The sequence below is a fragment of the Caballeronia sp. INML2 genome, assembly GCF_023631365.1.
GTDB lineage: Bacteria > Pseudomonadota > Gammaproteobacteria > Burkholderiales > Burkholderiaceae > Caballeronia > Caballeronia turbans.
Genome location: NZ_JALQDH010000034.1, coordinates 1 through 50,943, shown reverse-complemented (window position 1 = coordinate 50,943; position 50,943 = coordinate 1). Strand labels below are relative to the sequence as shown.

The following is a 50,943-nucleotide window of genomic DNA, read 5'->3' as shown; positions in this document are numbered from 1 at the left end:
GCCGATGATAGTGCGGATACCCGTGTGAAAGTAGGTAATCGTCAGGCTCCTCATGCGATAAACAAAAACCCCACCCCACAAAGGTGGGGTTTTTGCGTTTGGAAGCGCGCACAGCGAAGGGACGGAAGTCGCGTCTCGCAAGCGCTAAAATTCCCTCCACGTATTCTCAAAACGCACGGCCAGCGCCGTCGATGTCCCATGCTACGTCTAAGCGAAATCAAGCTCCCGCTCGATCACATCGAATCGGCTATTGAATCTGCGGTTCTCGCACGTCTCGCGGAGATTGGCGTAGCGGCAAACGAACTCGTGAGCTTTCACGTATTTCGCCGTGCGCACGATGCCCGCAAGCGCGCCGATATCAAACTCACCTACATCATCGATGTCGAGCTGCAAGACGAAGCATCGGTGCTGAAGCGTCTTGAGGCGCGTCCCCATCCGCAATGCGGCGTGACGCCGGACATGGCCTATCGTTTCGTGGCGAAAGCGCCGGCGGGTTCGACTCGACTGCGTCCGGTTGTGATCGGCATGGGACCTTGCGGGCTTTTTGCAGGCTTGATCCTCGCGCAGATGGGCTTCCGTCCGATCATCCTCGAGCGCGGCAAGGCCGTGCGTGAGCGAACGAAAGACACGTGGGGCCTCTGGCGACGCAACGAACTCAACCCGGAGTCGAACGTACAGTTCGGAGAAGGCGGCGCCGGCACGTTTTCCGATGGCAAGCTGTACAGCCAGATCAAGGATCCGAAGCACTACGGACGCAAAGTGCTCGAGGAATTCGTGAAGGCAGGCGCACCGGAAGACATCCTGTACTTGAGCCGCCCGCACATCGGCACGTTCCGGCTCGTGAGCATGGTCGAGAAGATGCGCGCGCAGATCCACCAACTCGGCGGTGAAGTGCGATTCCAGCAGCGAGTCGAGGACATCGAGATCGACAACGGCAAGGTGCGCGGCCTCACGCTTTCGACCGGCGAAACGCTGCGCTGCGATCATGTCGTGCTCGCCGTCGGTCACAGCGCGCGCGATACGTTCCAAATGTTGCACGACCGCGGCGTGTACATGGAGGCCAAGCCATTTTCGCTGGGCTTTCGCATCGAACATCCGCAAGGGTTGATCGACAGAAGCCGCTTCGGCAAGTTCGCGGGTCACGAAAAGCTGGGTGCGGCGGACTACAAAGTGGTCCACCATTGCAGCAACGGCCGCGCGGTGTACAGCTTCTGCATGTGCCCGGGCGGCACGGTCGTCGCGGCAACGTCGGAGCCGGGGCGCGTTGTGACGAACGGCATGAGTCAATATTCACGCGCCGAACGCAACGCGAATGCCGGCATCGTCGTGGGCATTACACCGGAAGATTATCCGGGCGGCCCGCTTGCCGGCATCGCGTTTCAACGCAAGTGGGAAGAGCGCGCCTTCGAGTTGGGCGGCGGCGACTACTCCGCGCCGGGACAACTCGTCGGCGATTTCATCGCGGGGCGCGCGTCGACTACGCTTGGTTCGGTTGTCCCGTCGTACAAGCCGGGCGTGAAGCCGACCGATTTGAGCACCGCGTTGCCCGACTACGTCATCGAAGCGATCCGCGAAGCCTTGCCCGAACTCGACAAAAAGATCAAAGGATTCGCGATGCATGACGCCGTATTGACCGGCGTCGAAACGCGCACCTCTTCGCCGATTCGCGTGCGCCGCAGGGACGATTATCAGAGCGTCAACGTCGAGGGCCTGTATCCGGCAGGCGAGGGAGCGGGCTACGCCGGCGGTATCTATTCGGCGGCGATCGATGGCATCGAAGTCGCGGAGGCCGTAGCTTTGCAGATGATGGCGCAACACGCGGCCGCAGTCTAAAAAAAGGGCGCATCGGTCAATCCGCTGCGCCCTTCACAACTAAAACCACGGTAAAAACTCAGGTCACCACACCCACCTGCCAGGGCACGAACTCGCTCTGTCCGTATCCATGCAGTTCGCTCTTCGACGCCACGCCTGATGCGCAGTCAAGCATCATCTGGAAGATCTGTTCGCCGAGCTGCTCGATGGTCGCCGATCCATCGATCACGCCGCCGCAGTTGATGTCCATATCCTCTTCCTGACGCTCCCACAACGCGGTGTTCGTCGCGAGCTTGAGCGAAGGCGAGGGCGCGCATCCATAGGCGGAGCCGCGGCCCGTCGTGAAGCAGATCAGATTCGCGCCCGAGGCGACCTGTCCCGTCGCGGACATCGGATCGTAGCCGGGCGAATCCATGAAGACGAAACCCTTCGCGTCGATGCGCTGCGCGTACTCGTACACTTCGACGAGATTGGTCGTCCCGCCCTTCGCGACCGCGCCGAGCGACTTTTCGAGGATCGTCGTGAGACCGCCGACCTTGTTGCCGGCAGACGGATTGTTGTCCATCGCCGCGCCGTTGCGCGCGCAGTACTCTTCCCACCACTTGATGCGCGCGAGCAGTTTCTCGCCGACTTCGCGGCTCACTGCCCGGCGCGTCAGCAGATGCTCCGCGCCGTACACTTCGGGCGTCTCCGAGAGAATCGCCGTTCCGCCGTGCGCGACGAGCTTGTCGACCGCGGCGCCCAAAGCCGGATTCGCCGAGATGCCGGAATAACCATCCGAGCCACCGCACTGCAATCCGACGACCAGATGCGCCGCTGGCACCGGCTCGCGCTGCACGCGATTCGCATCGGCGAGCATTTCCTTGATCATCGCGATACCGCGCTCGATCGTCTTTCGCGTGCCACCGCTGTCCTGAATCGTGAAGCTGCGCAGTTTCGCGCCGTCCTTCAAGCCGCTCGATTCGAGCACGCCCGAAATCTGGTTCGTTTCGCAGCCTAGTCCGACGAACAGCACGGAATGAAAGTTCGGATGCACGGCGTAACCCGAAAGCGTGCGGCGCAGAATGCCGAGCCCTTCGCCCTGCATGTCGATACCGCATCCGAGTCCATGCGTGAGCGCGATCACGCCATCCACGTTCGGATAATCCGCGAGCGCTTCCGGATGCACATCGCGCCGGAAGTGATCGGCGATGGCGCGCGCAACCGTCGCCGAGCAGTTCACGCTCGTCAGCACGCCGACGAAATTGCGCGTCGCCACTCGGCCGTCGTCCCGGCGGATGCCCATGAACGTCGCGGGCTTCTCGACGAACGGCGTAGGGTGCGAATCGACGCCGAACTCGTGCTCACGCGCGAAATCGGCCATCGACAGATTGTGCGTGTGCACGTGCTGTCCGCGCGAAATAGCCTCGCGCGCCACGCCGATGATCTGGTTGTAGCGTTTCACGGGCGCGCCCGCGGCGATGTCGCGGGTCGCGATCTTGTGTCCCGGCGGAATGAGCCCCGCGACGACGAGATCCTCCGACGCGATCCGCGCGCCGGAGACCAGTTGACGTGTCGCGATCACGACGTCGTCGTTCGGGTGCAGCCTGATGACCGCATGGTCGGTGGATGTGGTGGACATGGTTCTATTCTCAGACCGTGGAAGGTGCGCGAGTGTCGCGTCGGGCTTGCTCTTCTTCGGCGCGATTGAGCGGTTCGATCTTGCCGACGATTACAAGATAGCTGAACGCGCCGAGGAAGCAGAAGCCGCCTGCGACACACAGCGGAATCACGAACGAGCCCTTGGTGATCGCGAGCATCACGCCGGTGAAGGTCGTGATGACGATGCCCGCCAGGTTCGACGCGAAGTTTTGAATGCCGCCGATCGAGGCGACGTGATCCGGGGTCGGTGCAACGTCGCTCGGCAGCGACCAGATGCTGGCGGCCGCGAACGCGAGGCTGGCGTAAGCAATGCCGAAGAACGCGAGCATCAGATAAATGTTCGTGACGAATGCGCAAAGCGTGATGACCGACGAAAGCAGCATGCCGCCGACCATGCAGGTCTTGCGCGCGGCGGTGAGGCTCCAGCCGCGTTTGAAGAGCGCGTCCGACACCCAGCCGCCGAACCAGCCGCCCGGAATCGACATCAGCGCCGGAATCGTGCCGAGCGTGCCGAGCGATTTGAGCGAGAACCCGTGCGCCTGCACGAGATAGCTCGGGAACCAGGTGATGAAGAAGTAGATGACGAAGTTCAGGCAGAAGAAGCCGAGCATCATGCCCCACAGCGTGCGGTACTTGAAAAGCGAAGCCCACGACACCTTGGTCCGCGGTGCGACCGGCTGCACCGGCGCGGCATCCGTTTCGCCCGTCAGATCGCCCGTCGACTTGTTACGGTAGATCAGGAACCAGCCGAGAATCCACACGAAGCCGATCACGCCGGTGATGACGAACGACGCTTCCCAGCCAAACGAGCTGATGATGAGGGCGACGACCGGAATGGACAGTGCCGAACCCACGCGCGAGCCGCTATCGAAGATGCTGGTCGCGAATGCGCGCTGCTCCTTCCTGAACCATTGCGACACGAGCTTCGCGCACGACGGATACGCACCCGCCTCGCCGATTCCCAGCATCAGGCGGCAGCCGAACATGCCGGCGACGCTCGTCGCGACGGCGGTGAGTGCCGTGAAGACCGACCACCAGCCCACCGCGAGCGGCAACGCGATACGCGCGCCGACGCGATCGACGAACCAGCCGAACGGCATCTGCATGAGCGCGTAGCTCCAGAAAAAGCCGCTCAGGATGAAGCCCATTTCAGCGGGGCCGATGCCGAGCGCCTTTTCGATCTGCGGCGCGGCGACGGCGAGGTTCGCGCGATCGATGTAATTGATCGCAATTGCCAGAAAAGCCAGAAATATCACTACCCAACGCATTTTGCGCATCGCTTGTCTCCTCAGTGGTGCGGCACTTCATGTGTTCCGGCTCGATCCGCGATGCCGGCGCGGTGAGCCGTGATTCAAAAGGAATTCGGAAACGCGCGGTCTGCTTCTCCGGCGGACCTTTGCGCGGTGACTCAACGTGCGGCCAGCGCGTCGCGCAGGCGCTTCTGCTCGATGTCGAGATTCAATTCGCGCGCAAGCTCGATGACGGGCTGAAAACGCCGCACTTTCTTCTCGTCGTGATTGCGCGCGATGTCCGCGAGCCGATGCACGAGAAACGGGTTCTCGAAGCGGTCGCGCACGCTCGACAGGTAGTCCGCCGCGACATCGCCCTTGCCGAGCGCCTCGAACACCGGCAACACTTCGTCGCGCCACGTCGCTTCGAGCGGCTCGCGATACGCGGAATCACGCATTGCGTCGAGCACGGTCATGTCGTGCGAGCCTGCGCGCGTGCGCCAGATTTCCGCGAGCATCGTATGGCCGAGATTCAGCATCAGGAGCTTGAGTCGTTCGTAATGCGCGAGATCGTCCGTAACGACAATGTCCTCGTGCTCGCACGGCAGCACCATGCCTGCCTGTCGCTCGATCGCCCACAGCGCGTACGGCTCCGCGATCGCGCCGACAGGCACAATCGGCTCCGACACGATCCGGTCCACGAGCGAATTCACCCACACGCAGTCTTTCGTGAGATAGCCAATGAACGCCTCGTCGACGTTCCAGCCGCGCGCGACCCCGATCACCAGATCGCGCAGCGTGTCGCCGTTGCGCGAAACCAGTTCACAGGGCAAAAGCGTGACCGGCGCCGCGCCCGCTTCATATCGGGCGTGGAGCAGCACCGCGAGCTTTGCCGCGAAACCGCGCGGGGTGCGTTCGCCTTCCAGCAGATCGGCGGTGTCGGTATCAAAGAGCGCGTAGCCGGCGTCCGCCGTGTTCGAGACGATCACTTTCACGTCGCGCTTCACGCGCTCGAGCAGCAAAGCCCAGTCCTCGTTCGCGTGCAGGGCTTCTGCGATCGAGTCGCATTCGACGAGCGTATCGACGGTTTCTTCCCCTCGACGGCCGCGAATGCGAACCGGATAACGTCCGGCCGCGCGCAACGCCTCGACGCGCGCGCGGCTGTCGTCGCTGGCGGTGGTCTGAACGACGGTGATCTTTCCGAGGGCCTTCGCCGGATCGCGGCGCGCCGCGTCGCTGACGAAGAAATCCACGTGCGCCTGCAGAAAACGGCTCGTGCCGAATTGAAGAATCGGATTGCTCATCGTCGGCAGCTTGAGAATAGTCGAGTGGGAACGGTTCCAGAGCGCCGTAAAAAAAATGGCCACCTGGCCTTACCGGATTGCATACTAGAGGCTCGAAACGCAATTGGTCAAGCCACTTGTAAGCGGGCTGAGAACGACGAATGCCCACCGCACGGCGCGTCAACCCTTCCGCTGATTACAATCCACGTTTTCCCCGAGATGAAAGCAGGAGCCAGCACGTGAGCGTGAAACCAGCCGAGACGCGACGCCTGTATCTCCAGATCGCCGACAAGTTGCGCGGACTGATCGAGCAGCAGGATTTCGCCCCGAACGGCCGCCTGCCATCAGAGCGTGAACTGGCGCAGACGCTCGGCGTGTCGCGGCCATCCGTGCGCGAGGCGCTCGTCGCGCTGGAACTGGAGGGGCGCGTCGAAATACGCATGGGTTCGGGCGTGTACATCGTCGCGACGCCGGCGGCCACGCCGCCGGCGACCGAAGCGGAACTGGGCGAGAGTCCGATCGAAATCATGACCGCGCGCAGCGTGATCGAGGGCGCGATCGCGGCCAGCGTCGCACCGTTTGCGAAACCGAAGGCATTGAAGGCGCTGCGCACGGTGTACGAGACGATGGCGCGCGAAGTCGAAAACGGCCAGGTGCCGATGAGCGCCGATCGCGCATTTCACATTGCCATCGCGCAAATGACGGGCAACGACGTGCTCGTGCGAACGGTCGGCAGTCTGTACGACGAGCGGCACAGCCCGTTGTCGTCGACGCTACGCGGGCACTTCGAAGGGGAGGAAACGTGGGCGGCCGCGCTCGGCGAGCATCGCGAAATTCTCGAAGCGCTGGAAGCGCGCGATGCAATACAGGCACAGGCCGCGATGCAGCGGCACATGCGTCAGTCCGCGGCGCGCCTGATGACGAAACGCAAAGGCTGACCCCGGCGCGCGTCCGAAGCGCGCACCGAGGCCGAAGACGTGTCCGTGTCAGCCAGGATACGCTTCATCGACCTTCAGACCCGCCAGCTTGAAGATGACGCGCAGCGTTTGCGGCGCGATCTCCCGGCGTGAGGCAAGCGTCGTGAGGACGAAATCCATCACCTTGGCGTACTTCAGCATGGTCAGGCATGTCTCGATGTCGGTGGATCCGTCGCGCATCGACTCGGCGAGGCGCAACATTTCCACGGAAATCTCTCGGGCCATTTCCAGTTCGAGTTGCTGCTTTTCACTCCACGCGGGCATCGCGGTCAGTGTCGCAAGCATCTCCTGAAACTGTTTCTCTGCTTTTTTGTCGGGGATCGCATCCATCGCCGTCCTCTCATGATCATGGCGCCGGCGAGTCGCATTCGCCGCGCTGCGCGTTAGGTGTTACGTAACAAGACCGGTGAAGGGCAAAGACTTCACGTGCCGGGACGCGGCTTGTTACCAGCTTGCTGCTCTTGTTGCTGCATCGGTACGCGGCCGAAGGCCACGCGGTGTCGTCTTTTCCGATGGCCTTATCGTCGGACGACGCACAATCTGTTCCACGCGCAATTGCCGCCGCGCACTGGCTCATCTTCAATGACCGGAACGAGAGCGTCTTTGCGCTTTTGGGTAAACTTCCTCTTTTGAGACGGCAGAACCAGCGGTTAGCGCACATTCGGCGCGAACATGCCCCGTTTTTTATTGATCGAACCTATACGATGACCAGGAAGTCCCCCGCGTCGGCTCCGGGCACGCCCGACCCCTCCACCAAACACGAGATTCGTCCAGGACAGTCAATCGAACTGCTGAAGGAACTGCATATCCTCACGCGCGACGGCAAGATGAATCAAGACAGCCGTCGCAAACTGAAACAGGTCTACCACCTCTATCAGTTCATCGAACCGCTTCTCGCCGAAGTTCATGCGCGCCAAGGGGCCGTATCACTCGTCGACCACGGAGCAGGAAAATCCTATCTCGGGTTCATTCTCTACGATCTCTTCTTCAAGACTCTGCGCGATCGGTCACACATCTTTGGAATCGAGACGCGTGAAGAACTGGTAAAAAGATCCGAAGAATTGGCGGAGCGCCTCGGGTTTACGGGGATGTCATTTCTGAATCTGTCGGTGGCCGAATCAATTGATTCAGATCGTCTGCCTGATTCGATCGATATCGTCACCGCACTGCATGCGTGCAATACCGCCACCGACGACGCCATCACGTTCGCTCTGCAGAAGAAAGCGAAGTACATCGTGGTCGTGCCGTGCTGTCAGGCCGAAGTGGCTTCGGTGCTGCGAAAGAACAAAGGGCACTCGCTCTCGAAGAACGTGCTGACGGAAATGTGGCGGCACCCGCTGCATACGCGCGAATTTGGGAGCCAGATCACCAATGTGCTCCGTTGCCTGCAACTCGAATCGCACGGATATCAGGTGAGCGTGACGGAACTCGTCGGCTGGGAACATTCGATGAAAAACGAGCTCATCGTGGCGCAATTCAAGGATCTGCCGCGCGGGCGGCCCGCGCAAAGGCTCTCGGATGTGCTCGAAACGCTCGGACTGGACGAATTGCGCGAGCGATTCTTCACGCCCGCGCACTGATCAGGAGTTGTCCTTCATCCACGCGTCGAAGCCGTCATGGCCCAGACGGCGCAGCGTTTCGATATTGCGTTCGTAGATATCGGACGCATGGGGGAACGCCTCGACGGCGCGATCGATGCTCGCTTCACGTAGCAAATGAAAGATCGGATACGGCGCGCGATTGGTGTAATTGTCGATGTCGTCAGGCTCGGTGCCTTCGAACCGATACTGCGGATGAAAGCTGGCGATCTGCAAGTCGCCCGCCAATCCCAATTGATCGAGCAGGCGCTCGGCGAAGAAGAGGGCGTCGTTGTAGTCGGCGAAGTCCGCGAACGCGTGCGGCGTGATCAAGAGCGTGGTATCGACGGTTTCCGGAGCGGTGTCGCGTAGCAGACGAAGTTCATCCGTCAGTTCTACGACGAGATCTTCTACGCCACGCGCATCGCTCACCACATAGCGAATCTGCTTTTTGACATGCACGCTCTTGGCGAACGGGCATAGATTGAGTCCGATCACCGCACGGGTGAGCCAGTGTCGAGTCGCCGCGATCACCTCGTCGCGGGTGCTGCCGTGAGTCATGAGCCTTCCTGTTTGCGATGCATGGGACACGCCGCCGCGATCAGCGTGCGCGCGATGCGCGGCGCGGCGAGCAGCGGGCCCGAGCCGGGTCCGTACGTCTGGCTCGTCGCGTAGATGCCATCGACGAGCAACGCGAGCGATTCCGCCAGTTCAACGGGATTATCCGCTCCGGCAGCCGTGCAGATTTCGACGAGACGCGTGATCAGGTAATTTTTGTTGCGCTCGACCGATTGCCGCGCGGGATGCGCCGGATCGCCGAATTCGCACGCGATATTGACGAACGGGCAGCCGCGATAATCCGGCGAGGACGCCCGTTTGACAAGATCCTCCAGCGCCTGAATCATCTGCATGGCCGGTTCGTCGGGATGTTTCGCGACGCTCGCCTCGAAGCGCCGCCGAAAGCCTTCGTCCATGCGCTCCAGATACGCGACGACGAGCTCGTCCTTCGACGCGAAACGCCGATACAGGCTCATTTTATTGACGCCCGCGCGTTCCACGACGGCATCGACGCCGATCGCACGAATGCCGTCGCGATAGAAAAGCTCCTGCGCCGCATCGAGCAATTGCTCCTGCGCGGTCGCGCCATCGGTTCGCGCACTTCGACGGGCGTGGGCTTTCGGCCGGTCAGCGATTGATCGTGTCAAAGTCGGTTCCTCGAGAATTCTGCTGCACGCTTGACATGTTACCGATCGGTAACTAAGCTCGCAACTCTGATGTGACAGAGCGGTAACGTCGCAAGACAAAAATCAACGTAACGGAGCAGCGATGAATTGGGTAGCGAGACGGCTGAACGGCCGGATACATTACGGCTGGGTTGCGGTGGGCGTCGTGTTTTTCGTGCTGCTCGCGGCGGCCGGCACGCGCGCGACGCCGAGTGTGATGATGTTGCCGCTCGAAAAGCAGTTCGGCTGGTCGCGCGGCACGATTTCGCTCGCGATTTCGATCAACCTCGCGCTGTACGGTCTCGCCGGCCCGTTCGCCGCGGCGGCGATGCAGCGCTTCGGCGTGCGCCCGACGGTGCTCGCCGCGATCGCGACGCTCGCGGCGGGCGTCGGCATCTCGTCGATGATGACCGAGCCGTGGCAAATGGTGCTCGTCTGGGGCGTCATGGTCGGCAGCGCGACGGGCGTCGCGGCGCTCACGCTGTCGGCGACGATCGTGAACCGCTGGTTCACCACGCATCGCGGTCTCGCGATGGGCATTCTCACCGCAAGCTCCGCGACCGGTCAGCTCGTATTCCTGCCGTTCCTCGCTTCGATTTCCGAGCGCTTCGGCTGGCGGCCCGTCGTGTTCGTCGTCGCGGCGGCGGCGGCGATCGTGTTGCCGCTCGTCGCGTGGCTGCTGCCCGAGCGTCCGGCGGATCTTTCGCTGCGGCCCGTCGGTGAAACGGCTAATGTGCCGCCCGGCGCGATCTCGCCGCCCAAAAATCCCATCAAGGTCGCCTTCGGCACGCTCGCATCGGCAAGCAAGACCCGCGATTTCTGGCTGCTTTTCTTCAGCTTCTTCGTCTGCGGCGCGAGCACGAACGGTTACGTCGGCACGCACCTGATCGCGATGTGCTCCGACTACGGCATGACGCAAGTCCAGGGCGCGACCCTGCTCGCCGCGATGGGCATTTTCGATCTGTTCGGCACGACGCTCTCCGGCTGGTTGTCCGACCGTTTCAACGCGCGCGTGCTGCTGTTCTGGTACTACGGCCTGCGCGGACTTTCGCTGATTTATCTGCCGTATGCGTTCGGCATCGATTTCTTCGGCCTGCCGCTCTTTGCCGTGTTCTACGGTCTCGACTGGATCGCCACCGTGCCGCCGACCGTGCGCCTCGCCACCGACGTCTACGGCAAGGAATCCGCGCCGATCGTGTTCGGCTGGGTCGTCGCGGGCCATCAGCTCGGCGCGGCGTTCGCGGCGCTCGGCGGCGGCATGCTGCGTTCGAGCCTCGGCAGCTACACCGTCGCGACGATGATTTCCGGCGGCCTGTGCCTCGTCGCGGCCGTGACCGTGCTGCGCATCAATCGCGCGGGCCGGTCGATGGGCGTCGCCGCGACCTGACGATCTGCGCGCGCGCGTGAGCTTGTTTATCCTTGTCGCCTTGAACGGCGCGCGTCTTCGCCGATGCGCGCCATGTGTTTTTCATCACGCCAACGAGGACCGAACATGACCACGAAGCCCGCTCCGACCGATGTCGACATCCACGAACTGATCGCCGGCCGTTGGAGCCCGCGCGCGTTTTCCAATGCGCCCATCCAGCGCGCGCAGTTGCATCGTCTGCTGGAAGCGGCGCGCTGGGCGCCGTCGTCGAATAATTTGCAGCCTTGGCGCTTCATCGTGTTCGACCGTCATCGCGACGAAGCGGCGTTCAGGCGCGCGTTCGACACGCTCATGCCCGGCAACCAGAAGTGGAATGTGAACGTGCCGGTGCTCGTCTGCGTGACGGCTTCGACGCTCACGCCGAAGGGCGACACCAACCGCACCGCGACGTACGACACCGGCGCGGCCGCGATGGCGCTCGTGCTGCAGGCGCACGCGCTGGGACTGGCGACGCATCAGATGGGCGGTTTCGATCGGGACGCGTTCCGTCAGGCGTTTTCGATCCCCGCGGACGTGGAGCTCATCGCGATGATGGCGATCGGTCATCACGGCGACGCGAGCCAGCTCGACGAAGCGCTGCGCGAGCGTGAAGCGGCGCCGCGCGCGCGCAAGACGCTGGCGGAAATGGCCTTCGAAGGCGCGTGGGACAACGCGTTCAGGTAATCCCGCTCAAGGCTCGTCCGCTGCTGAAAGCGGTCGAGCGACATCCTCGAGCGATCTGCGCTCCGCCGCGACGCCCCAGATGCCCGCGACGACAGCCGCCGCGACCATCAAGAGCGATCCGATCAGATAGCCGACGAACACGGCGCCGCGCTCGTGGGTATCGATCAGCTGACCGAAAAGCGTCGGCCCGATGATGCCGCCGAGCGCCGTCCCGAACGCGTAGAACACCGCGATGGCGAGCGCGCGAATCTCCAGCGGGAACGTTTCGCTCACCGTCAGATACGCCGAGCTCGCCGCCGCGGACGCGAAGAAGAAAATCACCATCCACGCGATGGTCTGCGTCGTCACGGTCAGCATGCCGTGCATGAACATCCAGCCGCTTACGGTCAGCAGCACGCCCGAAATCGCATACGTGAACGCGATCATCTTGCGGCGGCCGAGCACATCGAAGAGCCTGCCGAGCAGGACGGGACCGAGGAAATTTCCGGCCGCGAACGGCAACACGTACCAGCCGATGTGATCGCCGGGCACGTGGTAGAAGTCGGTCAGCACGAGGGCGTACGTGAAAAAAATCGCGTTGTAGAAAAATGCCTGCGCCGTCATCAACGTGAGGCCGACCAGCGAGCGGCTGCGGTGCGCGTTGAAAAGCGTATGCACGACTTCGCGCAACCGCGTACCTTCGCGCGCGTGCAGGCGCAACGGCTTGACGGGCGTGTCGGGAATCTCGACGCCGTGCTGCCGAAAATGGGCTTCGATTTCCTCGACGACCTGTTTCGCTTCCTCCTCGCGATTGTGCGTGATGAGCCAGCGCGGGCTTTCCGGCACCCACATCCGCATGAAAAGGATCGTGAGACCGAGCGCCGCGCCGATCAGAAAGCACGCACGCCATCCCCAGTCGGACGGAAGCAGGGCGGGATCGAGCAGTACGATCGAGCCCGCCGCGCCGATGCCCGCGCCGACCCAGAACGTGCCGTTGATCGCGAGGTCGGTCCAGCCGCGCAGGCGGGCGGGCGTGAATTCCTGAATCGTCGAATTGATCGCGGTGTATTCGCCGCCGATGCCCGCGCCGGTCAGAAAGCGAAACAGCACGAACGTCGCGAGATTCCACGAGAACGCCGTCGCGGCGGTGGCGGCCACGTAAAGAAAGAGCGTGATGAAGAACAGCTTGCGCCGGCCGAGCCGGTCCGTGAGCCAGCCGAAGCCGAGCGCGCCGAGCACCGCGCCTGCGATATACGCGCTGCCCGCAATGCCGACATCCGCGTTCGAGAACTGCAGGGCGGGGCTCGACTTGAGCGCGCTCGCGACCGCGCCCGCCAGCGTCACTTCGAGTCCGTCGAGCAGCCAGGTGATGCCGAGCGCCAGCACGATCAGCGTATGGAAGCGGCCCCACGGCAGACGATCGAGGCGTCCGGGCAGATCGGTTTCGATGATCTCGGGACGATCGCTGGCTGTATCGATCAAACGGTTCTCCTGGGGCGCGGCGGTTTCGTTCATGTGTCGGCGGGATGCGTTCGCTGCGACTGCGCACGCAAGAGAGTGAACAAATTGCCGCGATGCACGCAAGTTACATTCCGCTTTTTGTCGAATAAACTCAATGGTTTAAAAATATCGGAAATGCGGTTGATGCCGTTTTCGGAACGTGTTAAAAACGCCGTCCATGTTTGAATGCGACGTCCTCACCCGACGCCGCCGATGCCCATGACTTATTGCGCGATCGATTTCGGCACGTCGAACTCCGCCGTCGCTTTGCCGGACGGCCTGTCGATCCGGCTGGCGCCCGTGGAAGGCGAGGCGACCACGCTGCCCACCGCGGTTTTCTTCAACACCGACGAGAATAACCAGTCCTACGGCCGCGCGGCGCTCGAAGCGTACATCGACGGCTTCGACGGCCGGCTGATGCGCTCGATGAAGAGCATTCTCGGCTCGCCGCTCGCGGACAACAGCACCGATCTCGGCGACGGTTCCGCCATCAAGTACACCGACGTCATCACACTCTTTCTGCAGCATCTGAAGCAGAAAGCGCAAGCGCTCGCCGCCGAGCCGCTGACACGCGCGGTGCTCGGCCGTCCGGTTTTTTTCGTCGACGACGATCCGCGGGCGGACCATCTCGCGCAAAAACAGCTCGAAGCCTGCGCGCATGCGGTCGGTCTGCGGGAGATCCACTTCCAGTACGAGCCGATCGCCGCGGCGTTCGACTATGAAGCGGGCCTGACGAAAGAAGGACTCGTGCTGGTCGCGGATATCGGCGGCGGTACGTCGGACTTTTCGCTCGTGCGTGTCGGCCCGGAGCGCGCGCGCCATCTGGAGCGCAAGGACGATGTGCTCGCGCATCATGGCGTGCACGTTGCCGGAACGGATTTCGACCGCCGCGTGGAGCTCGCAACCGTGCTGCGCGAGCTCGGTTATCAGTCGCTCGATCCCAAGGGGCGCGAATTGCCGAGCCCCGTGTACTTCGATCTCGCGACGTGGCATCTGATCAATACGGTCTATACGCCGAAACGTGTGAGCGAGTTGCAACTGATGCGCCATCTCTTTACCGACGTGCGCCATCACGACCGGTTGATGCGCGTCGTGTATCGCCGCCTCGGACACGCCCTGACGTCGCACGCCGAAGCGGCGAAGATCGATGTCGCGGCGGGCGGCACGACCGAAATCGACATGGAAGAGGTGGAAGAGGCGCTGCGCGTCGCGTTCGACGAGACGCAACTGATTGCGGCCGGCGCGGACGAAACGCGGCGGATCGTCGAGGCGGCGCAGGAAACGCTCAAACGGGCCGGCGTGGCGGCCGCCGACGTGGGCGCCGTCTATTTCACCGGCGGCACGACCGGGCTGCGGTTTTTGTCCGAAGCGCTGTCGGCCGCGTTTCCCGCCGCCCAGCCGGTGTTCGGCGATCGCCTCGCCAGTGTCGCGAAGGGGCTGGGCATCTACGCGCAGCGCATCTTCGTCTGAGCCGCGCGCGAGCCGGAGAGCCGGAAAAAAGAAAACCCCGCCGAGGCGGGGTCTTCATACGAATCCTAGCGGTACTTAAACCGGCTTGATGTTCGCTGCTTGCTTGCCCTTCGGGCCAGTCTTCACTTCGTAGGAAACCTTCTGGTTTTCCTGAAGCGTCTTGAAGCCTTCGATGCGGATTTCCGAAAAATGTGCGAACAGATCTTCGCCGCCGCCATCCGGAGTGATGAAGCCAAAGCCCTTTGCGTCATTGAACCACTTGACGGTACCGGTTTCCATGTTACGTATTCCAAAAAATTGATGAATAAGGCCGAAGCCCAAGGGTGCGGAAAATCAAGGAAGGGGCAATGGGACCAACCGGAGTACCGTGATGGCGAACTCGAAAGAACCAATTCACTCGCCACTTGAAATCCTGCAAGAAGGTTTATACGGCGAAACGATTTCGCGGTCAATTAATATCCGACAACTCTGAAGGGATTTTTCTGAGACAAGTGAGCAAAAGTTACAGGACTTGCAATTTCGGGCCGGATCGTCCTTCGAAAACACCACTTTAGGGCAAATTCTTTCCAGTATGCACTGCATTCGAAAGGTGCAACCGTTAAACTACGCGCCTTCTTAAAAGGTTGCACCGACATCGCCAGATAGGCGAAGCTCCCTGGCGTCTTCGGCGGACGGGGTGGTGCTGCCGTGGGAATGCGCGCGCGGCGCGAGACACTGGAGAGAGAGTTGAAGAGTTCGATACAAAGAAATATCGGCCCGATGGCACTTCTGTTGACCGGCCTTGGGTCCATCATCGGTTCAGGCTGGCTGTTCGGTGCCTGGAAAGCTGCCAAGATCGCCGGGCCGGCAGCGATCGTCGCATGGGTGATCGGCGCGGTCGTCATTCTGGCGATTGCACTGACTTACGCTGAACTTGGCGCGATGTTCCCCGAATCGGGCGGCATGGTGCGTTACGCGCGCTATTCGCACGGCGCGCTTGTCGGCTTCATCAGCGCGTGGGCGAACTGGATCGCGATCGTCTCGGTGATCCCGATCGAAGCCGAAGCGTCGATCCAATACATGAGCACCTGGCCGTATGACTGGGCGCACGCGCTCTTCGTCAACGAGTCGCTCACGCCGATGGGCCTCGGGCTGTCGGCGCTGCTCGTGATCGTCTACTTCATGCTGAACTATTGGGGCGTGAAGGTGTTCGCGCGTGCGAATTCCGCGATCACGATCTTCAAGTTCCTGATTCCCGCCGCGACCATCGCGGGCCTCGTCTTGACCGGGTTCCATTCCGAGAACTTCGGTACCACGTCGAGCTTTGCGCCGTACGGCTGGCCTGCGGTGCTGACGGCCGTGGCGACGAGCGGCATCGTTTTCAGCTTCAACGGGTTCCAGAGCCCGGTAAATCTCGCCGGCGAAGCGCGGCACCCCGCGCGCAGCGTTCCGTTCGCCGTGATCGGTTCGATTCTGCTCGCGCTCGTGATCTACGTGCTGCTGCAGATTGCGTACATCGGCGCGGTCAATCCTGCCGATGTGGCGAAGGGCTGGTCGCATTTCAATTTCGCGTCGCCGTTTGCGGAGCTGGCGCTCGCGCTGAATCTGAACTGGCTCGCGTTCCTGCTTTATGTCGATGCATTCGTGAGCCCGAGCGGCACCGGCACGACCTATATGGCGACGACCACGCGCATGATCTACGCGATGCAGCGCAATAACACGATGCCGAAGATTTTCGGCATCGTGCATCCGTTCTACGGCGTGCCGCGCCCGGCGATGTGGTTCAACCTGCTCGTCGCGTTCATCTTCCTGTTCTTCTTCCGCGGCTGGAGCTCGCTCGCAGCGGTGATCTCGGTCGCGACGGTCATCTCGTACCTCACCGGCCCGGTCAGCCTGATGGCGCTGCGCCGCGCGGCTACCGACCTGGATCGCCCGCTCAAGCTGCCGATGATGGGCCTGATCGCGCCGTTCGCGTTCGTGTGCGCGTCGCTTGTGCTGTTCTGGGCGAAGTGGCCGCTCACCGGCGAGATTATTCTGCTGATGGTCGTGGCGCTTCCCGTCTACTTCTACTTCCAGGGCAAGACAGGCTTTGCGGGCTGGGGCCGCGATCTGAAGGCGGCGTGGTGGCTCGTGGCCTATTTGCCGTCGATGGCGGTAATGTCGCTGATCGGCAGCAAGGATTTCGGCGGCAGCGGGCTTCTGCCGTACGGCTGGGACATGGCGGCGGTCGCCGTGCTCGCGCTGATCTTCTACTACTGGGGCGTGCATACGGGCTATCGCACGAAGTACCTCGACGAACGCGAGAGCCGCGACGACATTCTTCACGAAGTCGGCGCCTGATTATTTCCGCTTCATGACAAGAACGAAAACCCGCCCGAGCGATCAGGCGGGTTTTTTCATTTCGACGCAGGTTTCGACGTCAATCGTCGGTGAAGACGTAGTTGGTCATCGCGAGCGCGCGCTGGAACGTGCCGAGCGACTGGATGCCCAGCCGATAGTCGTCCGCCGCCGCGCCGAGCGCGCTGAACACGGGCAGAAGATGTTCGTCGGTCGGATGCATCAGCGCGGCGTGCGGCGCGCGGGCGCGATAGTCGAGCAGGGCGTCGATATCGCGCTCGGTCATGCGGCGCTCGAACCAGTCGGTGAACTCGGCCACGCGCGGATCGGCGTCTTCCGGACGCGCGCTGAAATCGGCCATGCGCAGATTGTGCGTGATCTGCCCGGAACCGACGATCATCACGCCGTCATCGCGCAACTCGCGCAATGCGCGGCCGATACGGAAATGATGCGCGGCGTCGAGATGCGGCTGTATCGATAGTTGCGCGACCGGGACGTCCGCATCCGGAAACATCAGCAGCAGGGGCACCCATGCGCCGTGATCGAGCCCACGATCCGCTGTCGCCGCGGGAATGCCTTGCTCGCCCAGCACCGCCGCGGCGCGTTTCGCCACACCGGGCGCGCCTGGCGCCGGATAGCGCAATTCGTAAAGGGCGCGCGGGAAGCCATAAAAATCGTGGATCGTCTCCGGCCGTTGGGCAGTGCTCGCCGCCGGCTGCGCCGTGCCCCAGTGGGCGGACAACATCAGAATGGCGCGCGGGCGTGGCAGCGTCTGTCCGAGCAAGGCAAACTCGGCGGACGGCATCGACGGATCGATCGGCAACGTGGGCGCGCCGTGGGAAATGAAAACGGTGGGCAGTCGGCTCATGGCAGCAAGTTCCTGTGGGGTCTGCCATCAAATGTAGGGCCACGAACTGTGTTGATAAACGGCTCGAACGGCAATGCATTGTGTCGTCGCCGTTGTTAATCCGGCGCTTCGCCGCGCAGACCTTGCCAGGCGGGCGCAACCGGCTCGCCGATACTGAATAAATCGATGACGCGCGCGACCGTGTGATCAACCATTTCTTCGATCGTCGCGGGTTTTTGATAAAACGCGGGCAAGGGCGGAAAGATCACGCCGCCCATCTCGGTGACGGCCGTCATGTTGCGCAGATGCGCGAGATTGAATGGCGTCTCGCGCACGAGCAGCACGAGGCGGCGGCGCTCTTTCAGCACGACGTCGGCGGCGCGGGTGATGAGATTGTCGGAAAGACCATGCGCGATGCTCGCGAGCGTGCGCATCGAGCACGGGGCCACGACCATGCCGTCGGTCGCGAATGAACCCGACGCGATAGTCGCGCCGACATCCCGCACGCTATGGACGACGTCCGCGAGCGCGTGGACCGTGGCCTTGTCGAGATCGAGTTCGTGCTGGATGTTGAGCCAGCCGGCGCTCGAAACGAGCAAGTGCGTTTCGACGCCGGAAAGCCGGCGCAACGTCTCGAGCAGACGGACGCCGTAGATGGCGCCCGTTGCGCCGGTAATCGCGACGATGAGCCGTCGTTTTGCGGCAGCGGGGGCGCTCACTTGCGAAAAAAACTCAGGCTGCGGCGAAGAGCTGTTGCAGTTCGCCCGATTGATACATCTCCATCATGATGTCCGAGCCGCCGATGAACTCGCCCTTCACGTAGAGCTGCGGAATGGTCGGCCAGTTCGAGAATTCCTTGATGCCCTGGCGGATCTCGTCGTCTTCGAGGACGTTCACGGTCTTGATCTGATCGACGCCGCATGCCTTCAGCACCTGGATCGCGCGGCCCGAGAAACCGCACATCGGGAATTGCGCCGTGCCTTTCATGAAAAGGACGACGGGGTTTTGATCGACGATCTGCTTGATGCGTTCTTGCGTGTCCATGGCGTTCCTGCGCTTGAAGTCGGTGGAATGATGGTTGAAATGATAGCGGATTTCGGTTTGGCGGGCTGACGGGAGCCAGATGCTCAGGCCGTGAAAAGACCACCGGAGCAGCGCTCGATGCCAGCGAGATCGCGCATCGAGCGGACATCGGTGAAGCCGCGTGCCTTGAGCAGCTCGCGCACGGATTGCGCCTGATCGTAGCCGTGCTCGATCCACAAGGCGCCGTTCGTCGTCAGCAGAAACGGCGCCGTCCCGATGATCGTGCGGATCGCGGACAAGCCGTCGGCGTCGTCGGTGAGCGCGGCGCGCGGCTCGAAACGCAAGTCGCCTTGCGCGAGATGCGGATCGTCGCTCGCGATATAGGGCGGATTGCTCACGATCGCCTCGAACATGAGCGATGGATCGATGTTCGCGGTCCAGTCGCTTTCGATGAATGTAACGGGCCCGCCTTCGCGCGTCGCTTCGAGCAGCGCGCGTGCGTTGTCTCGTGCGACATCGAGCGCGGCGCTCGATCGGTCGACCGCCCACACGCGCGCATCGGGCCGCACATGAGCGATCGAAATTGCGATAGCGCCGGTGCCGGTGCCGAGATCGAGCACGCGCGGGTTTGTCTTATCGGCGATGGACTCGAGCGCGAGCTCCACGAGCAATTCGGTTTCCGGCCGCGGGATCAGCACGTCCGGCGTCACGCCGAATTCGAGGCCGAAAAACTCGCGGCGGCCGGTCAATTGCGCAATCGGCTCGCCGTTCAGACGTCTCGCCGCGAGCGCGTCGAAGCGCGCAACCGCATCCGCATCGAGCGGTTCACGATCACGCGTGATGAGTTCGGTGCGCCGCCAGCCGAGCACATGCATCAGCAGAATGCGCGCTTCGAGTTGCGGCAGTCCGGCAGCGCGGAGCAACTCGGCTGCCGTGCTCAATCGGTTTCCCCGAGTGCCGCGAGTTGCTCGGCCTGATGCTCGGAAACGAGCGAGGCGATCATTTCATCGAGATCGCCGTCCATGATGTATTCGAGCTTGTACAACGTCAGGTTGATGCGGTGATCCGTCATGCGCCCCTGCGGGAAGTTGTACGTGCGGATGCGCTCCGAGCGGTCGCCCGAGCCGATCAGACTCTTGCGCGTCGCCGCTTCCTTCGCGTGCTGCTCGTGGTACTGCTTGTCCTTGATGCGCGCGGCGAGCACCTTCAGCGCGCGATCCTTGTTCTTGTGCTGCGAGCGGTCGTCCTGACATTCGACGACGATGCCCGTCGGCAGGTGCGTGACGCGCACGGCGGAATCCGTCTTGTTGATGTGCTGCCCGCCCGCACCCGACGCGCGGAACGTATCGATACGCAAGTCGGCTGGATTGATGACGACTTCACTGATTTCATCGGCTTCCGGCATCACCGCGACCGTGCACGCTGACGTGTGGATGCGCCCTTGCGTTTCCGTCGCCGGCACGCGCTGCACGCGATGCCCGCCCGATTCGAACTTGAGCCGCGAATACGCGCCTTGTCCGGCGATGCGCACGATCACTTCCTTGTAACCGCCGAGATCCGACACGCTCTCCGACATCGTCTCGACGGTCCATCGGTTACGTTCCGCGTAGCGAAGATACATGCGCAGCAAATCGCCCGCGAACAGCGCGGATTCGTCGCCGCCCGTGCCCGCGCGGATTTCGATGAAGATGTTGCGGTCGTCGTTCGGATCTTTCGGCAAGAGCATCATCTGCAAGTCGCTTTCGATCTTCGTCATGCGCTCGCGCGCCTCGCCGATTTCCTCTTCGGCGAAATCCCGCATCGACGGATCGGAGAGCAGTTCCTGCGCGGTGGCTTCGTCGGTCAACGCCTGACGCCAGAGCGCGTATTGATCGACGATCGGACTGATTTCCGCGTGCTCGCGCGTGAGCTTCCGATACTGGTCCATATCGGCTGTCACGTCTTCACGGCTCAACAATTCGTTGAGATCGACCTGCCGTTTTGCAAGCTGGTCGAGCTTGCTCTGCATGCTCGTTTTCATCGGGCGGAATCGGCGCGGTCAGCGCCAGGAAATACTGCGATCAGGGAGCGCCGCGCGGGCCGCGCGGAGCATTTGAGAATAGCAAAGAGAAAGCCGCTAACGTTCCGACGAATCGGACGACGATCCGTGGCGGTAGAAGCCGCTCATCAGGTCGATGAGCTGGTCGCGCTCCTCACGGCTCGCGCGGTTGAGCGCGTGTGTCGGGCCGTGAATCAGCTTGTTCGTGAGGGATTGCGACAGCGCTTCGAGCACGGCGGCGGGGTCGTCGCCGCGCGCGAGCATCTTGCGCGCGCGCTCGACTTCGGCGCGGCGCAGCGTGTCCGCCTGCGTGTGCATGTGACGGATGACCGGCACGATGCTGCGCGCATCGAGCCACTGCATGAAATTCGCGACGCGCGTCTCGATGATCGCCTCGGCTTGCGCGACCGCGGCCTGGCGAGACGCGTTGCCTTCGCGGACGATCGCGCCGAGATCGTCGACGGTGTACAGGAAGACGTCGTGAAGATTGCCGACTTCGGGCTCGATGTCGCGCGGCACCGCGAGATCGACCATGAAAATCGGCCGATGGCGACGCGCCCGCACCGCACGCTCGACTGCACCGAGACCGATGATCGGCAGCGTCGATGCCGTGCACGACACGATGATGTCGAACTCGTGCATGCGCGCGGGTAGCTCGGAGAGCGGAATCGCGTGGCCATTGAAGCGCTCGGCGAGCTTCTCGCCGCGCTCCGCCGTCCGGTTTGCGACGACCAACTCACGTGGGTTCTGCGCGGCGAAGTGAGTCGCGCAGAGTTCGATCATTTCGCCCGCGCCGATGAACAGCACACGCTGGCTCGAAATGTTCTCGAAGATGCGCTGCGCGAGACGCACGGCGGCGGCGGCCATCGACACCGACTGCGCGCCGATTTCCGTCGTCGTGCGTACTTCCTTCGCCACCGCGAATGTGCGCTGGAACAACTGATTGAGATACGTGCCGAGCGCGCCGGCTTCGGACGCCGTGCGCACGGCGTCCTTCATTTGTCCGACGATTTGCGTCTCGCCGAGCACCATCGAATCGAGCCCCGATGCGACGCGGAACGCATGACGCACGGCTTCCGACTGCGGCAGCGCATAGACGTGCGGCGCGAGTTCGGGAACGGGGATGCTGTGATACTTCGAGAGCCACTGGATCGCGGCTTCGCGGGCGGCGGCGTCGTCAGTGGCGCAGTAGAGTTCGGTGCGGTTGCAGGTCGAGAGGATGGCCGCTTCGGGCGATGCCTTCGCGAGCGGTCCCAGCCAGATGTCCTTCAGCGCGCCCAGCGCGGGCTTGAGCTGTTCGAGCGGAAACGCCACGCGTTCGCGCAGGGCGACAGGCGCAGTGTGATGATTGATTCCGATCGTGAGGAGCTGCATTTTTTGAGCTGATGCTTTGGGCCTAAGCCGGTCGCCTTTCAGATAGCCCAATATTATAGCCTTTTGCGTATTTCTTCATTTATAGGTGGCATTTGGGGCGCGAGCAGTGGCCGATGCCGCTTACGCCACACAGCGTGGCGATGAGCTTCCGCCCACGGTTCATGCGCGTGACAGAAAGCCGCGGCGTACAGTTCAGCGGAAAAACTTGGCAAGCTCGGCCGCGCGCGCTTCCAGTTCTTCGATTGAGATCTCGCCGGTGCGGGACGCCATCTGACGGTTTCTGGCGCTGTCCTCCTCTTCACATATCTGGAGGCGCGAGGCAGAGTCGTGATGGAGGTGAAACAGCGCGGCCTTAGGATCCGAGAGCGCATGCCACCGCACGCCGAGTCGCGCTGCGCGCAGAAACAAGTCGTCATCTTCGCCTCCCCAGCCGATGAAGCCGGGGTCCAGCCCGCCGATGCGGATGAATTCCGCGCGTTTGAAGAGATTGATCGCGCCCGGCGTATTGGCGTACAGCAGATTTATTTCGTCTGGTAAATCACTCTCCAAAAATGGAGCGAATTCGGCGAAATCGCCCGATTCGATGAACGATTGGCGGCGATTACCCGAAACATTCAATACGCGTGTAAAAGGACAAAGCGCATCGCTGTTGTTACAGTCGATCAGCGCGTCAAGCGCCGCCTTCATGAAAGACGGATTCGCGATCATATCGGCATCGTGCAGGCAAATAATCGGGCTCTTAGCCATGAGGGCGCCGAGATTGACCAGTCGCGCCTTCGGAAAAGGGCCCGTGTCATGCACGAACAAATGCCTGATTCCTTCGCCACTTGGCCCGTACCTACTCGGACTATCAGATCTGGTTGATCGAGGCAGATGCCACGCCTAGGGTTCGATTGGTGCGAATTCGGCGACCCGAGAGACGGCGCTCAGATTGTCACGCCTCTCGTGGTTGGCGCCGCGATAGGTGATGATCATTTCGAGACCGCGCAGGGAAATCACATTGTTTTCCGTCATGAAAAATCGATGCCTCTGGAAATCGCTCCGCTGCGTTAGCGATCGAGCGATATTAATGCGAGTTTTGACTGTTATATCGAGCACATTCGCGAAGCCTAAGTTCACTTCCAGCGCTCTTATCCGGATTATTCCGATAAATGCGGGTGCCATCTGATGCAAAATCGTAACATGCTGTCGAATGGGAAAAACTCGGAAAATTCACATAAGCGTCTCAACTGGAAATGCGGTTGTTGAATGTTCCTTGACTCCGGAAGACTCGTCCATGCCGTGTGCGGGGCCGGATCGGAGTCTTGCGCTGGCCATACCCGGCCCCTAAACTCAACGGCTGCATCCGCCGAGAATTGTCCAGACCATGCCCGTAATCCAGAACGCTTCACTTTTCGCTAAATCGATTCCCGCGGAGCAGCGCCGCTGATGGGTTGGATCGGACTGATTTTTCTCGGCGCGGTAATCGGCGCGGCGGGCTGGTGGCTGCATCCGCTGCGGCGTGCGGGACGCGGCGCGCGCGGTCCGGCGGGACGCATCTGGACGGCGATCGCCGCTGGCATACTGGCGACGGTCGTCGCGCGCATGCTCGGCAATATCGTCGACGTCTATCACGATGGCGATACGCTCGAATGGCTCGCGTGTGCAGTCTTCGCGTTCCTCGTCGTGACGACGACCGTCGGACTGGCGGCGCGCCGCTGATCTACTTTTTCTGCGTGCGGCGGGTGATCCTCGCCGCGCGCCGTGCTCTTCGCGCCCCACGCGGGCTTTCAAGCAGGTGACTTCATGAACGATCGCATTGCAGATTCAGCCATTCCGGAGCCCGCGATGTTCGCGAGACGCATCGAGTCGTTGCGCGGCCAGATGGCGCTCGAAAAGCTCGCCGCCGTGCTCATCCCGTCCGCCGATCCGCACCTCTCCGAATATCTGCCGGAACGCTGGCAAGGACGCCAGTGGCTCTCGGGCTTCACCGGATCGGTCGGCACGCTCGTGGTGACGGCGGATTTCGCGGGTGTCTGGGTCGACAGCCGCTACTGGACACAGGCCGAAGCGCAACTCGCCGGTACCGGCATCGCGCTCATGAAGATGATGGGCGGCCAGCAAACCGCGCCGCACGTCGAATGGCTCGCGGAACACGTGCCCTCGGGCGCGACCGTCGCCGTCGATGGCACGGTGCTCGGCGTCGCAGCGGCGCGCGCATTGTCCGAAGCGCTGACCGCGCGCGGCATCGTGCTGCGCACCGATCTGGACCTGCTGAATTCGGTGTGGCCGGCGCGCCCCGGCTTGCCTGAAGCGGCCGTCTACGAGCACGCCGCGCCACATGCGAGCGTCACCCGCGCGGAAAAGCTCGCGCAGGTGCGCGGCGCGATGCAGGCGAAAGGCGCGCAATGGCACTTCGTTTCCACGCTCGACGACCTCGCGTGGATCTTCAATCTGCGCGGCGGCGATGTGAGCTACAACCCGGTTTTCGTCGCGCATGCGCTGATCGGTCTCGATGACGCGACGATCTTCGTCGCCGATGGCAAGGTTCCCGCCACGCTCGTCGAATCCCTCGCACGCGACAACGTGCACGTCGCACCGTATCGGGCCGCGCCGGAATCGCTCGCGGCGTTGCCGGCGGACGCGACGCTCCTGATCGACCCGCGCCGCATCACGCACGGGCTGCTGGAGAAGGTGCGCGCGTCGGTGAAGATCGTCGAGGCAGTCAATCCGTCGACGTTCGCCAAATCGCGCAAGACAGCGGCCGAAGCGGACCACATTCGCGCGACGATGGAACAGGACGGCGCCGCGCTCGCCGAATTCTTCGCGTGGTTCGAAGAGGCGCTCGGCCGCGAACGCATCACGGAACTGACGATCGACGAGAAGCTGACCGCCGCGCGCGCGCGTCGTCCGGGCTTCGTCACGCTGAGCTTCGCCACGATCGCGGGCTTCAACGCCAATGGCGCGATGCCGCATTACCGCGCCACCGAGACCTCCCATGCCGTGATCGAAGGCAACGGCTTGCTCTTGATCGATTCGGGCGGGCAGTATTTGAGCGGAACGACGGACATCACGCGTGTCGTGCCGATCGGCGAAATCGAGGCCGCGCACAAGCGCGATTTCACCGTCGTGCTGAAGGGCACGATGGCGCTTTCCCGCGCGCGCTTTCCACGGGGCATCCGTTCGCCGATGCTCGATTCGATCGCCCGCGCGCCGATCTGGGAAGCGGGCGCGGACTACGGTCACGGCACGGGGCATGGCGTCGGCTACTTCCTGAACGTGCACGAAGGTCCGCAGGTGATCTCGCACTACGCGCCGGCCGAATCCTGGACGGCGATGGAAGAGGGCATGATCACGTCGATCGAGCCGGGCATCTATCGGCCGGGCAAGTGGGGCATCCGCATCGAAAATCTCGTGTTGAACCGCGCGGCGGGCAAGACCGAGTTCGGCGATTTCCTCGAATTCGAAACACTGACGCTGTGCCCGATCGATACGCGCTGCATCGACTTGTCGCTGTTGCGTGAGGACGAGCGCGCATGGCTCAACGCGTATCACGAGACGGTTCGCACACGCGTGTCGCCGCATGTGTCGGGCAAAGCGCTGGCGTGGCTCGAAGAGCGGACGAAGGCGATCTGACGAGGAGCGCGGCGAGATGACCATCAAGGCCGTGGTGTTCGATTTCGGCGGCGTGTTGATCGACTGGAATCGCGAGTATCTCTACAAACATCTGATTCCCGACGAAACCGAGCGCCGCTGGTTTCTCGACAACGTCTGCAAGATGGAGTGGGTCGTGCAGCAGGACGGTGGACAGACGATCGAAGAAGGCACGGCCGAGTTGATCGCGCAATATCCCGAGCACGAAGCGCTGATTCGCGCGTTCTATGCGCGCTGGCCGGAAATGGTGGCGGGCGCGATGCAAGAGGGCGTCGCGCTCGTCGACCGGCTCGAGGCCGCGGGCGTGCCGCTCTTTGGCCTCACGAACTGGTCGGCGGAAACTTTTCCGTACGCGTGGGAGCGCTTCGACGTGCTGCGGAAGTTTCGGGAGATCGTCGTGTCGGGGCGCGTCGGTCTCGTGAAGCCCGATCCGCAGATCTTCGATTTGATGCGCGCGGAGATCGACAAGCACTTGCCGGGCGTTCGGCCAGACGAGCTCGTGTTCATCGACGACAATCTGACGAACGCGCAAGCCGCGACCGCGCTCGGCTGGCACGGCGTCCACTACACCGGCGCACTGGACACGGAAACGAAGCTGCGCGCGCTGAATCTGCCGATCTGAACGCGCACATGCAACGCGCTACTGCCCCAGCAGATTCTTCAGCGCGTTGCCGATTCCCCGCACCGTATCGCCCGCGCCGCGCGCGACGCCTTCGGCGCTCACGCCGAGGGCTTTCGCGAAACCGGCCGCGAGCTTCTTCGACAGACTTTCGCTGAGCGAAAACTTCGGATCGCGCAAATCGCCGTCGAGCACGAAATCGAGCTTGATCTGCTCCTTGCGGTCCTTCAGCGCGGCGATCGCGGCTTTGGTCGGGATCGAGAGAAAGGTGTCGAGCGGATTGCCGGCGTCGCTGATCTGCAGGTGATTCAGCGTGAGCGTGCCGGGCGCGTGAATGCGGTAGGCCTTCACGGTGGCATCGATCGACAAGTCGATGGTGCCGCCCGTTACGGCCGCCTTTGCGCCGGCCTTCTTGAGCAGATACGGATCGAGCGTCGCGACATCGACGTTGCGCAGTGTCGCGCGCGTCTGCGAATCCTTGTTCGCGATGACCATCCAGCCGCCCCATGTCACATTGCCCGTGTGCGACGGCCCTTTGATCGAGCCGGTCATCGAAAGCTCGGTGCGGTCGGTGAGGGCGGGCAGATGAATGTGATCGACGGTGGCGCGCGCATCGCCGATCAGCACGCGGTACGGCGGGTTCTGCACGGAGCCGTCGAAGAACTCCATCGAACCGCGCTCGAACGACACGCGATCGATGAGCTTTTCCTCTCGCGCGTGTTCCTCGCGTTCCTTGCTGTCGGGCGTGGCGTTGGCTTCCTGCGCAGTTTCCCTGAGCCCCGGCAGGATGCGCACGCGGCCCTCGGCGGAGCGGACGATGGACAGATAGTAGTTGTCGACGCTCACGCTGCGCAGATGAACCGGCTTCGTGATGAGCGAACGCATGTCGACATCGAGCACGATGCGTTCGGCGCGCATGGCGTCGCTCGCGGGCCAGTCTTTCGGGCCGCGCAGGCGCACGCGCGAGAGCGTCACCTGACCGAAGGCGACGTCGATTTCTTCCACCGAACCGCTTGGGCCGAGCGTCTCGATGATGCGCTCTTTGATCTGATGCACGGCGAAAAGCCAGCCGCCGATCGCCACGACGAAAAGCGCCACCACGATTCCGATTGCCCAAAGCGCTCCCCGCCTCGCGCTCGATCCCGCCATCTGCGTGTGTCTCCCGTGTCGGCTTATCGGAAAGTGCCGCTCGAAAATGAAAGTGGCGACTGCGTCCTACACAGTCGCCACTTTCGTACCTGATGTCCGTGCGCGCGCCCGCATTGGTGCGTGCCGCGAATCATCAGATGTTTGCCATGCTCAGCGCGTGATCGGCTTGTAGCGCAGACGCTTCGGCTTCGCTGCTTCTTCGCCGAGGCGCTTGCGCTTGTCGGCTTCGTATTCCTGGTAATTGCCGTCGAAGAATTCGACATGCGAATCGCCTTCGAACGCGAGGATGTGCGTTGCGATACGGTCGAGGAACCAGCGATCGTGCGAGATCACCATGACCGAGCCGGCGAATTCCAGCAGCGCGTCTTCGAGCGCGCGGAGCGTTTCGACGTCGAGGTCATTGGACGGTTCGTCGAGCAGCAGCACGTTTCCGCCGGCGATCAGCGTCTTCGCCAGATGCAGACGACCGCGCTCGCCGCCCGACAGATTGCCGACGAGCTTCTGCTGATCGCTGCCCTTGAAGTTGAACCGGCCGATATACGCGCGCGACGGCGTTTCGTACTTGCCGACCGTGAGCACGTCGGCGCCGCCGGAGATTTCCTCGAACACGGTCTTGTCGGCGGCGAGCGCGTCGCGGCTTTGATCCACGTAAGCGAGCTTGACGGTCGGCCCCTTGACGATCTCGCCCGAATCCGGCTGCTCCTTGCCGGTCAGCATGCGGAAGAGCGTCGACTTGCCGGCGCCGTTCGGCCCGATGATGCCGACGATTGCGCCGGCCGGAATCTTCATGTCGAGATTGTCGATGAGCAGGCGATCGCCGTATGCCTTGCTGACGTTCTTGAACTCGATGACCTCATTGCCCAGACGATCGCCGACCGGAATGAAGATTTCCTGGGTCTCATTGCGCTTCTGGTATTCCTGGCTGTTGAGCTCCTCGAAACGCGCGATGCGCGCCTTCGATTTCGCCTGACGGCCCTTGGGGTTCTGGCGCACCCATTCGAGTTCCTTCTTGATCGCCTTTTGACGCGCGGATTCGCTCGATTCTTCCTGCTTCAGGCGGTCTTCCTTCTGGTCGAGCCAGCTCGAATAGTTGCCCTTCCACGGAATGCCGTGGCCGCGGTCGAGTTCGAGAATCCATTCGGCGGCGTTGTCGAGGAAGTAGCGATCGTGCGTCACCGCGACGACGGTGCCCGGATAGCGCGTGAGGAACTGCTCCAGCCATTCGACGGATTCGGCGTCGAGGTGGTTGGTCGGCTCGTCGAGCAGCAGCATGTCGGGCTTTTGCAGCAGCAGCTTGCAGAGCGCGACGCGGCGCTTTTCCCCGCCCGACAGATGTTCGATTTTCGCGTCCCATGCGGGCAGGCGCAGCGCGTCGGCGGCGACTTCGAGCTGTTGCTCGGGGCTGCCGCCATCGCTCGTCGAGAGAATCGCTTCGTACTTCGCCTGTTCGGCGGCGAGCTTGTCGAAGTCGGCGTCGGGCTCGGCGTAGGCGGCGTAAATTTCGTCGAGCTTCTTTTGTGCCTGGAAGACGTCGCCGAGACCTTCCTCGACGGCCTGACGCACGGTCTGCTGCGGATCCAGTTGCGGCTCCTGCGGCAGATAGCCGATGTTCAGGTTCGGCATCGGCGTGGCTTCGCCTTCGATGTCCTTATCGACGCCCGCCATGATCCTGATGAGCGTCGACTTGCCGGAACCGTTCAGGCCGAGGAGGCCGATCTTCGCGCCGGGAAAGAACGAGAGGGAGATGTCTTTCAGGATCTGACGCTTCGGCGGGACGATTTTGCCGACGCGGTTCATGGTGAAGACGTATTGGGCCATGTTGTCCGTGATTGATTGAGGGTATGAACGCGGCGCGTTCGAGTCGGCGCGCGAGGATGTCCGGTCGCGCGGTTTCGCGCGTTCCCGCCGTCGCGCCTGGCGCGCGCGGGATCAAATGGCATTGTACTTCGCGGTGCCATCGGTCACTGCCAGCTCGCCACGCCGCCGTGTCTCGAATACGTGCCGCTGTGATGCTGGCTGAAGCTGTAGGTGCCGTCGCGGCATCGGGCGGTCGCGCCTGTGGGGACCGTGCCCGAGCGCGTGTGCGCGGGCGAGTGGACGAGGTTGCCGTCGTGATTGACGTAGTGGCCGTGGTTGTCGAGGTCGGATTCGTCTGGTTGCGGCTGGTATTGATATTGATAGCCGCGATAGCCGAAGGCGCCGGGTGTCCACACGACGCTCGTCACGATCAGCGCGGTCACCGCGAACGCACGCAACGCGCTCATCGACGCGTGTCTCTTCATCTTCTTTTGCGCTCTCGTTGTTGTTATTTATCGCGCATCGGTGCGCTGCCTTGCCGCGCAAGAAAAAAGCGGAGCCCCTTTATCGGGTACTCCGCTTCGCGAGGCAAGCAGCTTTGACTGTTCTTGACGTTTTACACGTTGAACAGGAAGTTCATGACATCCCCATCATGAACGACATACTCCTTCCCCTCCGCCCGCATCTTCCCCGCTTCCTTCGCGCCTTGTTCGCCCTTATAAGCGATGTAGTCATCGAACGAAATTGTCTGCGCACGGATGAAGCCGCGCTCGAAATCCGTGTGAATGGCGCCGGCGGCCTGCGGCGCCGTATCGCCGATATGAATCGTCCACGCGCGCACTTCCTTCACGCCCGCCGTGAAGTAGGTGTGCAGGCCGAGTAGCTTGAAACCCGCGCGAATCACGCGGTTCAAACCCGGCTCGTCCATGCCCATATCGGCGAGGAAGTCTTTCTTGTCGGCATCGTCGAGATCCGCGATTTCCGCTTCGATCGCCGCACACACCGCGACCACCGGCGCGTTCTCCGCTTCCGCGTGCTTGCGCACCGCGTCGAGGTACGGATTGTTCTCGAAGCCGTCGTCCTTCACGTTTGCGACGTACATCGTCGGCTTCGACGTGATGAGACACAGCGGCTTGATGGTCAGCTGTTCTTCGTCGGTCAGCGAGAGACCGCGCACCGGCTTCGCCTGATCCAGTTGCGCGCGCACCTTCTCGAGCACGGCGACGAGTTTCGCCGCTTCCTTGTCGTTGCCCGACTTCGCCGCCTTCGAGTAACGCGTGAACGCCTTTTCGACCGTCGCCAGATCGGCGAGCGCGAGTTCGGTGTTGATGACTTCGATATCCGCGATCGGGTCGATCTTCCCCGCGACGTGGATCACGTTCTCGTCTTCGAAGCAGCGCACGACATGCGTGATTGCATCCGTCTCGCGGATGTTCGCCAGAAACTGGTTGCCGAGGCCTTCACCCTTCGACGCACCCGCAACGAGACCCGCGATATCGACGAACTCGACCACCGCCGGCAGGATGCGCTCTGGCTTCACGATCTCGGCGAGCGCGTTCAGACGCGGATCCGGCACTTCGACCACGCCGACGTTCGGCTCGATCGTGCAGAACGGATAGTTCTCGGCGGCAATGCCCGCCTTGGTCAAAGCATTGAAAAGTGTGGACTTGCCGACGTTGGGCAAGCCGACGATGCCGCATTGGAGGCTCATGGGATCCTTCGAACTGGTGAGACGGCGCGGGCCGCGCAGGTTTCGTCAAAAATGGTGCGCAAAGAGCGGGCGAGGACCGCCCGCCACGCTGCGGCCGCGTCAGGCGGCCGGGCAAACCGCTATTGTACCGCCGTGCCGACGCCCGCAAGCGGCACCCTCGGCCGGCAAACCCGTTCGAACCCCACGGCTATAATGCCCGGATGACTCCGCATCCCCTCAGATTCCACGCAGTCGTCGTCGGCGGCGGGCTCGTCGGCAAGACGGCCGCGCTCGCGCTCGCCCAATCCGGTCTGCGCACCGCGCTCATCGCGTCGCGCCCCGCCGGTCTGCCGCCGGGCGCAGCGTTCGATTCGCGCATCTACGCGCTGTCCTCGAGCTCGCAGGCGCTGCTCGAGCGGCTGCGCGTCTGGCAGGCGCTCGATCGCTCGCGTCTCGGTCCGGTGTTCGACATGCGTGTTTTCGGCGACGCCCACGCGGAACTGCACTTCTCGGCGTTCCAGGCGTCGGTGCCGCAACTCGCGTGGATCGTGGAATCGTGGCTGATCGAACAGTCGCTCGATGCCGCGTTGCGCTTTCAGCCGAGCCTCTCGTGGTTCGAATCGCGCGCGCAGGGCATGACGGTCGAGGCCGACGCCGCGCATGTCGCGCTCGCGAGCGGCGAAATGCTCGAAACGGATCTGATCGTCGGCGCCGACGGCGCGCATTCCTGGGTGCGCGCTCAAATGGGCGCGAAGATGAATCGTCGCGATTATCGGCAGACGGGTGTCGTCGCCAATTTCCGGGCCGAGCGGCCGCACGGCGAAACCGCATATCAATGGTTCCGCGATACGGAAATCATCGCGCTGCTGCCGTTGCCCGGCGATCACGTTTCGCTCGTGTGGTCGGCACGCACGGAGCACGCCGACGAACTGCTCGCGCTCGATCCCGCTCAACTCGCGGCCCAGGTCGAACAGGCGACGCAAAACATGCTCGGCACGCTCGATTGCGTGACGCCCGCGCAGGGCTTTCCGCTCGGGCTGCAGACCGTGGACAAGCTGATCGCGCCGCGCGTCGCGCTCGTTGGCGATGCCGCGCATCTGATTCACCCGCTCGCGGGGCAGGGCATGAACCTCGGCCTGCGTGACGTGGCCGCGCTGGCTGACGTCATCGCCAACAAAGAGTCGTTCCGCGATCTCGGCGATCCGATTCTGCTGCGCCGCTATGAACGCGCGCGCCGCGAAGACATCCAGAAGCTCATGTTCGCGACCGACGGCCTGCAGCGGCTCTTTTCCGTGCCGGGCACGCTTGCGCGCGCGGTCCGTAACACGGGCATGGCGTTCGTCGGCGCGCAGCCGCTCATCAAGCGCTGGCTTGTGTCGGCGGCGCTCGGCTGAGACAGTCCATTGATATTCCACAGGCGCGACGCACGCGCTACGCTCAAGCGACTCACAGGAAACCGCATGAAAACCACCTTTCGCATCGCTCTCGCGACGGCCGCTGCGCTCGCCGTGACGCTCAGCATCGGCTGTTCGGCGCAGGCCGATGAAGTCACCGACAAGATCAAGTCGGCGCTCGAATCGCGCATGGGCGACGCCACCATCAAGAGCATCCAGAAGACGCCCGTGCCGGGACTATACGAAGTGAATCTCGGCTCGCAGATCATCTATAGCGATGCGACCGGCAACTACGTGCTGATCGGCGATCTCGTCGACACGCGCAGCAGCAAGAACCTCACCGAGGCGCGGCTCTCGGAAACGAACAAGATCGACTTCGCGAAGCTGCCGTTCGAAGACGCGGTGAAGGTCGTGAAGGGGAACGGCAAGCGCAAGATCGCGGTGTTTTCCGATCCGAACTGCCCATACTGCAAGCAACTCGAATCGACGCTGAAATCGATCGACAATGTCACCGTCTACACCTTCCTTTACCCGGTGCTCTCGCCGGATTCGACGGCCAAGTCGAAGTCGATCTGGTGCGCGCAGGATCGCGCGAACGCGTGGGAAAGCTGGATGCTCGACCGCAAGACGCCGCCCATGGCAGCGTCGTGCGACACGACTGCCATCGACAAGAACTTGAAGCTCGGCCGCTCGATGAACGTCACCGGCACGCCGACCGTGTTTCTCGCCGATGGCCGCCGTCTGCCGGGCGCCGTGCCCGCCGACCGGCTCGAAAAGGAACTGTCCGCCGTGCGCTGAGCGCGGCTCGAACGAGGAAAGGAGGCGCGTCATGCGCCTCATATGTTTTTACGGCCTTGCTTTTGCGAAAGCGCAGCGTAAAGAAGCAAGGCGCCGGGCGTGGCCAGGCGCGCCCAGAACAAGAACAAGGACATCGAGATGACTACGCTCATGCAAACGGTGCAGCCCGTGCGCTACCGCATCGTTCCGAAAAATCCCGCCGCGCATCTCTTCGAAGTGACGCTCACCGTTGCAGAGCCGGATCCGGCTGGCCAGCGGTTCATGTTGCCGGTGTGGATTCCTGGCAGCTACATGATCCGCGAGTTCGCGCGCAATATCGTGACGCTGCAGGCGTTCAACGCGGCGGGCCGCCGGGTCGCGATCGAAAAGATCGACAAGCACGCATGGCAAGCCGCACCGGTCGACGGACCGATCACGCTGCGCTACGAGGTCTACGCGTGGGACATGTCGGTGCGCGCCGCGCATCTGGACGACACCATCGGCTTCTTCAACGGGACGAGCACGTTCCTCGCGGTGGAAGGGCAGTCGGCCGCGCCGTGCATCGTCGATATCGAACCGCCGCAGGGCGGCGCGTATCGCAACTGGCGCGTCGCGACGGCGCTCGCCGAGGCGCGCGGCACGAAGCGCTACGGCTTTGGCAGCTATGAAGCGGCGAATTACGACGAACTCGTCGATCAGCCCGTCACGCTCGGCGAATTCGCGCTCGGCAGCTTCACCGCGCACGGCGTGAAGCATGACATCGTGATTTCGGGGCGCGTCGTCAATCTCGACATGAACCGGCTCGCCGCGGATCTGAAGCGCGTCTGCGAAGCGCAAATCGCGCTTTTCGAGCCGCGCACGAAGAAGGCGCCGGTGGAACGCTACGTGTTCATGACCGTCGCCGTCAGCGATGGTTATGGCGGGCTCGAGCATCGCGCATCGACGGCGCTGATCTGCAATCGCACCGATCTGCCCGTGCTGGGCCGCCCGGAAACGACCGAAGGCTATCGCACCTATCTCGGTCTGTGCAGCCACGAGTACTTCCATACGTGGAACGTGAAGCGCATCAAGCCGGCGGCGTTCGCGCCGTACGATCTGTCGCAGGAGAATTACACGACGCTGCTGTGGCTCTTCGAAGGCTTCACGTCCTACTACGACGATCTGTTGCTCGTGCGCAGCGGCCTCATCTCGGCGGGCGATTACTTCAACCTGCTCGGCAAGACGATCGGCAGCGTGCTGCGCGGCACGGGGCGCCTCAAGCAGTCCGTCGCGCAAAGCTCGGTCGATGCTTGGGTGAAGTACTATCGCGCCGACGAAAACGCGCCGAACGCGATCGTCAGCTACTACCAGAAAGGCTCGCTCGTCGCGCTGGCGTTCGATCTGTCGATCCGCGCGCAAACCGACAACCGCAAATCGCTCGACGACGTGATGCGCCTCCTCTGGCAACGCTACGGGCGCGAGTTCTACCACGGCAAGGCGCGCGGACTTATGGAGGAAGACGTCGAGGCGCTCTTCGCCGAAGCGACCGGCGCGGACCTGCGCTCGCTCTTCCGCGACGGCGTGCGCGGCACGCGCGATCTGCCGCTCGACGCGCTGCTCGAGCCGTTCGGCATCGCGATGGCGCCCGATTTGCCGGGCAACGGCGCATCGGTCAAGCCTTCGCTCGGCGCGCGTGTGCGCGGCGGCGCGGATTGCACGCTTGCCGTCGTGCATGAAGGCAGCGCGGCGCAGAAGGCGGGATTGTCGGCGGGTGATGTGCTCGTCGCAATCGACGGACTGCGCATCACCGGCTCCAATCTCGACGCGCTGCTGTCGCGCTATCTGCCGGGCACGAAGGTGGAAGTGCACGCGTTCCGCCGCGACGAGCTGCGCCGCACCGAGCTCAGGCTCGACGGGCCGGAAGTCGCGCGCTACGTGCTGACCGCCATCGACGGACGCGGCCCGTCGAAACAATGGCGCGAGCGCTGGCTGAAAGGCTGATCCGGAGGCGGATTGTTCTACCGGTGCAACGATCCGTCACGACCGCACGGCTTTTTCTCGACCGTCGAAAAACGAAGAATGCTTCCTAAGCCGGGCGCCGACGGTGCCCGAAACCCGATCAAGGAACAGGAACCCATCATGACGACGATTCTGCAAATCAACTCCGCCGCCCGTTCGCAAGGTGCTCAATCGACGCTGCTCGCCGACGAACTGACCGCGAAACTGCAACAAAGCAACCCTGGCGCAAAGCTGGTCGTGCGCAATCTGCTGGGCGACAACCTTCCGCACCTCGACGACGCCACGCTCGGCGCGTTCTTCACGCCCGCCGATCAGCGCAGCGCGGAACAAGCCGCGATCAACGCGAAGAGCGAAGCGCTGATCGCCGAGTTGCAGGCGGCGGATGTCGTCGTGATCGCAGCACCCCTGTACAACTTCGGCATCTCGTCGCAACTGAAGACGTACTTCGACTGGATCGCGCGTGCCGGCATCACCTTCCGCTATACCGCGAACGGTCCGGAAGGCCTCGTGAAGGGCAAGAAGGTGTACGTGGTGTCGGCGCGCGGCGGCAAGTACGCAGGCACGCCGAACGATTCGCAGACGCCGTTCCTTACGACGTTCCTCGGCTTCCTCGGCATGACCGACGTGAGCTTCATTTACGCCGAAGGCCTGAACATGGGGCCGGAAGTGGCTGGCGCGGCGCTGGCGTCGGCGCGTGAGGCCATTGCGGCTGTCTAAGCGTCTCTCTTCAAGAAGAAAACCCCGCTTATGCGGGCCGCTTATGCGGGGTTTTTTTGCGTTCAAGCGAGCAATTCCGGCTCGGCGGGCAAGCGCCAGTCGATTGCCTCACGCCCGTACTCGGTCAGGTATTCGTTCGCGCGCGCGAAATGTCCGCAGCCGAAAAATCCGCGATACGCCGACAACGGTGAAGGATGCGCCGCCTCCAGCACGCAATGCGATTTCCCCGTGCCTTCGATCAAACCGCGCTTTGCCTGCGCGTGCGCACCCCACAGCATGAACACGAGCCCGTCGTGACGCTGCGCCATTTCGTGGATCAGCGTATCGGTGCATTGCTCCCAGCCGCGTTTCGCGTGGCTGCCGGCTTTGTCGCGCTCGACCGTCAGCGACGTGTTGAGCAGCAGCACGCCTTGCTTCGCCCACGAATCGAGACAACCGTGCGCGGGCGCGGGAAACCCGAGACTTGCGTGAATCTCCTTGAAGATGTTGCGCAACGAAGGCGGCGGACGCACCGGCGCGGGCACCGAGAACGCCAGGCCGTGCGCTTGCGGCGCACCCTTGTCCTCGCCGTGATACGGGTCTTGCCCGAGAATCACGACTTTCACGTCGCCGGGATTCGTGAGACGCAGCGCGCGGAAAACATCGGCGGGATAAACTGTCTTGCCGGCGGCGCGCTCGTCATCGACGAATGCGCACAACGCGGCGTAGTGCTTGCTTTCGATGAAAGGCTTCAGATGCGTGCGCCAGTCGGCGGGCAGCGCTTCGAACTGGCTTTCGAGCGTCGCGAAAGTCGACGCAGGCGCGGATTCGTTATCCGCGAAAAGGGACGGCTGTTGGCTCATGCTCGGGCGTTGCGGTTTTTTTCGGGCTGTCCGCGCAGCAGATATCCGCGCTGGGCTTTGCTGAGATCCTCGGGAACGAGTTCGGGAAACGCGCCGCGCAATTCGGCGGCGAGCATCGAAAGCGCGGTTTCTTCGCCGGACTTCAGTTCCAGTTCCAGTTCGCTGATGTCCGCGCGACGCGTCTCGCCGTCGACGTCGGCGGTGATCTGGCCGACATCCAGCGCGACTTCGATCTGCGAACCTTCCCGTTCGATATCCCACACGATGCGCCTGAAGTCGGTCTTGAAGAGCGCGATCAGACCGGGCGCGGCGCGTTCCAGCGCTTCGCGTGCGGTGTCGTCGTCGCAAGCGGCGATCAGGGCGTCGATTTCGAGCGCTTCGCCTTCGACGGGCAATTCCCACTCGTGACGGTTGCTCAAACCCGCGACCGATTTGCCGAGCGTCTTGAACGTCTGCAGCCATTGCTCCGGCGTGCGGCGCAGGCGCAGCGCGGACTTCGCCTTCGCGAGCGCGCAGTCCGGCGTATCGAAATAGACGTTGGCAAGCTCGATCGGCTTGCCCGCGCCCGTGCGCTCGTCGAAGAAGCGCGCGACGTCGTCATGTTGCGACGGCGCGAGCGCGAGCTTGAGTTCCCGTTCGATGCCCATGCGGTTCCTGTCGGTGAAATCAGAAGAACATGCGTGCGAGTTCCGCGCCCGGATCGTCGGCGCGCATGAACGCTTCGCCGACGAGGAACGTATGCACGCGCATCGCTCGCAGCCGGTCGACATCGAGGCGCGACAGAATGCCGGATTCCGTCACGACGATGCGGTCATCCGGCACCGATTCCAGCATGCCGATGGTCGTGTCGATCGTCGTCTCGAACGTGCGCAGATTGCGATTATTAATGCCGATGAGCGGTGTCTTCAGCGTGAGCGCATCGCGCAGTTCGTCGGCGTCGTGCACTTCGACCAGCACCGCGAGCCCGAGCGAGTGCGCGTAGGCTTCGAGATCCTGCATTTGCGAGAGTTCGAGCGCGGCCGCGATCAGCAGGATGCAGTCCGCGCCCATCGCGCGCGCTTCGATGATCTGATACGGATCGATGATGAAGTCCTTGCGCAGCACCGGCAGGCTGCACGCGGCGCGCGCTTCTTCCAGATAGGCGACGCTGCCCTTGAAGAACTGCACGTCGGTGAGGACGGAAAGGCACGCGGCGCCGCCTTTTTCGTACGAGCGCGCGATATCGGCAGGCACGAAGTGCTCGCGCAGCACGCCCTTCGACGGACTCGCTTTCTTCACTTCGGCAATGACCGCGGCCTGATTCGCCGCATGTTTCGCCCGCAATGCGCCGACGAAATCGCGAAGGTCGCGCGCGCTGGCTTCGAGTTTCAGCTCTTCGAGCGGCGCGCTTTGTTCGGCGGCGCGAATTTCCTCGCGCTTGACCGCGATGATGCGATCCAGAATGTCACTCATGTTGGCTTCCGTTATTTCTTCGCAAACTGCTGCGTGAATTTCACGAGCGCTTCAATCTTTTCGCGTGCGGCGCCGCTCGCAATCGCTTCGCGCGCGGCGGCCATGCCCGCGTCGATCGAATCGACGACGTCCGCGGCATAAAGCGCCGTGCCGGCATTCAAGGTGACGATTTCGCGCGCCACGCCCGCCTTGTTGTTCAGCGCGCCGAGCAGCATGGCCTTCGATTCCTGCGCGTCCTGCACCTTCAACGAGCGGTTCGACACCATCTGCAGGCCGAAATCCTCAGGATGAATCTCGTACTCGGTCACTTCACCGTTCTTCAGTTCGCCGACTTTCGTCGCGGCGCCGAGCGACACTTCGTCCATGCCGTCCTTGCCGTACACCACCAGCACGTGTTTCGCGCCGAGACGCTGCATCACGCGAACCTGAATGCCGACGAGGTCTTCGTGAAATACGCCCTGAAGCTGGTTCGGCGCGGCGGCCGGGTTCGTCAGCGGCCCGAGAATATTGAAAATGGTCCGCACGCCCAGTTCGCGGCGCACGGGCGCGATGTTCTTCATCGCCGGATGATGGTTCGGCGCGAACATGAAGCCCATGCCGGTTTCGGCAATCGACGCGGCCACTTGTTCCGGTGTCAGATCGATGTTCACGCCGAGCGCTTCGAGTACGTCCGCGCTGCCCGACTTGCTAGACACGCCGCGGTTGCCGTGCTTTGCGACCTTCGCGCCCGCCGCGGCCGCAACGAACATCGACGCGGTGGAGATGTTGAACGTGTGCGAGCCGTCGCCGCCCGTGCCGACGATATCGACGAAATGCGAGTTGTCCTCGACTTCGACATGATTCGCGAACTCGCGCATCACGGTCGCGGCCGCCGCGATCTCGCCGATGGTTTCCTTCTTCACGCGCAAGCCGGTGATGATCGCGGCCGCCATGACGGGCGACATCTCGCCGCGCATGATCTGGCGCATCAGGTGCAGCATTTCGTCGTGAAAAATCTCGCGATGCTCGATCGTGCGTTGCAGCGCTTCCTGTGCGGTGATTGTCATGTTCTTAAGCCCGCTTGCCGGTCGATGAGTTCTTCACGAAGTTTTCCAGAAGCGCGTGGCCGTGCTCGGACAGAATCGATTCCGGATGGAACTGCACGCCTTCCACTTCGAGTTCCTTGTGACGCACGCCCATGATCTCGCCGTCCGGCGTCCATGCGGACACCTCGAGACAGTCGGGCAAAGACTCGCGCTCAATTGCCAGCGAGTGATAGCGCGTCACGTTGAAGTGTTTAGGCAGATCGGCGAACACGCCTTTACAGTCCGTCTCGATCTGACTGACCTTGCCGTGCATGATCGTCTGCGCGCGCACGACGCGCCCGCCGAATGCCTCGCCGATCGCCTGATGGCCGAGGCACACGCCGAGAATCGGCAGCTTGCCGGAGAATTCGCGCAATACGTCGAGCGTGATGCCCGCGTGTTGCGGATTGCTCGGTCCCGGCGAGAGGCAGATGCGCTCGGGGTTGAGCTTCGCGATAGCGTCGAGCGTGATTTCGTCGTTGCGATAGGTGCGCACGTCCTCGCCGAGTTCGCCGAAGTACTGGACCAGGTTGTAGGTGAAGGAATCGTAGTTGTCGATCATCAGCAGCATGGTCTTGTCTCCTCAGAAGTCGCTGTCGAGGCCGTCTTGCACTTGCTCGGCGGCGCGCAGCACGGCGCGCGCCTTGTTCTCCGTTTCCTGCCATTCGGATTCGGGCACCGAATCGGCGACGACGCCCGCTGCCGCCTGAACGTAGAGATTGCCTTTGTGGATCAGGCCGGTGCGAATCGCGATCGCGAGATCCATTTCGCCGCTGAACGACAGATAACCGACTGCGCCGCCGTAAAGACCGCGCTTGACCGGCTCCAGTTCGTCGATGAGTTCCATCGCGCGGACCTTCGGCGCGCCGGACAGCGTGCCGGCGGGGAAGGTCGCGCGCAGCACGTCGTAGTTATTCATGCCGTCTTTGAGCTTGCCTTCGACCGAGCTCACGATGTGCTGCACGTGCGAGTACTTCTCGATGATCATCTTGTCCGTCACGGAAACCGAGCCGGTCTGCGCAATGCGGCCGACGTCGTTGCGCGCGAGGTCGATCAGCATCACATGCTCGGCGATTTCCTTCGGATCGTTCAGCAGTTCGGTGGCGAGCTCGGCGTCGCGCTCGGGCGTGTTGCCGCGCGGACGGGTGCCGGCGAGCGGACGAATCGTCACGAGGCGATCGTCCGCGCGCTTTTCCTGACGCACGAGAATTTCCGGCGACGCGCCGACCACGTGCATTTCGCCGCCGAAGTTGTAGTAGTACATGTACGGCGACGGATTCAGCGAACGCAGCGCGCGATACAGCGAAAGCGGATTGTCGCGGAACGGCTTGATGAGGCGCTGGCCGACCTGCACCTGCATCAGCTCGCCAGCCGCGATGTATTCCTTCGCCTTGCGCACGGCGTTCAGATAGTCATCCTTCTTGAACTCGCGGTACGTTTCAGTGCGCACGCTCGCGGACGTCACCGGCGGTTGAACCGTCGTACGCAGCCGCGCGCGCAGTTCGCGCAGACGATGCTTCGCTTTGGCATACGCTTCCGGCCTGGTCGGATCGGCGTAGACGATCAGATAGAGCTTGCCCGCGAGGTTGTCGATGACCGCGACTTCTTCGGTCAGCAGCAGTTGAATGTCGGGCAGGTCGAGATCGTCGGGCGGTGCGGTGTGCGCGAGCTTTTTCTCGATGTAGCGCACCGCGTCATAACCGAAATAGCCGGCGAGACCACCGCAGAAGCGCGGCAAGCCGGGGCGCGTCGCGACTTTGAAGCGCTTTTGAAATTGCTCGATAAACGCGAGCGGATCGCCGTCATCCGTTTCGACGACGTTGCCGTCCGTGACGACTTGCGTCTTGCCGTTGCGCACGCTCACGGTCGTGCGGGCAGGCAGGCCGATGAACGAGTAGCGCCCGAACCGCTCGCCGCCCACGACGGATTCCAGCAGGAACGAGTTCGCGCCGTTGCGCTCGGTCTGCGCGAGCTTGAGGTAAAGCGAGAGCGGCGTTTCGAGATCGGCGAGGGCTTCGGCGATGAGCGGAATGCGGTTGTAGCCTTCGTTCGCCAGCGATTGGAATTCGAGTTCGGTCATGTTGCGATCCTTGAGCGACGCGCGCTTTCAGGGGTGGCGCGGCATCGGGGAGTGCAGGGCGCTGCGGTCGGTCGAGTCCCGTGATGATCGCATACGGCGGCCCCGCCGCTTCGAATTGCCGAAGCGGGTAAGGCGACTCGCGCAGCACGACACGACGCGTGCCTGAGCGAGGCTCGATATACAGCGAATCAACGGAAACGGCGCGGAATGCGCAGCGAAACAAAAAACGGATGCCGAAGCAGATGAAGCAAAACGCGACATGGCTTCAGCGAACCTCGGGCGAGGTTAGCGCGACCAGCGACGCCAGGGCCAGGCTCCCCGGTCGATGCTGCTCAGACTCCGTTTTCTGTTGAGAAACATGAATGGATGGACTTATTCAGTGAGTGTTGCATCCGGCGGTGCCAGAGTGGCGGCTATCGCCAGCGCTGCGGTGCGCAGCGAGGAAACTATACCATCGGATTTCACCGATTGCACAGGTTTCCCATGGTTGTAGCCATACGGAACGGTCAGTGTCGCGAGGCCGGCGGCACGACCCGCGAGCGCATCATTTTCCGAATCGCCGACCGCCACGGTTTCGCGCGGCAAGACGTCCAGGCGTTCGCATGCGGTGAGCATCGGCAGCGGATCGGGCTTCTTCGCGGGCAGAGAATCGCCGCCGAGAATCACCTTGAAGAAATCCGCGATGCCGAAGTGCGCGAGCAACTCCACGGCGAACCGATGCGGCTTGTTGGTGACGCACGCGAGCAGGACGCCGCTTTCGCGCATCGCTTCGAGGCCTTCCTTCACTTCCGGGAAGAGCGCCGAGTGCTTGCCGTTGACCTTCGCGTATTCGCTCTGATAGATCGCGAGCGCGTCATCGAATTGCGCGGCCGCTTGCAACGGCGACAGGCGCACCGCGAGCACGCTGCGAATCAGATTCTCCGAACCCTTGCCGACGTAGTCCGTAACTTCATCGCGTGTGACCGGCTGTGCGATGCCGATGCGCGCGAGCATCGCGTTCAATGCGGCGACGAAATCATCCGCGGTGTCGACCATCGTGCCGTCGAGGTCGATGATGGCGGCCCGGATCGGGCGGTTCACAAAAGGCGACTGCGCCGCTGCGAGCTCACTCATTCCTTCGCTCCCGATTCGACCGTGGCCAGTTCCGCGCGCATCGCGTCGATGACCTCCTTGTAGTCCGGTTTGCCGAAGATGGCGGAGCCGGCGACGAACGAATCCGCGCCGGCTTCGGCGATTTCCGCGACGTTGTCGATCTTCACGCCGCCGTCGACTTCCAGATGAATCTCGCGCCCCGTGCGATCGCGATACGCATCGATGCGCGCGCGCGCCTCGCGCAACTTGTTGAGCGCCTCGGGAATGAACGATTGCCCGCCGAATCCCGGATTGACCGACATGATCAGCACGAGATCGACCTTGTCCATCACGTGGTCGAGGTAATTGAGCGGCGTCGCGGGATTGAACACGAGACCCGCCTTGCAGCCGTGATCGCGGATCAGCGACAGCGTGCGGTCGATGTGATCCGAACCTTCCGGGTGGAAACTGATCATATTGGCGCCGGCTTTCGCGAAATCCGGCACGATGCGGTCGACCGGGCGCACCATGAGATGCACGTCGATGGGCACGTCCACGTGCGGGCGGATGGCTTCGCACACTAGCGGGCCGATCGTGAGATTCGGCACGTAGTGGTTGTCCATGACGTCGAAGTGGATCCAGTCGGCGCCGGCGGCGACGACGTTGCGGACTTCCTCGCCCAGGCGGGAAAAGTCGGCGGAGAGGATACTGGGAGCGATGTGGAATTGCGCCATGGACGTATGCGGGTAGCGGCTTAAAGCAGTGATTTTAACCCGCGTTTTCCTTCGAGTCCTTCGTCCGAATGGCCAATGGATCGCGTGCGAACATGTCGTCGGGCGCCAATCGTGTTGCGGGCGCCGCTCGCATCAAGCAGAATGCCAGACCAATGATGGCGCGGTCGCGCGCTTTTCGTCCGCGGTTTTCGTCCGTGCTTTTGTCCGCGCTTTTGTCCGGTGAGGCAGCGACCAGTCGAACTGATATTGGAACAACGATGAGCCAGTACGAATTCAGCGTTTCCGTGGAGACGCGGTATTTGCCCGAACAGTCCGACCCGGATAGCCGTCAGTACGCATTCGCCTACACGCTGACGATTCGCAATACCGGTCAGGTCGCGGCACAATTGATCTCGCGACACTGGATCATTACCGACAGCAACGATCACGTGCAGGAAGTGAAGGGGCTCGGCGTCGTCGGGCATCAGCCGCTTCTGCCTCCGGGCGAGCAGTTCGAATACACGAGTTGGGCCGTGATCGCAACGCCGGTCGGCACGATGCGCGGAGAGTATTTCTGCGTGGCTGAAGACGGCGAGCGTTTCGAGGCGCCTGTAGCGGAATTCGCATTGCATATGCCGCGCACGCTCCATTGAGCTGTAACCGGCGGCGCGTGACGCGTATCAGCGGCGTTTCGCCGGATCGTTCGAGCGGTTCTGGTTCTTCTTCTTGCCCGATGCCGTCCACACGACGATGAAGATCAGCAAGGCGAGCGCCACGAGCGACTCGAGCGCAAAAATAAGCATTGGATATTCGTCGAACAGATCAGACATGGCGGTTCCCATCAAGAACGAGCATTGTATGCGTTTCGTGCGGCCGACCGCACGAGCAGCGGCCTGGGCCGCATCGATTGCAACCGCTGTCCTGCTCGCCTCGTGCGGAGGCGGCAACTACGTGAAGCCGGGCGCGAGCACGGCGACTGGCACGCCGATCGTTCCCGGACAGCGCTCCGCGTCGCGGCTAACCGCAGTGAGCTGGCAGCAGGTGCCGGGCTGGCAGGACGATTCGCTGATCGGCGCGACAGCCGCGCTGCGTCAGAACTGCAGCCGGCTCGCGCGACAGGCCAACTGGCAGAAGGCGTGCACGGCGGCGTTGCGGCTCGACGACCTGGATATGTCGGCGGCGCGCAGCTTCTTCGAAACCTATTTCACGCCCTTCCAGCTTGCCAACACCGACGGCACGCTCGACGGTCTCGTGACCGGCTACTACGAGCCGCTGCTGCGCGGCTCGCGCACGCGTCACGGGCCATATCAGTACGCGCTGTATCGCTGGCCATACCGCTATAAGCCCGGCTCCGCGTTGCCTGCGCGCGCGCAGCTCGAACGTTCGGGCGTATTGAACGGCAACGAGCTCGTGTGGGTCGACGATCCGATCGAGGTGTTCTTCCTGCAAGTGCAGGGGTCCGGACGCGTAAAGATGGAAGATGGCAGCGTCATGCGCGTCGGCTTCGGCGGCACGAACAATCAGCCGTACCGGTCGATCGGCAAGGAACTGCTCGATCGCGGCGAGCTCGCGCCCGCGCAAGCAACGATGCAAGGCATCAAGGCGTGGGCGAAGGCGAACCCGGCGCGTGTCGACGCGCTGCTGGACGTGAATCCGCGCTTCGTCTTCTTCCGCGAAATGCCCGCGAACGAAACGATGCCCGCAAGTCTCGGTGACGGGCCCGTCGGTGCGCTCGGCGTGCCGCTCACGCCTGAACGTTCGATCGCGGTCGATCCCTCGGCGATCCCGCTCGGCACGCCCGTCTTTCTTCAGACGACGCGTCCGCTCAGCAACCAGCCGATGAACCGCCTCGTGTTCGCGCAGGACACCGGCACGGCGATCAAGGGCGGCGTGCGCGCGGATTACTTCTGGGGTCTCGGCGACGATGCCGGCGATCTCGCCGGACGCATGAAGCAGGGCGGCAGGATGTGGCTGCTGTTGCCGAACTCCTGATTCTCGTGTGCTTTGCTGGCGACAAAAAAGCTCGCGGCTTTTACGGCTCGCGAGCTTTTTTACGTCATGACGTCATGTTGCGCCGATCGATCACGCGTCGAGCCTTCCCAACCGAACGTTCGATGCCGTTCACCGCGAGCACGTTCACCTCGGCGCTCACGCCGATCAGCGCCTTGATGTCGTAGGCGAGCGCGGCCTTCGCGCTGTCGAGCGCCGCGATGTCTGGCGCCGATTCCGGACAAGGCTCCACGTTCAGCGTGAGAACGTCGAGAGGACCTTCCTTGGTAAGCACGATCTGATAGTGGGGCGCGAGCACCGGCCGCTTGAGCAGCAACTCTTCGATCTGCGTCGGGAAGACGTTCACGCCGCGCACGATCATCATGTCGTCGGAGCGACCCGTGATTTTCTCCATGCGACGCATCGTGCGAGCGGTGCCGGGCAGCAGGCGCGTCAGATCGCGCGTGCGATAGCGAATGATCGGCAGCGCTTCCTTCGTGAGCGATGTGAACACGAGCTCGCCAAATTCGCCGTCGGGTAGCACTTCGCCGGTTTCCGGATCGATGATCTCGGGATAAAAATGATCTTCCCAGATCGTCGGGCCGTCCTTGGTCTCCGCGCATTCGGACGCCACGCCAGGCCCCATCACTTCGGAGAGCCCGTAAATGTCGACGGCGTCGATGCCCATGCGCGTCTCGATCGCGCGACGCATGTCGTTCGTCCAGGGCTCGGCGCCGAAAATGCCGATGCGCAAGGAGCACGACGCCGGATCGATGCCCTGGCGCTCGAGTTCATCGGCGATCGAGAGCATGTAACTCGGCGTGACCATGATGATGTCGGGGCGGAAGTCCTGAATCAGTTGCACCTGCTTTTCGGTCTGACCGCCGCCGAAGGGAATGACCGTGAGGCCCGCGCGCTCCGCACCGTAATGTGCGCCGAGTCCGCCGGTGAAAAGTCCGTAACCGTAGCTCACATGGACCTTGTCACCACGCCGCGCGCCGGCGGCGCGGATCGAGCGCGCGACGAGGTTCGCCCAGTTGTCCAGATCTTGCGCGGTGTAGCCGACGACTGTCGGCTTGCCCGTCGTGCCGGACGACGCGTGAATGCGCGAGACGCGTTCCTGGGGCACGGCGAACATGCCGAACGGGTAGTTATCGCGCAGATCCTTTTTGGTCGTGAAGGGAAAGCGCGCGAGATCCGAAAGCGAGTTGACGTCATCCGGATGCACGCCGGCTTCGTCGAACTTGCGCCGATAGACGGGGGAATTCTCGTACGCGTGTTTGAGCGTCCATTTGAGGCGTTCGAGTTGCAGCGCGGCGAGTTCGTCGCGGCTTGCCTTTTCGATCGGCTCGAGCGGCAGCGGTGTGGTCATTGCTGTCTCCTTGATGCTGACTGTGCGGCGCGGCTTTTTCGTGCCACGTCCGTCATATGACGAGTCCCGTCATGCGGGGATCACGGTACCTCTGATTTGCGCTGACTTGCCGCGAAACATTGCGACCGCTTCGCCTTCCCGATTCGTGACGCGGATGTCGTAGATGCCCGTGCGGCCGCTCAAGGTCTGCTCGATCGCCTCGGCAGTCAGACGATCGCCGCCCTGCACAGGACGTAGAAACTCGATCGAGCAACCCGCGGCGACCGTGCTGATGTTGTATGAATTGCAGGCGAAGGCGAACGCGGAGTCCGCCAGGGTGAACATCAGCCCGCCGTGGCAAATCGCATGACCGTTGAGAAAATCGGCGCGCACTTCCATTTGCAGCCGCGCATAGCCCGGCCGCACTTCAATCAGCTCGATGCCGAGCGCGCGGGTGCACGCGTCCGCTTCGTACATGGCTTTGGCTGTGGCTTCCGCGAGTTGTTGTGGCGTCACAAGTGTCTCCAGATTCCAGATTGATTCGGTGCTCACAGGCCTTCGAAGCGCGGCGCGCGCTTCTCCTTGAACGCCGCGACACCCTCGATGTAATCGGGCGAGGCGCCCAGCTCGCGCTGCAGATCGCGTTCGAGGTCGAGCTGCTGATCGAAAGTCTTGTTCGCGCCCGCTCGGATCGCCTGTTTGATCGCGATGACCGCACGCGCCGGCTGCTGCGCAAGTTGCGCGGCCAGTTGCGCTGCCGCCTGCGGCAACTCGGCGTCGTCGACGACGCGCCACACGATGCCCCAAGCCTCCGCTTTTTCCGCGCTGAGCTTTTCGCCCGTCAGCGCGAGGCCGAGCGCGCGCGCTTCACCGACGCGGCGCGGCAAGAGCCAGGTTCCGCCCGAATCCGGCACGAGGCCGATCTTCACGAATGCCTGGATGAAACTCGCCGATCGCGCCGCGACGACGAGGTCGCACGCCATCGCGAGATTCGCGCCCGCGCCAGCGGCGGTGCCGTTCACAGCGGCGATGACAGGCAGCGGCATGGCCTGCAGTCGTCGGACGAGCGGATTAAAGTGCTCGTCGATCAGGTCCCCGAGATCCGAGATCGAACCGGGCGTGAAATCCAGATCTGCGAGATCCTGGCCCGCGCAAAAACCGCGGCCGGCGCCAGTAATGACCAACGCGCGCGCGTTGCCCGCCTCTATTTCAGTAAGCACCCGATTCAGTTCACGATGCATCTCGCGCGTGAAGCTGTTGAGCTTGTCGGGTCGATTGAGCGTCAACGTCGCGACGCGCGTTTCGCGATCGACGTGGACCAACACGGACTTCTCTGTCATTGCTTCTCCTCCGTCGCCGAGTCTGGCCGCAGCGGCTGTGCCGGCCTGTTTTCCTTGCAATCCGATACTAGCCGCGCAGCCGGCTGCTTTCCATTAGGCCGAATGGCATAAGCCGTTTGCACGGCGGTTCGGCCTTCGCGTTGTGCAGTTTGGCTTATGCCGTTTGGCCGACTTCCGCTTGCGCAGCCTTCGGAGCAACATGAACTCGGCTCTGCACCACGCGGAAGCGATTGGCGACGAACGCGGCGTCAGACAGCGCGGCATTGGCTGCCGGATTGGCGCCCGTTCCGTGGAAGTCCGAGAACGCAGCCGTTTGATTGACGAAAACGCCGCCGGTGAGGTTGATCGAGAGCGCGACGCCGCCTTCAATGGCTGCTTCATGCGCGGCTTCGATGACCTTGTCGTCGGTGCTGTAGACCGACAACGTCAACGCGCCGTGTGTGCGTGCGATCGAGCCGGCGAGTTCGAGCGATTGCGCGGTCGAGTCAGTCGCGATCACGAACGAGATCGGGCCGAACCATTCCTTGGTGAAGTTGGCCTCGTCGGTGCGTGCGTCGAGCTTGAGCATCAGCGGGGTGTGCACGCGTGCTTCAGGAAATGCCGGGTGCACGAGCGATTGACTGTCGAGGAGAACGTCGCCAAGTTTGCGCGCTTCGGCGACGCGTTCCACGACGCCTTCGTTCTGAATGGCGCCCGTGAGTTCGACAGCGCGTGCCGCATCGGACGTTAGTTTTTCGAGGGCGCTCGCGAGCGCTTTCGCGACGTCATCGAAGCTCAACTGGCCGTCGGCTGTGCGTATGCCATCGCGCGGCACGTAGATATTCTGCGGCGCCGTGCACATTTGACCCGAATAGAGGGCGAGCGAAAAGGCGATGTTGCGTGCGGCGGCCTTCATGTCGTCCACGGAGTCGATGACGATCTGATTCACGCCGGCCTTTTCGGTGTACACCTGGGCCTGATGCGCATTGCGCTCGAGCCACGTGCCGTTTTGCGTGCTGCCCGTGAAGTCGATCAGCTTGATTTCGGGACGCACGGCCAGTTCTTGAACCAGCCCGCCGTCGTTGGGTTCGGTGGCGAGCAGGGTGACGACGTTTGGATCGAATCCCGCCTCGCGAAGGACTTCACGGGCGATGCGCACCGTGATTGCGAGCGGCAGGATCGCGCCTGGGTGCGGCTTGACGATGACGGTGTTGCCCGTTGCGAGATCGGCGAACATGCCGGGATAGCCGTTCCAGGTCGGGAAGGTGCAGCAGCCGAGCACGAGGCCCGTGCCGCGCGGGACGACGGAGAAGCGCTTGTGCATCGCAAGCGGCGGGTTCTTGCCTTGCGGTTTTTCCCAATGCGCTTCGGCGGGAATGCGGCGCAGTTGGTCCCACGCGTAGACGACGGCTTCGAGCGCGCGGTCTTGCGCGTGCGGGCCACCGGCCTGGAAAGCCATCATGAATGCCTGGCCGGTCGTATGCATCACGCTGTACGCAATCTCGAAACTGGCGCGGTTCAGACGCGAAAGAATTTCGAGGCTCACGCCGACCCATGCTTGTGGCCCGGCAGAGCGCCAGTCGGCCTGAGCGTCGGCTGCGGCTCGGATGAGCGCGTCCGGACTGGACTTCGGATAGCGGATGTCGAGCGCGATGCCGAACGGCGAGCGCTCCTTCCCGACCGTCTCGTCCGTCGACGGCTGATCGAGTTCGAAGGTCTTGCCGAAGTGGGCTTTGAACGCGGCTTCTCCATCGGCGTTGGCCGTTTCCCCGTACACTTTGGGGCTCGGCATTTCGGCAAACGGGCTCCAGTAGCCGCGCGTTTCGATGGCTGTGAGCGCTTTGGCGAGCGTCGCTTCGTGCTTCGTGAATAGCGGATGTGTCATGGTCGAGAGAAGAGAACGAAGGGAAGGTGCCGGGCCGAATAATTAACCGACCGGTTGGTTGGTAATGGTAGCATTATCGGAATGCTGTGACGACGTCTTTTCATTAGGGCTTACCTGAGGATCCCAAGGAGGAGCGAATGGCTTACGAGAATCTGCTGGTGGAAACGCGCGGTCGGGTCGGGCTGATTACGCTGAACCGCCCGAAAGCGCTCAATGCGCTCAACGATGCGTTGATGGACGAACTGGGCACGGTGCTCAAGGCCTTCGACGCCGACGAGAACATCGGCGCGATCGTCTTGACCGGAAGCGAGAAGGCGTTCGCGGCCGGCGCTGACATTGGCATGATGGCCAGCTATTCCTATATGGATGTCTATAAGGGCGACTACATCACGCGCAATTGGGAAACAATCCGCACGATTCGCAAACCCATCATCGCAGCGGTCGCGGGCTTCGCGCTCGGCGGCGGCTGCGAACTTGCGATGATGTGCGACATCGTCATCGCAGCCGATACCGCCCGGTTCGGTCAACCGGAGATCAAGCTTGGCGTGATCCCAGGTGCTGGAGGCACCCAGCGCTTGCCGCGCGCCGTCTCCAAGGCCAAGGCGATGGATCTCTGCCTGACCGCGCGCATGATGGATGCTGACGAGGCCGAGCGCGCTGGGCTTGTGTCGCGGGTCGTCGGGGCGGATCGCCTGCTCGATGAGGCTGTCGAAGCGGCGACGATCATCGCCGGCTTCTCGCTTCCCGCCGTAATGATGGCCAAGGAGGCGGTCAACCGCGCTTACGAGACGACGCTTGCCGAGGGCGTGCATTTCGAGAGGCGCTTGTTCCATTCGCTGTTCGCAACGGAAGATCAGAAGGAGGGCATGGCGGCGTTCGTCGAGAAGCGGAAGCCGGTCTTCAAGCATCGGTGATTATTAGGTGAGAAAGCGCTTGCGCTTCTCGGTCTCACTCACTAGAATTCCGTTCCTTCGCGATTCGATGAACGCGAAGGAAGCGAGAGTAGAGGCGGTATCGGTGGTGTG

49 protein-coding genes are annotated in these 50,943 nt (G+C 62.8%); 17 read left to right on the top strand and 32 right to left on the bottom strand.

Features of this window, described 5'->3' with window-relative positions:
* Nucleotides 1-198: 198 nt before the first annotated feature.
* Nucleotides 199-1,833: an NAD(P)/FAD-dependent oxidoreductase gene (locus NCT32_RS12265; RefSeq protein WP_250477140.1), complete on the top strand. Its 1,635-nt coding sequence runs from the start codon at nt 199-201 to the stop codon at nt 1,831-1,833.
* A 58-nt stretch (nt 1,834-1,891) separates the two neighbouring features.
* Here the strand turns inward: NCT32_RS12265 and NCT32_RS12260 are convergent, their stop codons facing one another.
* The 3 genes from NCT32_RS12260 to NCT32_RS12250 form a co-directional block, all read right to left on the bottom strand.
* Complete coding sequence (locus NCT32_RS12260) at nt 1,892-3,433, bottom strand: UxaA family hydrolase (RefSeq protein ID WP_250477139.1); 1,542 nt, start codon at nt 3,431-3,433, stop codon at nt 1,892-1,894.
* Between the two features lie 10 nt (nt 3,434-3,443).
* Nucleotides 3,444-4,730, bottom strand: coding sequence for an MFS transporter (locus tag NCT32_RS12255; RefSeq protein WP_061121665.1), 1,287 nt, complete (start codon nt 4,728-4,730; stop codon nt 3,444-3,446).
* 131 nt (nt 4,731-4,861) lie between these two features.
* The gene (locus NCT32_RS12250; RefSeq protein WP_061121690.1) at nt 4,862-5,986 is read right to left on the bottom strand and encodes a D-mannonate oxidoreductase; all 1,125 of its coding nucleotides are present in this window, start codon (nt 5,984-5,986) and stop codon (nt 4,862-4,864) included.
* Between the two features lie 218 nt (nt 5,987-6,204).
* Between NCT32_RS12250 and NCT32_RS12245 the strand changes: the two genes are divergently transcribed.
* Nucleotides 6,205-6,903: a FadR/GntR family transcriptional regulator gene (locus NCT32_RS12245; RefSeq protein WP_061121666.1), complete on the top strand. Its 699-nt coding sequence runs from the start codon at nt 6,205-6,207 to the stop codon at nt 6,901-6,903.
* A 48-nt stretch (nt 6,904-6,951) separates the two neighbouring features.
* Here NCT32_RS12245 and NCT32_RS12240 read toward each other — a convergent pair whose 3' ends face one another.
* Entirely contained in the window at nt 6,952-7,272 is a 321-nt protein-coding gene (locus tag NCT32_RS12240; RefSeq protein WP_040049997.1) for a hypothetical protein, read from the bottom strand.
* Between the two features lie 374 nt (nt 7,273-7,646).
* Between NCT32_RS12240 and NCT32_RS12235 the strand changes: the two genes are divergently transcribed.
* A complete protein-coding gene (locus NCT32_RS12235) occupies nt 7,647-8,522 on the top strand; it encodes an SAM-dependent methyltransferase (RefSeq protein ID WP_250490371.1) in 876 nt (291 codons plus the stop codon).
* Here NCT32_RS12235 and NCT32_RS12230 read toward each other — a convergent pair whose 3' ends face one another.
* Nucleotides 8,523-9,080 (bottom strand): DUF1415 domain-containing protein, encoded by a 558-nt coding sequence (locus NCT32_RS12230; RefSeq protein ID WP_250490367.1) that lies wholly within the window; start codon nt 9,078-9,080, stop codon nt 8,523-8,525.
* Entirely contained in the window at nt 9,077-9,724 is a 648-nt protein-coding gene (locus tag NCT32_RS12225) for a TetR/AcrR family transcriptional regulator (protein ID WP_061121669.1), read from the bottom strand. Before NCT32_RS12225 ends, NCT32_RS12230 begins: the two co-directional genes overlap by 4 nt.
* A gap of 121 nt (nt 9,725-9,845) precedes the next feature.
* Here NCT32_RS12225 and NCT32_RS12220 point away from each other — a divergent pair, with 121 nt between their 5' ends.
* Nucleotides 9,846-11,129 (top strand): MFS transporter, encoded by a 1,284-nt coding sequence (locus tag NCT32_RS12220; RefSeq protein WP_061121670.1) that lies wholly within the window; start codon nt 9,846-9,848, stop codon nt 11,127-11,129.
* 105 nt (nt 11,130-11,234) lie between these two features.
* Nucleotides 11,235-11,831, top strand: coding sequence for a nitroreductase family protein (locus NCT32_RS12215; protein WP_250477136.1), 597 nt, complete (start codon nt 11,235-11,237; stop codon nt 11,829-11,831).
* A gap of 6 nt (nt 11,832-11,837) precedes the next feature.
* Here the strand turns inward: NCT32_RS12215 and NCT32_RS12210 are convergent, their stop codons facing one another.
* Nucleotides 11,838-13,325 carry an MFS transporter gene (locus NCT32_RS12210; RefSeq protein WP_061121672.1) on the bottom strand — a complete coding sequence of 496 codons (1,488 nt, stop codon included), beginning with the start codon at nt 13,323-13,325 and terminating at the stop codon, nt 11,838-11,840.
* Nucleotides 13,326-13,529: 204 nt separating this feature from the next.
* On the opposite strand from NCT32_RS12210, the gene NCT32_RS12205 reads away from it, so the two are divergent.
* Nucleotides 13,530-14,780, top strand: coding sequence for an Hsp70 family protein (locus tag NCT32_RS12205; protein WP_250490370.1), 1,251 nt, complete (start codon nt 13,530-13,532; stop codon nt 14,778-14,780).
* 75 nt (nt 14,781-14,855) lie between these two features.
* Here NCT32_RS12205 and NCT32_RS12200 read toward each other — a convergent pair whose 3' ends face one another.
* Complete coding sequence (locus tag NCT32_RS12200) at nt 14,856-15,059, bottom strand: cold-shock protein (protein WP_007000074.1); 204 nt, start codon at nt 15,057-15,059, stop codon at nt 14,856-14,858.
* Nucleotides 15,060-15,506: 447 nt separating this feature from the next.
* Between NCT32_RS12200 and NCT32_RS12195 the strand changes: the two genes are divergently transcribed.
* The gene (locus NCT32_RS12195; RefSeq protein WP_250490366.1) at nt 15,507-17,099 is read left to right on the top strand and encodes an APC family permease; all 1,593 of its coding nucleotides are present in this window, start codon (nt 15,507-15,509) and stop codon (nt 17,097-17,099) included.
* Between the two features lie 79 nt (nt 17,100-17,178).
* On the opposite strand, the gene NCT32_RS12190 is transcribed toward NCT32_RS12195, so the two are convergent.
* The 8 genes from NCT32_RS12190 to NCT32_RS37250 all read right to left on the bottom strand — a co-directional run bounded on the left by NCT32_RS12190 (nt 17,179) and on the right by NCT32_RS37250 (nt 23,392).
* Nucleotides 17,179-17,964 carry a class III extradiol ring-cleavage dioxygenase gene (locus NCT32_RS12190; RefSeq protein ID WP_250490365.1) on the bottom strand — a complete coding sequence of 262 codons (786 nt, stop codon included), beginning with the start codon at nt 17,962-17,964 and terminating at the stop codon, nt 17,179-17,181.
* Between the two features lie 95 nt (nt 17,965-18,059).
* Nucleotides 18,060-18,662 carry a UbiX family flavin prenyltransferase gene (locus NCT32_RS12185; RefSeq protein ID WP_250490364.1) on the bottom strand — a complete coding sequence of 201 codons (603 nt, stop codon included), beginning with the start codon at nt 18,660-18,662 and terminating at the stop codon, nt 18,060-18,062.
* Between the two features lie 13 nt (nt 18,663-18,675).
* Nucleotides 18,676-18,987, bottom strand: a complete 312-nt coding sequence (grxD, locus tag NCT32_RS12180) for a Grx4 family monothiol glutaredoxin (protein ID WP_061121677.1) — start codon at nt 18,985-18,987, stop codon at nt 18,676-18,678.
* Nucleotides 18,988-19,070: 83 nt separating this feature from the next.
* Entirely contained in the window at nt 19,071-19,907 is an 837-nt protein-coding gene (prmC, locus tag NCT32_RS12175; RefSeq protein ID WP_250490363.1) for a peptide chain release factor N(5)-glutamine methyltransferase, read from the bottom strand.
* Nucleotides 19,904-20,986, bottom strand: coding sequence for a peptide chain release factor 1 (prfA, locus tag NCT32_RS12170; RefSeq protein ID WP_061121679.1), 1,083 nt, complete (start codon nt 20,984-20,986; stop codon nt 19,904-19,906). The genes prmC and prfA overlap by 4 nt, the downstream gene beginning before the upstream one ends.
* 96 nt (nt 20,987-21,082) lie before the next feature.
* Nucleotides 21,083-22,378: a glutamyl-tRNA reductase gene (hemA, locus tag NCT32_RS12165; protein WP_061121680.1), complete on the bottom strand. Its 1,296-nt coding sequence runs from the start codon at nt 22,376-22,378 to the stop codon at nt 21,083-21,085.
* A gap of 192 nt (nt 22,379-22,570) precedes the next feature.
* Entirely contained in the window at nt 22,571-23,179 is a 609-nt protein-coding gene (locus NCT32_RS12160) for a glycosyltransferase family 2 protein (RefSeq protein WP_250490369.1), read from the bottom strand.
* An 81-nt stretch (nt 23,180-23,260) separates the two neighbouring features.
* Complete coding sequence (locus tag NCT32_RS37250) at nt 23,261-23,392, bottom strand: hypothetical protein (RefSeq protein ID WP_284508525.1); 132 nt, start codon at nt 23,390-23,392, stop codon at nt 23,261-23,263.
* Between the two features lie 414 nt (nt 23,393-23,806).
* Here NCT32_RS37250 and NCT32_RS12155 point away from each other — a divergent pair, with 414 nt between their 5' ends.
* From NCT32_RS12155 to NCT32_RS12145, 3 genes are all read left to right on the top strand, one after another.
* Nucleotides 23,807-24,079, top strand: coding sequence for a hypothetical protein (locus tag NCT32_RS12155; RefSeq protein ID WP_061121682.1), 273 nt, complete (start codon nt 23,807-23,809; stop codon nt 24,077-24,079).
* A gap of 126 nt (nt 24,080-24,205) precedes the next feature.
* Complete coding sequence (locus tag NCT32_RS12150; RefSeq protein ID WP_250477142.1) at nt 24,206-25,993, top strand: aminopeptidase P family protein; 1,788 nt, start codon at nt 24,206-24,208, stop codon at nt 25,991-25,993.
* A gap of 16 nt (nt 25,994-26,009) precedes the next feature.
* Nucleotides 26,010-26,633: an HAD family hydrolase gene (locus NCT32_RS12145; protein ID WP_250490362.1), complete on the top strand. Its 624-nt coding sequence runs from the start codon at nt 26,010-26,012 to the stop codon at nt 26,631-26,633.
* Nucleotides 26,634-26,651: 18 nt separating this feature from the next.
* Here the strand turns inward: NCT32_RS12145 and NCT32_RS12140 are convergent, their stop codons facing one another.
* From NCT32_RS12140 to ychF, 4 genes are all read right to left on the bottom strand, one after another.
* On the bottom strand, nt 26,652-27,779 hold the full coding sequence (locus NCT32_RS12140; RefSeq protein ID WP_061121685.1) for a DUF748 domain-containing protein: 1,128 nt from the start codon (nt 27,777-27,779) through the stop codon (nt 26,652-26,654).
* A gap of 150 nt (nt 27,780-27,929) precedes the next feature.
* Nucleotides 27,930-29,597, bottom strand: coding sequence for an energy-dependent translational throttle protein EttA (ettA, locus tag NCT32_RS12135; RefSeq protein WP_250490361.1), 1,668 nt, complete (start codon nt 29,595-29,597; stop codon nt 27,930-27,932).
* A 143-nt stretch (nt 29,598-29,740) separates the two neighbouring features.
* Complete coding sequence (locus NCT32_RS12130; RefSeq protein WP_250490360.1) at nt 29,741-30,061, bottom strand: DUF3761 domain-containing protein; 321 nt, start codon at nt 30,059-30,061, stop codon at nt 29,741-29,743.
* 131 nt (nt 30,062-30,192) lie between these two features.
* Complete coding sequence (gene ychF, locus NCT32_RS12125; RefSeq protein WP_061121687.1) at nt 30,193-31,287, bottom strand: redox-regulated ATPase YchF; 1,095 nt, start codon at nt 31,285-31,287, stop codon at nt 30,193-30,195.
* Nucleotides 31,288-31,487: 200 nt separating this feature from the next.
* Between ychF and NCT32_RS12120 the strand changes: the two genes are divergently transcribed.
* The 4 genes from NCT32_RS12120 (at nt 31,488) to NCT32_RS12105 (ending at nt 36,152) form a co-directional block, all read left to right on the top strand.
* Nucleotides 31,488-32,660 (top strand): UbiH/UbiF family hydroxylase, encoded by a 1,173-nt coding sequence (locus NCT32_RS12120; RefSeq protein WP_250490359.1) that lies wholly within the window; start codon nt 31,488-31,490, stop codon nt 32,658-32,660.
* A 66-nt stretch (nt 32,661-32,726) separates the two neighbouring features.
* A complete protein-coding gene (locus NCT32_RS12115; protein ID WP_250477126.1) occupies nt 32,727-33,458 on the top strand; it encodes a DsbC family protein in 732 nt (243 codons plus the stop codon).
* A gap of 159 nt (nt 33,459-33,617) precedes the next feature.
* A complete protein-coding gene (locus NCT32_RS12110) occupies nt 33,618-35,417 on the top strand; it encodes a M61 family metallopeptidase (RefSeq protein ID WP_250477141.1) in 1,800 nt (599 codons plus the stop codon).
* A 138-nt stretch (nt 35,418-35,555) separates the two neighbouring features.
* Entirely contained in the window at nt 35,556-36,152 is a 597-nt protein-coding gene (locus NCT32_RS12105; protein WP_061121692.1) for an FMN-dependent NADH-azoreductase, read from the top strand.
* A gap of 62 nt (nt 36,153-36,214) precedes the next feature.
* Here NCT32_RS12105 and NCT32_RS12100 read toward each other — a convergent pair whose 3' ends face one another.
* From NCT32_RS12100 to rpe, 8 genes are all read right to left on the bottom strand, one after another.
* Nucleotides 36,215-36,994 (bottom strand): uracil-DNA glycosylase, encoded by a 780-nt coding sequence (locus NCT32_RS12100; RefSeq protein WP_250477123.1) that lies wholly within the window; start codon nt 36,992-36,994, stop codon nt 36,215-36,217.
* The gene (locus NCT32_RS12095; RefSeq protein WP_250490358.1) at nt 36,991-37,641 is read right to left on the bottom strand and encodes a CYTH domain-containing protein; all 651 of its coding nucleotides are present in this window, start codon (nt 37,639-37,641) and stop codon (nt 36,991-36,993) included. The genes NCT32_RS12100 and NCT32_RS12095 overlap by 4 nt, the downstream gene beginning before the upstream one ends.
* Nucleotides 37,642-37,660: 19 nt before the next feature.
* A complete protein-coding gene (gene trpC / locus NCT32_RS12090; protein ID WP_061121908.1) occupies nt 37,661-38,446 on the bottom strand; it encodes an indole-3-glycerol phosphate synthase TrpC in 786 nt (261 codons plus the stop codon).
* Nucleotides 38,447-38,457: 11 nt separating this feature from the next.
* Entirely contained in the window at nt 38,458-39,492 is a 1,035-nt protein-coding gene (gene trpD, locus NCT32_RS12085) for an anthranilate phosphoribosyltransferase (protein WP_250477121.1), read from the bottom strand.
* 4 nt (nt 39,493-39,496) lie between these two features.
* Nucleotides 39,497-40,081: an aminodeoxychorismate/anthranilate synthase component II gene (locus NCT32_RS12080; protein WP_061121906.1), complete on the bottom strand. Its 585-nt coding sequence runs from the start codon at nt 40,079-40,081 to the stop codon at nt 39,497-39,499.
* 12 nt (nt 40,082-40,093) lie between these two features.
* Nucleotides 40,094-41,590, bottom strand: coding sequence for an anthranilate synthase component I (gene trpE, locus NCT32_RS12075; RefSeq protein WP_250490357.1), 1,497 nt, complete (start codon nt 41,588-41,590; stop codon nt 40,094-40,096).
* Between the two features lie 372 nt (nt 41,591-41,962).
* On the bottom strand, nt 41,963-42,703 hold the full coding sequence (locus NCT32_RS12070) for a phosphoglycolate phosphatase (protein ID WP_061121904.1): 741 nt from the start codon (nt 42,701-42,703) through the stop codon (nt 41,963-41,965).
* Complete coding sequence (rpe, locus tag NCT32_RS12065; RefSeq protein ID WP_250490356.1) at nt 42,700-43,395, bottom strand: ribulose-phosphate 3-epimerase; 696 nt, start codon at nt 43,393-43,395, stop codon at nt 42,700-42,702. The genes NCT32_RS12070 and rpe overlap by 4 nt, the downstream gene beginning before the upstream one ends.
* Before the next feature lie 257 nt (nt 43,396-43,652).
* Here rpe and apaG point away from each other — a divergent pair, with 257 nt between their 5' ends.
* Nucleotides 43,653-44,027 carry a Co2+/Mg2+ efflux protein ApaG gene (gene apaG, locus NCT32_RS12060; protein WP_035510926.1) on the top strand — a complete coding sequence of 125 codons (375 nt, stop codon included), beginning with the start codon at nt 43,653-43,655 and terminating at the stop codon, nt 44,025-44,027.
* 97 nt (nt 44,028-44,124) lie between these two features.
* Nucleotides 44,125-45,366 (top strand): murein transglycosylase A, encoded by a 1,242-nt coding sequence (locus NCT32_RS12055; RefSeq protein ID WP_250477120.1) that lies wholly within the window; start codon nt 44,125-44,127, stop codon nt 45,364-45,366.
* A 64-nt stretch (nt 45,367-45,430) separates the two neighbouring features.
* Here NCT32_RS12055 and paaK read toward each other — a convergent pair whose 3' ends face one another.
* From paaK to paaN, 4 genes are all read right to left on the bottom strand, one after another.
* Nucleotides 45,431-46,735: a phenylacetate--CoA ligase PaaK gene (paaK, locus tag NCT32_RS12050; RefSeq protein WP_061121901.1), complete on the bottom strand. Its 1,305-nt coding sequence runs from the start codon at nt 46,733-46,735 to the stop codon at nt 45,431-45,433.
* Nucleotides 46,736-46,804: 69 nt separating this feature from the next.
* On the bottom strand, nt 46,805-47,191 hold the full coding sequence (gene paaI, locus NCT32_RS12045; RefSeq protein WP_250490368.1) for a hydroxyphenylacetyl-CoA thioesterase PaaI: 387 nt from the start codon (nt 47,189-47,191) through the stop codon (nt 46,805-46,807).
* Nucleotides 47,192-47,262: 71 nt separating this feature from the next.
* Nucleotides 47,263-48,054, bottom strand: coding sequence for a 2-(1,2-epoxy-1,2-dihydrophenyl)acetyl-CoA isomerase PaaG (gene paaG / locus NCT32_RS12040; RefSeq protein ID WP_250477118.1), 792 nt, complete (start codon nt 48,052-48,054; stop codon nt 47,263-47,265).
* 154 nt (nt 48,055-48,208) lie between these two features.
* Nucleotides 48,209-49,918 carry a phenylacetic acid degradation protein PaaN gene (gene paaN / locus NCT32_RS12035; RefSeq protein WP_250477117.1) on the bottom strand — a complete coding sequence of 570 codons (1,710 nt, stop codon included), beginning with the start codon at nt 49,916-49,918 and terminating at the stop codon, nt 48,209-48,211.
* Nucleotides 49,919-50,055: 137 nt separating this feature from the next.
* On the opposite strand from paaN, the gene NCT32_RS12030 reads away from it, so the two are divergent.
* On the top strand, nt 50,056-50,832 hold the full coding sequence (locus NCT32_RS12030) for an enoyl-CoA hydratase (RefSeq protein ID WP_061121897.1): 777 nt from the start codon (nt 50,056-50,058) through the stop codon (nt 50,830-50,832).
* Nucleotides 50,833-50,943: the final 111 nt, after the last annotated feature.

What these genes read in the sequence shown, in the direction of transcription:
- trpC (WP_061121908.1), bottom strand. Translation starts at nt 38,446, where the DNA reads ATGAGTGACATTCTGGATCGCATCATCGCGGTCAAGCGCGAGGAAATT.
- trpE (WP_250490357.1), bottom strand. Translation starts at nt 41,590, where the DNA reads ATGACCGAACTCGAATTCCAATCGCTGGCGAACGAAGGCTACAACCGC.
- NCT32_RS12230 (WP_250490367.1), bottom strand. Translation starts at nt 9,080, where the DNA reads ATGACTCACGGCAGCACCCGCGACGAGGTGATCGCGGCGACTCGACAC.
- grxD (WP_061121677.1), bottom strand. Translation starts at nt 18,987, where the DNA reads ATGGACACGCAAGAACGCATCAAGCAGATCGTCGATCAAAACCCCGTC.
- NCT32_RS12140 (WP_061121685.1), bottom strand. Translation starts at nt 27,779, where the DNA reads ATGGCGGGATCGAGCGCGAGGCGGGGAGCGCTTTGGGCAATCGGAATC.
- NCT32_RS12255 (WP_061121665.1), bottom strand. Translation starts at nt 4,730, where the DNA reads ATGCGCAAAATGCGTTGGGTAGTGATATTTCTGGCTTTTCTGGCAATT.
- NCT32_RS12115 (WP_250477126.1), top strand. Translation starts at nt 32,727, where the DNA reads ATGAAAACCACCTTTCGCATCGCTCTCGCGACGGCCGCTGCGCTCGCC.
- rpe (WP_250490356.1), bottom strand. Translation starts at nt 43,395, where the DNA reads ATGGCGCAATTCCACATCGCTCCCAGTATCCTCTCCGCCGACTTTTCC.
- NCT32_RS12210 (WP_061121672.1), bottom strand. Translation starts at nt 13,325, where the DNA reads ATGAACGAAACCGCCGCGCCCCAGGAGAACCGTTTGATCGATACAGCC.
- paaN (WP_250477117.1), bottom strand. Translation starts at nt 49,918, where the DNA reads ATGACACATCCGCTATTCACGAAGCACGAAGCGACGCTCGCCAAAGCG.
- ychF (WP_061121687.1), bottom strand. Translation starts at nt 31,287, where the DNA reads ATGAGCCTCCAATGCGGCATCGTCGGCTTGCCCAACGTCGGCAAGTCC.
- NCT32_RS12145 (WP_250490362.1), top strand. Translation starts at nt 26,010, where the DNA reads ATGACCATCAAGGCCGTGGTGTTCGATTTCGGCGGCGTGTTGATCGAC.
- NCT32_RS12055 (WP_250477120.1), top strand. Translation starts at nt 44,125, where the DNA reads ATGAAGATCAGCAAGGCGAGCGCCACGAGCGACTCGAGCGCAAAAATA.
- apaG (WP_035510926.1), top strand. Translation starts at nt 43,653, where the DNA reads ATGAGCCAGTACGAATTCAGCGTTTCCGTGGAGACGCGGTATTTGCCC.
- NCT32_RS12120 (WP_250490359.1), top strand. Translation starts at nt 31,488, where the DNA reads ATGACTCCGCATCCCCTCAGATTCCACGCAGTCGTCGTCGGCGGCGGG.
- NCT32_RS12205 (WP_250490370.1), top strand. Translation starts at nt 13,530, where the DNA reads ATGACTTATTGCGCGATCGATTTCGGCACGTCGAACTCCGCCGTCGCT.
- NCT32_RS12235 (WP_250490371.1), top strand. Translation starts at nt 7,647, where the DNA reads ATGACCAGGAAGTCCCCCGCGTCGGCTCCGGGCACGCCCGACCCCTCC.
- NCT32_RS12215 (WP_250477136.1), top strand. Translation starts at nt 11,235, where the DNA reads ATGACCACGAAGCCCGCTCCGACCGATGTCGACATCCACGAACTGATC.
- NCT32_RS12105 (WP_061121692.1), top strand. Translation starts at nt 35,556, where the DNA reads ATGACGACGATTCTGCAAATCAACTCCGCCGCCCGTTCGCAAGGTGCT.
- paaG (WP_250477118.1), bottom strand. Translation starts at nt 48,054, where the DNA reads ATGACAGAGAAGTCCGTGTTGGTCCACGTCGATCGCGAAACGCGCGTC.
- NCT32_RS12030 (WP_061121897.1), top strand. Translation starts at nt 50,056, where the DNA reads ATGGCTTACGAGAATCTGCTGGTGGAAACGCGCGGTCGGGTCGGGCTG.
- NCT32_RS12155 (WP_061121682.1), top strand. Translation starts at nt 23,807, where the DNA reads ATGGGTTGGATCGGACTGATTTTTCTCGGCGCGGTAATCGGCGCGGCG.
- NCT32_RS12265 (WP_250477140.1), top strand. Translation starts at nt 199, where the DNA reads ATGCTACGTCTAAGCGAAATCAAGCTCCCGCTCGATCACATCGAATCG.
- trpD (WP_250477121.1), bottom strand. Translation starts at nt 39,492, where the DNA reads ATGACAATCACCGCACAGGAAGCGCTGCAACGCACGATCGAGCATCGC.
- NCT32_RS12130 (WP_250490360.1), bottom strand. Translation starts at nt 30,061, where the DNA reads ATGAAGAGACACGCGTCGATGAGCGCGTTGCGTGCGTTCGCGGTGACC.
- NCT32_RS12095 (WP_250490358.1), bottom strand. Translation starts at nt 37,641, where the DNA reads ATGGGCATCGAACGGGAACTCAAGCTCGCGCTCGCGCCGTCGCAACAT.
- NCT32_RS12240 (WP_040049997.1), bottom strand. Translation starts at nt 7,272, where the DNA reads ATGGATGCGATCCCCGACAAAAAAGCAGAGAAACAGTTTCAGGAGATG.
- NCT32_RS12220 (WP_061121670.1), top strand. Translation starts at nt 9,846, where the DNA reads ATGAATTGGGTAGCGAGACGGCTGAACGGCCGGATACATTACGGCTGG.
- NCT32_RS12190 (WP_250490365.1), bottom strand. Translation starts at nt 17,964, where the DNA reads ATGAGCCGACTGCCCACCGTTTTCATTTCCCACGGCGCGCCCACGTTG.
- ettA (WP_250490361.1), bottom strand. Translation starts at nt 29,597, where the DNA reads ATGGCCCAATACGTCTTCACCATGAACCGCGTCGGCAAAATCGTCCCG.
- NCT32_RS12080 (WP_061121906.1), bottom strand. Translation starts at nt 40,081, where the DNA reads ATGCTGCTGATGATCGACAACTACGATTCCTTCACCTACAACCTGGTC.
- NCT32_RS12100 (WP_250477123.1), bottom strand. Translation starts at nt 36,994, where the DNA reads ATGAGCCAACAGCCGTCCCTTTTCGCGGATAACGAATCCGCGCCTGCG.
- NCT32_RS37250 (WP_284508525.1), bottom strand. Translation starts at nt 23,392, where the DNA reads ATGACGGAAAACAATGTGATTTCCCTGCGCGGTCTCGAAATGATCATC.
- NCT32_RS12250 (WP_061121690.1), bottom strand. Translation starts at nt 5,986, where the DNA reads ATGAGCAATCCGATTCTTCAATTCGGCACGAGCCGTTTTCTGCAGGCG.
- paaK (WP_061121901.1), bottom strand. Translation starts at nt 46,735, where the DNA reads ATGACCACACCGCTGCCGCTCGAGCCGATCGAAAAGGCAAGCCGCGAC.
- NCT32_RS12260 (WP_250477139.1), bottom strand. Translation starts at nt 3,433, where the DNA reads ATGTCCACCACATCCACCGACCATGCGGTCATCAGGCTGCACCCGAAC.
- hemA (WP_061121680.1), bottom strand. Translation starts at nt 22,378, where the DNA reads ATGCAGCTCCTCACGATCGGAATCAATCATCACACTGCGCCTGTCGCC.
- prfA (WP_061121679.1), bottom strand. Translation starts at nt 20,986, where the DNA reads ATGAAAACGAGCATGCAGAGCAAGCTCGACCAGCTTGCAAAACGGCAG.
- NCT32_RS12070 (WP_061121904.1), bottom strand. Translation starts at nt 42,703, where the DNA reads ATGAGTGAGCTCGCAGCGGCGCAGTCGCCTTTTGTGAACCGCCCGATC.
- paaI (WP_250490368.1), bottom strand. Translation starts at nt 47,191, where the DNA reads ATGTACGAAGCGGACGCGTGCACCCGCGCGCTCGGCATCGAGCTGATT.
- NCT32_RS12200 (WP_007000074.1), bottom strand. Translation starts at nt 15,059, where the DNA reads ATGGAAACCGGTACCGTCAAGTGGTTCAATGACGCAAAGGGCTTTGGC.
- NCT32_RS12150 (WP_250477142.1), top strand. Translation starts at nt 24,206, where the DNA reads ATGTTCGCGAGACGCATCGAGTCGTTGCGCGGCCAGATGGCGCTCGAA.